General features: G+C 73.2%; 38 protein-coding genes and 1 pseudogene (1 of these 39 only partly in view). 22 read left to right on the top strand and 17 right to left on the bottom strand.

What is annotated here, in order from left to right:
* The first annotated feature begins 313 nt into the window (after positions 1-313).
* On the top strand, positions 314-763 hold the full coding sequence (locus JK361_RS32825; RefSeq protein ID WP_201825337.1) for a PTS sugar transporter subunit IIA: 450 nt from the start codon (positions 314-316) through the stop codon (positions 761-763).
* 78 nt (positions 764-841) lie between these two features.
* A complete protein-coding gene (gene ptsP, locus JK361_RS32820; RefSeq protein ID WP_201825335.1) occupies positions 842-2512 on the top strand; it encodes a phosphoenolpyruvate--protein phosphotransferase in 1671 nt (556 codons plus the stop codon).
* A 154-nt stretch (positions 2513-2666) separates the two neighbouring features.
* Here the strand turns inward: ptsP and JK361_RS32815 are convergent, their stop codons facing one another.
* Entirely contained in the window at positions 2667-3560 is an 894-nt protein-coding gene (locus JK361_RS32815; RefSeq protein ID WP_201825333.1) for a DUF8829 domain-containing protein, read from the bottom strand.
* Between the two features lie 207 nt (positions 3561-3767).
* Positions 3768-5735, bottom strand: coding sequence for an acetoacetate--CoA ligase (locus tag JK361_RS32810; protein WP_201825331.1), 1968 nt, complete (start codon positions 5733-5735; stop codon positions 3768-3770).
* Between the two features lie 213 nt (positions 5736-5948).
* On the opposite strand from JK361_RS32810, the gene JK361_RS32805 reads away from it, so the two are divergent.
* Positions 5949-8309 carry a glycoside hydrolase family 31 protein gene (locus JK361_RS32805; RefSeq protein ID WP_201825329.1) on the top strand — a complete coding sequence of 787 codons (2361 nt, stop codon included), beginning with the start codon at positions 5949-5951 and terminating at the stop codon, positions 8307-8309.
* A 10-nt stretch (positions 8310-8319) separates the two neighbouring features.
* On the opposite strand, the gene JK361_RS32800 is transcribed toward JK361_RS32805, so the two are convergent.
* Positions 8320-8856, bottom strand: coding sequence for an NUDIX domain-containing protein (locus tag JK361_RS32800; RefSeq protein WP_201825327.1), 537 nt, complete (start codon positions 8854-8856; stop codon positions 8320-8322).
* 254 nt (positions 8857-9110) lie between these two features.
* Here JK361_RS32800 and JK361_RS32795 point away from each other — a divergent pair, with 254 nt between their 5' ends.
* From JK361_RS32795 to glpK, 5 genes are all read left to right on the top strand, one after another.
* On the top strand, positions 9111-9542 hold the full coding sequence (locus JK361_RS32795) for a Zn-ribbon domain-containing OB-fold protein (protein ID WP_201825353.1): 432 nt from the start codon (positions 9111-9113) through the stop codon (positions 9540-9542).
* Positions 9539-10729: a lipid-transfer protein gene (locus tag JK361_RS32790; protein ID WP_201825351.1), complete on the top strand. Its 1191-nt coding sequence runs from the start codon at positions 9539-9541 to the stop codon at positions 10727-10729. The genes JK361_RS32795 and JK361_RS32790 overlap by 4 nt, the downstream gene beginning before the upstream one ends.
* Before the next feature lie 133 nt (positions 10730-10862).
* Entirely contained in the window at positions 10863-12515 is a 1653-nt protein-coding gene (locus JK361_RS32785) for a GGDEF domain-containing protein (protein WP_201825325.1), read from the top strand.
* 350 nt (positions 12516-12865) lie between these two features.
* Positions 12866-13615 (top strand): MIP/aquaporin family protein, encoded by a 750-nt coding sequence (locus JK361_RS32780; protein ID WP_201825323.1) that lies wholly within the window; start codon positions 12866-12868, stop codon positions 13613-13615.
* Between the two features lie 173 nt (positions 13616-13788).
* Positions 13789-15309 carry a glycerol kinase GlpK gene (gene glpK / locus JK361_RS32775; RefSeq protein WP_201825321.1) on the top strand — a complete coding sequence of 507 codons (1521 nt, stop codon included), beginning with the start codon at positions 13789-13791 and terminating at the stop codon, positions 15307-15309.
* 123 nt (positions 15310-15432) lie between these two features.
* On the opposite strand, the gene JK361_RS32770 is transcribed toward glpK, so the two are convergent.
* The 5 genes from JK361_RS32770 to JK361_RS32750 are packed head-to-tail and all read right to left on the bottom strand — an operon-like array spanning position 15433 to position 23367.
* Positions 15433-16038 (bottom strand): GTP-binding protein, encoded by a 606-nt coding sequence (locus JK361_RS32770; protein ID WP_201825319.1) that lies wholly within the window; start codon positions 16036-16038, stop codon positions 15433-15435.
* Positions 16019-19657, bottom strand: coding sequence for a hydantoinase B/oxoprolinase family protein (locus JK361_RS32765; protein WP_201825317.1), 3639 nt, complete (start codon positions 19655-19657; stop codon positions 16019-16021). Before JK361_RS32765 ends, JK361_RS32770 begins: the two co-directional genes overlap by 20 nt.
* 24 nt (positions 19658-19681) lie before the next feature.
* Positions 19682-20077, bottom strand: coding sequence for a DUF742 domain-containing protein (locus JK361_RS32760; protein ID WP_201825315.1), 396 nt, complete (start codon positions 20075-20077; stop codon positions 19682-19684).
* A 9-nt stretch (positions 20078-20086) separates the two neighbouring features.
* Entirely contained in the window at positions 20087-20521 is a 435-nt protein-coding gene (locus JK361_RS32755) for a roadblock/LC7 domain-containing protein (RefSeq protein ID WP_201825313.1), read from the bottom strand.
* Positions 20518-23367: a nitrate- and nitrite sensing domain-containing protein gene (locus JK361_RS32750; RefSeq protein WP_201825311.1), complete on the bottom strand. Its 2850-nt coding sequence runs from the start codon at positions 23365-23367 to the stop codon at positions 20518-20520. Before JK361_RS32750 ends, JK361_RS32755 begins: the two co-directional genes overlap by 4 nt.
* Positions 23368-23787: 420 nt before the next feature.
* Here JK361_RS32750 and JK361_RS32745 point away from each other — a divergent pair, with 420 nt between their 5' ends.
* Complete coding sequence (locus JK361_RS32745) at positions 23788-24321, top strand: hypothetical protein (protein ID WP_201825310.1); 534 nt, start codon at positions 23788-23790, stop codon at positions 24319-24321.
* 203 nt (positions 24322-24524) lie between these two features.
* Here JK361_RS32745 and JK361_RS32740 read toward each other — a convergent pair whose 3' ends face one another.
* Positions 24525-25742 (bottom strand): NAD(P)/FAD-dependent oxidoreductase, encoded by a 1218-nt coding sequence (locus tag JK361_RS32740; protein ID WP_201825308.1) that lies wholly within the window; start codon positions 25740-25742, stop codon positions 24525-24527.
* 289 nt (positions 25743-26031) lie between these two features.
* Positions 26032-26355: a bifunctional 3-phenylpropionate/cinnamic acid dioxygenase ferredoxin subunit gene (locus JK361_RS32735; protein WP_201825306.1), complete on the bottom strand. Its 324-nt coding sequence runs from the start codon at positions 26353-26355 to the stop codon at positions 26032-26034.
* A gap of 301 nt (positions 26356-26656) precedes the next feature.
* On the opposite strand from JK361_RS32735, the gene JK361_RS32730 reads away from it, so the two are divergent.
* From JK361_RS32730 to JK361_RS32695, 8 genes are all read left to right on the top strand, one after another.
* Positions 26657-27496: an IclR family transcriptional regulator gene (locus JK361_RS32730; protein ID WP_201825304.1), complete on the top strand. Its 840-nt coding sequence runs from the start codon at positions 26657-26659 to the stop codon at positions 27494-27496.
* 415 nt (positions 27497-27911) lie between these two features.
* Positions 27912-28997 (top strand): S-(hydroxymethyl)mycothiol dehydrogenase, encoded by a 1086-nt coding sequence (locus JK361_RS32725; RefSeq protein ID WP_201825302.1) that lies wholly within the window; start codon positions 27912-27914, stop codon positions 28995-28997.
* 379 nt (positions 28998-29376) lie between these two features.
* Positions 29377-31839, top strand: coding sequence for a GcvT family protein (locus JK361_RS32720; RefSeq protein ID WP_201825300.1), 2463 nt, complete (start codon positions 29377-29379; stop codon positions 31837-31839).
* 9 nt (positions 31840-31848) lie between these two features.
* Positions 31849-32010 carry a hypothetical protein gene (locus tag JK361_RS32715; protein WP_201825299.1) on the top strand — a complete coding sequence of 54 codons (162 nt, stop codon included), beginning with the start codon at positions 31849-31851 and terminating at the stop codon, positions 32008-32010.
* Complete coding sequence (locus JK361_RS32710) at positions 32007-33167, top strand: aromatic ring-hydroxylating oxygenase subunit alpha (protein ID WP_201825297.1); 1161 nt, start codon at positions 32007-32009, stop codon at positions 33165-33167. Before JK361_RS32715 ends, JK361_RS32710 begins: the two co-directional genes overlap by 4 nt.
* Positions 33160-34626, top strand: a complete 1467-nt coding sequence (locus JK361_RS32705; RefSeq protein WP_201825295.1) for an aldehyde dehydrogenase family protein — start codon at positions 33160-33162, stop codon at positions 34624-34626. Before JK361_RS32710 ends, JK361_RS32705 begins: the two co-directional genes overlap by 8 nt.
* A 19-nt stretch (positions 34627-34645) precedes the next feature.
* On the top strand, positions 34646-36217 hold the full coding sequence (locus JK361_RS32700) for an APC family permease (RefSeq protein WP_201825294.1): 1572 nt from the start codon (positions 34646-34648) through the stop codon (positions 36215-36217).
* Positions 36218-36251: 34 nt separating this feature from the next.
* Positions 36252-37805 (top strand): GMC family oxidoreductase, encoded by a 1554-nt coding sequence (locus tag JK361_RS32695; protein ID WP_201825292.1) that lies wholly within the window; start codon positions 36252-36254, stop codon positions 37803-37805.
* 66 nt (positions 37806-37871) lie between these two features.
* Here the strand turns inward: JK361_RS32695 and JK361_RS32690 are convergent, their stop codons facing one another.
* The 4 genes from JK361_RS32690 to JK361_RS32675 all read right to left on the bottom strand — a co-directional run bounded on the left by JK361_RS32690 (position 37872) and on the right by JK361_RS32675 (position 45914).
* Positions 37872-42524, bottom strand: a complete 4653-nt coding sequence (locus JK361_RS32690) for a coiled-coil domain-containing protein (RefSeq protein ID WP_201825291.1) — start codon at positions 42522-42524, stop codon at positions 37872-37874.
* Positions 42525-42595: 71 nt separating this feature from the next.
* Positions 42596-43474, bottom strand: a complete 879-nt coding sequence (locus JK361_RS32685) for a hypothetical protein (RefSeq protein WP_201825289.1) — start codon at positions 43472-43474, stop codon at positions 42596-42598.
* A gap of 133 nt (positions 43475-43607) precedes the next feature.
* Positions 43608-45137 carry a hypothetical protein gene (locus JK361_RS32680; protein WP_201825287.1) on the bottom strand — a complete coding sequence of 510 codons (1530 nt, stop codon included), beginning with the start codon at positions 45135-45137 and terminating at the stop codon, positions 43608-43610.
* Positions 45138-45206: 69 nt separating this feature from the next.
* Positions 45207-45914 carry a GntR family transcriptional regulator gene (locus tag JK361_RS32675; RefSeq protein ID WP_201825285.1) on the bottom strand — a complete coding sequence of 236 codons (708 nt, stop codon included), beginning with the start codon at positions 45912-45914 and terminating at the stop codon, positions 45207-45209.
* A 127-nt stretch (positions 45915-46041) separates the two neighbouring features.
* Between JK361_RS32675 and JK361_RS32670 the strand changes: the two genes are divergently transcribed.
* The 5 genes from JK361_RS32670 to JK361_RS32650 are packed head-to-tail and all read left to right on the top strand — an operon-like array spanning position 46042 to position 50484.
* Entirely contained in the window at positions 46042-47361 is a 1320-nt protein-coding gene (locus tag JK361_RS32670; protein ID WP_201825283.1) for an MFS transporter, read from the top strand.
* Positions 47358-48197 carry a putative hydro-lyase gene (locus tag JK361_RS32665; RefSeq protein WP_201825281.1) on the top strand — a complete coding sequence of 280 codons (840 nt, stop codon included), beginning with the start codon at positions 47358-47360 and terminating at the stop codon, positions 48195-48197. The genes JK361_RS32670 and JK361_RS32665 overlap by 4 nt, the downstream gene beginning before the upstream one ends.
* Positions 48198-48245: 48 nt before the next feature.
* Positions 48246-49004, top strand: coding sequence for a LamB/YcsF family protein (locus JK361_RS32660; RefSeq protein ID WP_201825280.1), 759 nt, complete (start codon positions 48246-48248; stop codon positions 49002-49004).
* Positions 49001-49618 (top strand): 5-oxoprolinase subunit B family protein, encoded by a 618-nt coding sequence (locus JK361_RS32655; RefSeq protein ID WP_201825278.1) that lies wholly within the window; start codon positions 49001-49003, stop codon positions 49616-49618. Before JK361_RS32660 ends, JK361_RS32655 begins: the two co-directional genes overlap by 4 nt.
* Positions 49615-50484 (top strand): 5-oxoprolinase subunit C family protein, encoded by an 870-nt coding sequence (locus JK361_RS32650; protein WP_201825276.1) that lies wholly within the window; start codon positions 49615-49617, stop codon positions 50482-50484. Before JK361_RS32655 ends, JK361_RS32650 begins: the two co-directional genes overlap by 4 nt.
* Positions 50485-50767: 283 nt before the next feature.
* Here the strand turns inward: JK361_RS32650 and JK361_RS32645 are convergent.
* The 3 genes and pseudogenes from JK361_RS32645 to JK361_RS32635 form a co-directional block, all read right to left on the bottom strand.
* Positions 50768-51592 (bottom strand): annotated as a pseudogene (locus JK361_RS32645) (SGNH/GDSL hydrolase family protein); the annotation flags it as partial.
* Positions 51589-52764, bottom strand: coding sequence for a glycosyltransferase (locus tag JK361_RS32640; RefSeq protein WP_201825274.1), 1176 nt, complete (start codon positions 52762-52764; stop codon positions 51589-51591). The pseudogene JK361_RS32645 and the gene JK361_RS32640, both read right to left, overlap by 4 nt.
* Positions 52761-53300, bottom strand: partial view of a glycosyltransferase family 4 protein gene (locus JK361_RS32635; protein WP_201825272.1) — the 3' portion only. It continues 588 nt past the right edge of the window; 540 of the gene's 1128 nt are visible here — the last part of the coding sequence; its start codon lies beyond the right edge, outside the window; it ends in the stop codon at positions 52761-52763. Before JK361_RS32635 ends, JK361_RS32640 begins: the two co-directional genes overlap by 4 nt.

Genomic DNA, 53300 nt, shown 5'->3' with positions numbered 1-53300 from the left:
AAACTCTATCAGGGTTTTTCCGTCTCCCTGACCACCGTCCTGCGGACACGCAGAAGGCGATCCTGGATAGGATCTGATGAGTTTGGGTGCTACTCGGTGGGAGTCGCTTTCGCGTCGCTCCGTCCCGGGCAGGAGTACGACTGTACACGGGGCCTCGGAGGCCGTGCAAATCGACAGGGTTGGTGGTCTAGACCACTTGCTGGTAGGTTCCATACGGAACCGCCACTTCCTTTGGCATACGCTGCTGCTCAGTGCGCCGTCAGGGACAGGCAGTGGCGGCCGTACCTGCAGTTCCACTCCTGGGAGGCTTCCCATGACCACCGTGACGTCCCCGCTCGCCGGACGGGCCATCGGACTGGCCGCAGTGCCGGATCCTGTCTTCTCCGGGGCCATGGTCGGCCCGGGTACCGCCATCGACCCCGTGCGTGAGGCCTCCGAGGCCGTGTCCCCCGTGGACGGCGTCATCGTCTCCCTGCACCCGCACGCCTTCGTCGTGGTCGACGAGAACGGACACGGCGTGCTCACCCACCTCGGCATCGACACCGTCCAGCTCAACGGCGAAGGCTTCGAGCTGCTCGTCAGCAAGGGCGACACCGTGACCCGCGGCCAGGCCATCGTGCGCTGGAACCCCACCGCCGTCGAGGCCGCCGGCAAGTCCCCGGTGTGCCCGGTCGTCGCGCTCGAAGCCACCGCCGAGGCCCTCTCCGACCTCCGTGACAGCGGTGACGTGAAGGCCGGCGACAGCCTTTTCTCCTGGAACTGACGGCAGTGCCGTCGCAGGGCGGCGAACAGGACAACCACCGCGGCGGCGGGACCCGCCGCACTATCGGAGACGGGTGAGATGGAGACAACGCTGCGAGGCGTCGGCGTGAGCCATGGCGTGGCGATCGGCGAGGTTCGGCACATGGGTACGGCGGTGCTGGAACCGCCGGCCAAGCAGATCCCCGCCGAGGACGCCGAGCGGGAACAGGGGCGCGCCCGCCAGGCCGTGGACGCCGTGGCCGCCGATCTGATGGCGCGCGGCAACCTGGCGGGTGGCGAAGCCCAGGCCGTGCTGGAAGCGCAGGCCATGATGGCCCAGGACCCCGAGCTGATGGCGGACGTGGACCGGCGGATCGCCGTCGGCAGCACCGCCGAGCGCGCCGTGTACGACGCCTTCGCGGCGTACCGGGAACTGCTGGCCGGTGCGGGTGAGTACCTCGCGGGGCGGGTGGCCGACCTCGACGACGTACGGAATCGCATCGTCGCCCGGCTGCTGGGCGTCCCGATGCCGGGTGTCCCGGACAGCGACGAGCCCTATGTCCTCGTGGCCCGGGATCTGGCTCCGGCCGACACGGCGCTGCTCGACCCGTCGCTGGTTCTCGGGTTCGTGACCGAGGAGGGCGGCCCGACCAGCCACAGTGCCATCCTGGCGCGGGCCCTGGGTGTGCCGGCCGTCGTGGCGCTGCCGGGCGCCGTGGAGCTGGCCGAGGGCACGCTGATCGCCGTGGACGGCAGCACGGGCGACGTCTTCGTGAACCCGAGCGAGGAGAAGAAGGCGCAGCTGGAGGCCGCGGCCGCCGCGCGCAAGGCCGCGCTGGCCGCCGCGACGGGGCCCGGTGCGACCGCGGACGGGCACAAGATGCCGCTGCTGGCCAACGTGGGCGGGCCTGCGGACGTACCGGCGGCGGTGGAGGCGGGCGCCGAGGGTGTCGGTCTGTTCCGTACCGAGTTCCTGTTCCTGGACGACAGCAAGAACGCCCCTTCCGAAGAGAAGCAGGTGGAGGCCTACCGGCAGGTGCTGGAGGCGTTCCCCGAGGGCCGTGTGGTCGTACGTGTGCTGGACGCGGGTGCGGACAAGCCGCTGGCCTTCCTGACGCCGGCGGACGAGCCGAACCCCGCTCTGGGTGTGCGGGGGCTGCGGACGCTGCTCGACCATCCCGAGGTTCTGCGCACCCAGCTGACGGCGCTGGCGAAGGCCGCCGAGGGGCTGCCCGTCTACCTCGAGGTGATGGCGCCGATGGTGGCGGACCGCAAGGACGCGAAGGCGTTCGCGGACGCCTGCCGCGAGGCCGGGCTGAGGGCCAAGTTCGGCGCGATGGTCGAGATCCCGTCGGCCGCGCTGCGGGCGCGTTCGATCCTCCAGGAGGTCGAGTTCCTGTCGCTGGGTACCAACGACCTCGCGCAGTACACGTTCGCGGCGGACCGGCAGGTGGGTGCGGTGTCGCGTCTCCAGGACCCGTGGCAGCCGGCGCTGCTCGACCTGGTCGCGCTGTCCGCCGAAGCGGCCAAGGCCGAGGCCAAGAGCTGCGGTGTGTGCGGTGAGGCCGCGTCCGATCCGCTGCTGGCGTGTGTGCTGACCGGTCTGGGTGTCACCTCCCTTTCCATGGGTGCGGCGTCGATTCCCTACGTCCGTGCCACGCTGGCGAAGTACACGCTGGCCCAGTGCGAGCGGGCCGCGGCGGCGGCGCGTGCGGCGGACAGTGCCGAGGAGGCGCGGACAGCGGCTCAGGCGGTGTTGTCGGGCGAGTAGCCGTACCGGCACCTCGGTGTGCGTTCCGGCGCCTTCGGTGTGCCGGGTTCAGGGGCGTCCCGCCTTCGGGTGGGGCGCCCCTTGTGTGTTCCGGGCCGTGGTCCGGGGGCTTCGGCGGCCGTGGTCCGGGGTCTGCGGCTGCGGTCCTGGGCCTTCAGTGGCGGTGGTCCGGTGCCGACTCCTCGTCGCCGAGGTCCGGGGGCTCGCCGTAGTCGACGCCCGGCTCGGGCGGGATCGGCTCGCCGGATTCCGCGTCGGTGCAGTAGGCGTCGAAGACCTCGGACGCTGTCAGCGGTTGGAGGGCGCCGCCGCGCAGCCGCCAGCCGTAGACACGGTCGGCCGTGCCGGCGGTGCTGGTGCGCATGACGAGTCCGCCGGGGCTGCGGGTGGCCAGGCCGAGGGCGAGCACGCTGGTGAATTCGAGGGCCTCGGCCTCGTCCAGACGGATTGCGCCGTGGGGCTCCTGGTCGCCGTGCAGGACGGAGACGAGGGTGTCCGGTGGTCCGGAGACGGTGCAGACGAGGTGCCGGTCGCCGGGCGGTGCGGTGTCGAGGATGCGTAGCAGGAGGCTGGAGGCGCGGGTGAAGGCCGCCCTGCCGATGTCCTCGCCGCAGGTCGGGCAGGGGCCCAGGCGGGTCAGGAGGGTGGTGGCGTACTCCCAGGTGGCCTGGCGTACCGCTTCGTCCACGAGGGCGGGCAGGAGTTCGGCGAGGGGGCGGCCGTCGTAGGGGACGGTGGCCCCGGTCGCCGCGAGTTCCGCGGTGAACCGGGTGCGGCTGGCCGGGGCTTCCGGGTCGAGGCCGGTGTCCGCGCAGTATGCCGCGTAGTCCTCGGGGTCGAACAGGGCGAGTGTGGTGTGGGTGCCCTGCGCCGCGCGGGCCCTGAGGACCGACTCCAGTTGCCGGAGGTAGGTGGCGTGGTCGTCGAAGGTGAAGCTGCGGTAGCGCCGCATGGCGCGGAAGTCGTGGTCGTCGGTGAGGACGCCGACGGTGCCGGCGATCTCGCGGCGCAGGACGCGCCGCATGGTCTGGTGGTCGGTGTGCGCCATGTTTCCCCCAATGCGCAGACGATCGATGCTCACTCACCGTAATCGGCGGCACTGACATCGGCTGTCCGCCGCCGGTCAGGGACCGGGGCGGGGCGCCTGTCTGCACTGGTCACAGTGGTGTGGGGTGTCTGGCTGGGGTTGGTCCCCGGACGCGCCGTCAGGTGGAGCGGGCCCGGGGCCGTGTGCGGAGGGTATTGCTCCGGTGCTTCAGGCCCGCTTGCGGGCGAGGTCCTCGTAGAAGCCGAGCAGCGCGAGGTTGTCGATGGACCCGGGGTTGACCGCCTTTTCCAGGGGGGTGCCCTGAAGGAGCCGCTTTACCGGGACCTCGATGCGCTTGCCGGTGAGGGTGTGCGGGATCCCGGGAGCCTCGATGATCTCGTCGGGGACGTGGCGCGGGGAGAGCTGTTCGCGGATGGCCCGCTTCACGCGGTCCAGGAGTGCCTCGTCCAGGACGGCGCCCGGTGCGAGGTGGACGAACAGCGGCATCCAGTACCCGCCGTCGGGCTGTTCGATGCCGATGACGAGGGATTCCTTGATCTCGGGCAGGCGCTCGACGACCTCGTAGATGTCGGCCGAGCCCATGCGCACGCCCTGCCGGTTGAGGGTGGAGTCGGAGCGGCCGTGGATGATCACGGTCCCGCGCGAGGTGAGGGTGATCCAGTCGCCGTGGCGCCAGACGCCGGGGTAGGTGTCGAAGTAGCTGTCGTGGTAGCGGCTGCCGTCGGGGTCGTTCCAGAAGTGGATCGGCATGGACGGCATGGGGTTGGTGACGACCAGCTCGCCGACCTCGTCGACGAGGGGCTTGCCGCTGGGGTCCCAGGACTGAAGATCGGTGCCGAGGCTGGGGGCCTGGAGTTCGCCGGTGTACACCGGGAGCGTCGGTACGGCGCCGGCGAAGCAGGAGCAGACGTCGGTGCCGCCGCTGACGGAGGCGATCCACAGGTCGTCGCGGACCTCGTCGTGCAGCCAGCGGAAGCCGTCCGGCGGCAGCGGGGAGCCGGTGGTGGCCACGCATTTCACGGTGGTCAGGTCGTAGTCGCGGGCGGGGTGGACGTCGGCCTTGCGGCAGGCCATGACGTAGGCGGCGGAGGTGCCGTAGAGGGTGGCTCCGGTGCGTTCGGCGATCCGCCACTGGGCGCCCGTGTCCGGGTAGCCGGGGCTGCCGTCGTACAGGACGACCGTGGTGCCCGTGAGCAGGCCGGAGACGAGGAAGTTCCACATCATCCAGCCGGTCGAGGTGTACCAGAAGAAGCGGTCCTCGGGGCCGAGGTCGCAGTGCAGGCCGAGCTGCTTGAGGTGCTCGACGAGGATGCCGCCCTGCGACTGGACGATGGCCTTGGGCAGGCCGGTCGTGCCGGAGGAGTACAGCACCCACAGCGGGTGGTCGAAGGGGACGGGTTCGAAGACCGGCTCGGCGTCCCCGGCCGTCAGTGCCGACCATTCCAGGGCGCCCTCGGGGGCCTGGCTGCCGAGCAGCGGGATGTGGACGACGGCGCGCAGGGTGGGCAGCTCGCGGCGCAGCTCGGCGACGATCTCGCGGCGGTCGTGCTCCTTGCCGCCGTAGCGGTAGCCGTCGACGGTGAACAGGACCACGGGTTCGACCTGCTGGAAGCGGTCGAGGACGCTGCGGGCGCCGAAGTCGGGGGCGCAGGAGGTCCAGACGGCGCCGACGGCGGCCGTGGCGAGGAGGGCGACGACGGCCTGGGGAATGTTGGGGAGGTAGCCGCTGACGCGGTCGCCGGGGCGTACGCCGAGGGCGCGGAGTTCGGCGGCGAGGGAGCCGACCTGGCGGCGCAGCTCGGACCAGGTCACCGGGCGCGGCTCGTGGGACTCGTCCACGTACAGGAGGGCGGGTTCGTCGGCGCGGTCGGCGGCGGCCCGCAGGGCGTGCTCGGCGTAGTTGAGGGTGGCGCCGGGGAACCACTGGGCGCCGGGCATGGCGCGGTCGCCGAGCACGCGCGTGTATGGCGTCGAGAAGCGCACGTCGAACCATTCGGTGACGGCCTTCCAGAAGGTGTCCAGTCGGTCGACGGACCACTGGTGCAGGGCCGGGTAGCCGCCCTCGGCCGGGGCGCCGTGGTGTTCGGCGGCCCATGCCTGGAACTGGGTGATGCGGGCCTGGGCGATCCGCTGGGGATCGGGCTGCCAGAGCGGCTGGGGGTTCGCGGTCGACATGGGAGGCTCCCGGGCTGTGCGCGTCGTGGGCGTCGGTCCGCCCACGGGCTGGGGTGTGCGCGTGACGCGGCTGACAGGGACGATGCCATGTGATCGACTTCTGCACCAGGGTGCGCCCCACATAGTCCATGTCATGAAGATGTGGTCGCGTCACGGGTGAACGGCAGTTGAACGACACGCGCGCGTGGGGCGCTCAGTGGCAGGGTGAGCAGCATGGACGGTCGTGACCTGGTGCGTTCGGTGAGTGTGGTCGGTTCGGGAAGGGCGGCTCGGGGGCTGCGTACCGTGCGGGCAGCGTGGCGCAGGAGGCGCATCGACGCGGCCGGGCTGCCGCCTCGGGGACCGGAGCGGGCGCGGGTGCCGGGGCAGGTGCTGGGCGTGGAGCCGGGTCCGGGCGGGGGTCTGATCCGGTTCAGCCGCTCCGAGCTGCGGATCGTGGTGGCGGTGAACGGGGCGGTCTTCTGGGGGTGGGACGGCGCGGCTGCGCAGCCGTCGTACGCACTCGCGGGGAGTGGTCCCGAGCCGGATCCGCGGGCGGTGCTGGAGCCGGACAAGGACGGCGGCTGGCGGGTGGTGGCCGAGCGGGTGACGGTCATCGTGTCGCGGCACGGCGGGGTGCAGGTGTGTACGCCGGGCGGGGTGCTGCTGCGGAAGGAGTTGCCGCCGCGCTGGTGGGAGCCGGTCGGCGGGGGTGCGGCGCGGTGGATGCAGCGGTCGGAGGTGGCGGCGGACGCCCGGTTCTTCGGCCTGGGCGGGCGGGCGTCCGGCCCGCGGCTGCGCGATGGCGGGTACCGGCTGTGGAACACCGATCCCGGCCGTGCGTTCGGTCCTGGTGACGATCCGCTGTATCTGACGATGCCGGTGCTGCTGGTGGTGGCGGACGCGGGCACGCATCTGGTGTTCCACGACACCACCTGGGACGGCACGGTGGTGCTGCGGGAGGGCGAGGAGGGGGCCGGGTCCGGGCACGACCGGGCGGGGCGTTGCGAGGTGCGCATGGACGGCGGTCCGCTGCGCTGCTGGGTGATGGTGGGGACTCCCGCGCGTGTGCTGCACACGTGGGCCTCGCTGACCGGGGCGCCCGCGCTGCCGCCCGCCTGGGCGCTGGGGCACCATCACGCGCGGTGGGGCTTCGGCAGCGAGCAGGAGGTGCGCCGGATCGTCGCGGGTTACCAGGAGCGGGGGCTGCCGCTGGATGCCGTGCACCTCGACATCGATCACTATGACGACCACCGGGTGTTCACCGTCGACGAGGAGCGCTTCCCCAAGCTGCCGGTGCTGGCGGAGGAGCTGCGCCGGGACGGGATCCGGCTGGTGTCGATCGTCGATCCGGCCGTGCGGGCGGAACCGGGCAACGCCGTGTTCGAGAGCGGTTCGGCCGTGGACGCGTTCGTGCGGGACGCGCAGGGCCGTGCGGTGCGGGGTGTCGTGTGGGCCGGCGAGTCGGTCTTCCCGGATTTCACGGACCCCCGCGTGCGTGCGTGGTGGGGCGGGCTCTACGAGGAGCGGCTGAGGCAGGGATTCAGCGGGTTCTGGCACGACATGAACGAGCCGACGTCGTTCGGCGCTTTCGGTGAGCCGACGCTGCCGCGTTCGGCGCGGCATGCCGTGGAGGGGCGCGGCGGTGACCACCGGGAGGCGCACAACGTGTATGCGCTGTGCATGGCGCAGGCGGCCGGTGAGGGTCTGCGTGCCCTGGCGCCCGGGGAGCGGCCCTTCGTGTTCTCGCGTTCGGGCTGGGCGGGGTTGCAGCGGTACGGGGGCTCCTGGTCGGGGGACGTGGCGACGGGGTGGCCGGGGCTGCGGGCCTCGCTGTCGCTGGTGCTGGGGCTGGGCCTGTGCGGGATGCCGTACTCGGGTCCGGACGTGGGCGGTTTCGACGGCAGTCCGTCACCGGAGCTGTATCTGCGCTGGTTCCAGCTGGGCGCGTATCTGCCGCTGTTCCGCACGCACGCGAGTCTGCGGGCGGGGCGCCGGGAACCCTGGGAGTTCGGTGCCGAGGTTCTGGAGCACGCGCGCGTGGCGCTGCTCGAACGCCGGCGGCTGCTGCCGTACTTCGTGACGCTGGCGCATCTGGCGCGGCGGACGGGTGCGCCCTATGTGCGGCCGCTGTGGTGGGGAGCGCCGGAGGACCGGGCTCTGCGTGACTGCGAGGACGCGTTTTTGCTGGGTGACGGTCTTCTGGTGGCGCCGGTTGTGGACTTCGGTGTGGACCGGCGGGCGGTGCAGCTGCCGCGGGGCCACTGGTACGACACGGTGACGGAGAAGGTCTACCAGGGTCCGGCGCGGGTGCACGTGGACGCGCCGCTGTCCCGGATACCGGTGTTCGCGCGCGCGGGAGCGGTGTTGCCCGTGCGCGGCGCCGACGGGGGGCTGGAACTGGAGGTGTGGGCGCCCGCGCGCGGGCGGACCGGGGTTGGCCTGGTGGTACCGGACGCGGGCGACGGGTGGGACGAGCCGGAGATCGAGCGCTACGTCGCCCGCAGGCAGGGCGGCCGGGTGGTGGTCGCCCGGGAGCGGGAGGACGGCGTGACGGAGCCGCCCTACCCGGTGCGCGTCCGGGGGCTCGGCTGAGCCGCCCGGCTCACATGTAGCGGCCCTCGAACCACGCCTTGGCGGCCACCGTGTGCAGGGGGAAGGCGAGTTCGCCGGGCCTGCGCAGCAGCCGCCAGCCCTCGGTCTCGTCCGTGGGGCCGGAGGCCGGCAGTGTGTCGGCCGGGCGCTCCGGCAGCAGCCCGAACAGCAGGAGGTGCCCGTCGGGTGAACTCATGGCGTCCACGAGCCGCACGTCGCGGGCGGCTGCGTCGATTCCGGTCTCTTCCTCGAGTTCGCGGACGACGGCCTGTTTCCAGTCCTCGCGGTCGTCGATGTAGCCACCGGGCAGGGCCGTGCCTCCGCGCGCGGGGGCGACCGTTCGGGTGATGACGACCAGGGCGGTGCCCTTGGTGTCGTACACGGGCTGGAGCGCGACCGCGACCGGCAGCGGGTTGCGGTAGGCGACGGTCCCGCAGGACGGACAGGTGCGCGGCCAGCCGGAAATGCCCTCTCCATAGGGCGCTCCGCAGCTCGAACAGTAGGAGCCGGGCGCGGAGTTGGCAGTCGGGTGCTGAGTTTCGGACACGCGCGGACTGTATCCGATCAGGGGAGGGATGTGTTCCGGCACTGAGGCGTCAGGAACGGGCGAACCAGTAAGCGGCGTATCAGTGAGGGGCGGCCGGAATCACCCCCGTCGGTCCCGGCCGCCCCTCCTGTATCACGACGCCTTCCCGGGCCTTTCGGTTCACAGAATCGGCCTGCCCATTTCAGGTTGCCCGTGGCACACTTCTGACGATCCGTCAGATAGTTTCGTGGGGAGGGTCTTTGACGCACACACGCATGCCCGCGGTCGCCGACTGGTTCACCGGTGAGGGTGACGGCTTCCGCCTGCTGGGCACCCGCTGCACGGCCTGCGCCTCGGTCTTCTTCCCGCGCGAGGACGCCCACTGCCGCAATCCGCACTGCGCGGGCGGAACCCTGGAGGAGGTCTCGTTGTCGCAAAGGGGACGCGTCTGGTCGTACACCGACAGCCGATACCGTCCACCGTCACCCTATGTGAGCAATGCGGAACTTCCGTGGGAGCCGTACACGTTGATCGCGGTGGAGCTGGAGGCCGAGCGGATCGTGGTGCTGGGGCAGGCCGCTCCCGGGGTCACCGTCGCCGATCTGACGGTGGGCATGGAGGTGCGGGTCGTCCCCGGCGTGCTCCACGAGGACGCGGAGACGACGTGGACCATCTGGCACTGGCGGCCGACGGGGGTGGCGGCATGACGGAGGACGTGGCGGTGCTCGGTGCGGGCATGCATCCCTGGGGCAAGTGGGGCCGCGGCTTCGTGGAGTACGGGACGGCGGCGGCCCGCGCGGCTCTCGCGGACGCGGGTCTCGGCTGGCGGGAGGTCGGCTCCGTCGTGGGCGCGGACACGGTGCGCGGCGGCTACCCCGGGTATGTCGCGGGGGCCACGTTCGCCAAGGCCCTGGGCTGGCAGGGAGCCAGGGTGACCAGCGTGTACGCGGCCTGCGCGTCCGGGGCCCAGGCCATCGCCGCGGCTCGTGCGCAGATCCTCGCCGGCCTCGCCGACGTCGTCCTGGTGGTGGGCGCGGACGCCGCCCCCAAGGGGTTCTTCCGGCCCGCCGGCGGGGAGCGCCCCGACGATCCGGACTGGCTGCGCTTCCGCCTGCTCGGCGCGACGAATCCGGCGTACTTCGGGCTGTACGCGCGGCGGCGGATGGCGGTGCACGGGGACACACCCGAGGACTTCGCGCTGGTCAAGGTGAAGAACGCCGCCCTCGGGGCGCTCAACCCGTACGCCCGCTACCGCAAGCGGGTCACCGCCGAGGAGGTGGCCGCCTCCGCCGTGGTCGCCGATCCCCTGCGGCTGCTGGACATCTGCGCCACCTCCGACGGCGGGGCCGCCCTGGTGCTGTCCAGCCTGGACTTCGCGCACCGGCACGGTGCCGCCCGGCCGGTGCGGATCCGGGCGGTGTCGACGGTGACCCCCCGCTTCCCGAACACGGTGCTGGACCTGCCGGACATCGCCACGGACTCCGCGGCCTCGGTGGCACCGCCGGCCGAGACTTTCCGGGCGTCCATCGCCCGGGCCGCCTACGAAGAGGCGGGCACCGGCCCCGAGGACCTGTCCCTGGCCGAGGTGTACGACCTGTCCACCGCAATGGAGCTGCAGTGGTACGAGGACCTCGGACTGTGCGGCGAGGGCGAGGGGGCGAAGCTGCTCCGGGAGGGCGCGACCGCTCCGGGCGGCCGGATACCCGTGAACACCAGCGGTGGGCTGGCCTCCTTCGGGGAGGCCGTGCCGGCCCAGGCCATCGCCCAGGTCTGCGAGCTGACCTGGCAGCTGCGCGGTGCGGCGGGCGACCGCCAGGTGGCCGGGGCGCGGGTGGGCATCACCGCCAACCAGGGGCTTTTCGGGCACGGGTCCTCGGTGGTCGCCGTGCGGTGAGCGAAGCGGTCGCGAGCGGTGTACGACCCGCGGGAGCCGTGGGGTCGCACACGCTGTGTGACCGACCCGGAATCCTGCGTGAACGTCATGTGAACTGGGCCTGGGCGTGCGCGGGCAGCGCCATCATGCTCCCGTGCACTCCTGGACGGATACTCTCCGCTTCGCCTTCCAGCCGGTGGTCAACCTGAGGACGGGCGCGGTCGCCGCACTGGAGATACTCGCCCGCCCGGAAACCGGCGACATCCTGGCCGAGGCGCGCCGGGATCCCGAACTCGACGCCAGACTGACCGTGCTGGCGCTCCGTGCGGCGGCACGCAAGGAGACGCTGCTGCCGCTGCATCTGAACGTGTTCGCGGCCACGCTCGCCGACCTCGGCGGCCTCACCTGCCTGCATGACGCCGTGCGCGCGGCGGGCCGCATGCCCTGGGAGGTGACCCTCGACATCGTCCCGCCCTGTACGCACGTGCCGCACCAGGCCCTGCTGGAGGCGGTGGCCGCGCTGCGCGGGCAGGGCTTCCGGATCAGCGCGGACGGCATCGGGGACGGGGACCTACCGCTCAGGCTGCTCACCGACCTCTCCCCCGACCTGGTCAAGCTCGACGCCTCGCTGCTGGCACGGCCGGCCGCCGTGCGGGCGATGCGCACCCTGTGCGAGGAACTGGGCGCCCTGGTCGCGGTGGAGGGCGTGGAGACCGAGCTCCAGTGCGCGGCGGCAATGGCGGCCGGCGCCCAGCTGGCCCAGGGCGAGCTGTTCGCGCCGCCGGCCCGGATCCCGGCCGCGGACGTATACGTTCCCCCCCTCGCTCCCGGTGTGGTGGCCCTGCCACGGTCCGGGCCGTCGGTGCGGGAGTTCGTGCGGCCCGCCGCCGTACTGCCACTGACCGCGTCGGCCGGGCAGGTGCGGGCCCTGCTGACCGGTTCTCCGGATGTCTCCGGGGTGCTGCTGGTGGACCCCTCCGGCCGGCCCGTCCGGTCGGTGCACCGTTCGCGCTTCCTGCTGTCCATGTCCGGCCGCTACGGGCATGCCCTGTACGCCGACCGCCCGGCCTTCAAGCTGGGGGACGCGCCCCGCACGGTCGGCGCCGACGCGACGGCCTGGGAGGTGCTGGACGTGGTGGCGGTCGGCGGCAGGGACCGGACCTCCGACGATGTGGCGGTGATCGACGGACACGGCCGGTGCGTGGGGGTCGTACGGCTGGCCGATCTGGTCCGGGCGCTGGCAGAGAGCCGGGTCGAGGAGGCCGCGGGACTCAACCCGCTGACCAGACTGCCGGGTTCGGACACGATCGTCGGCGAGGTGGACCGGCGGATCTCCGACGGCCGGTCGTTCGCGCTCAGCTGGCTGGACATCGATGACTTCAAACAGGTCAACGACGGAGCCGGGTTCGCCGCCGGCGACGAGTTGATCCGCGCCGTGGGCAGCGCGCTCCAGCAGGCGGTCGCGGGGCACGCGCGCGTGGGGCACATCGGCGGGGACGACTTCCTGGTGCTGGCCGACGAGGAGGCGCTCGGTCCGCTGGCGGCCGCCGTGCTGGACGCTGCCTGGGCGGCGGGCGGCCGGCCCGTCACGCTGTCCCTGGCGACCGTCGTCTGCGATCCGGGCAGCGTGAGCGACCACCACCAGGCCGCCGCCCAGCTCGCTCCGCTGAAGAAGGCGGCCAAGGCGCTGAACGGCGCGAGCTGGGTGCTCGGGCGCGCCGGGTTCCCCGGCCACGAGGTCCGGCGCGGCAGCCCGGGGGCGGCTCCGGCGCAGGCCGGATACGCGGCCGCCGAGCCACGGTGGTGAACGGACGCCGCTGCTGCGTCCGTTGTGGCTCACCCGTCTCGCCGGGGCCGACGGGCAGACCGGTGTCACCGTCGCCGTCGGCAACCTTGACGCCCCCGGGACGCCGGTGAACACTTCCCGGTGTCAGCCGACATCGCCATACATTCTCGGTGTTATCAGGCACTGCCGCACGGGTCTGCCCTGCTCCGGGGCCCGGCTCTCCTGGGCGGTCCGGCTGCGACGGCACGCTCGTCACGGACGCCGGGCGGGGCGCGGGGCCCTCCCTGCCTTCGGCTGAAGTCGCCAAGGTAACCGTCCTGCACGACAGGGCCGGGGCCGATCGCCCCCTAACGGCGCCAAAGGGAGCCGCCATGAGCAACGGAGACATCTTCGTCGGCGAGGTCATCGGCACCGCGATTCTGATCCTGTTCGGTGCCGGAGTCTGTGCCGCCGTCACCCTCAGGTACTCCAAGGCGCGGGCCGCCGGCTGGGTCGTGATCGCCTTCGGCTGGGGTTTCGGTGTGCTCGCCGGCGCGTACACCGCCGCACCCCTCTCCGGTGGTCACCTCAACCCGGCGGTCACCATCGGCATCGCCATGGACACCGGCAAGTGGGGGAAGGTCTGGGTGTATCTGCTCGGGCAGATCGTCGGCGCCATGCTCGGCGCGGTGCTGGCCTATCTGGTGTACCTCGCCCAGTTCCAGGCCAACGTCCGCACGGAGGGCACCACCGAGGGCACCGCCGACGCACCCGTTCCGACCCTCGGCATCTTCTCGACCATCCCGGAGATACGTAACCCGGTCGCCAATCTCGTCACCGAGATCATCGCGACCGTCGCGCTGGTCCTGCCGGTCCTCGCCTTCGGGCTCACGAAGGGGCTCGGCGAGTCCGGCACCACCGTGCTGATCGTCTCCTTGCTCGTCGTGGGCATCGGCCTCTCCCTCGGCGGCCCCACGGGGTACGCCATCAACCCGGCCCGCGACCTCGGCCCGCGCATCGTGCACACCTTCCTGCCGATCCCCCACAAGGGCACCTCCGACTGGGGATACGCCTGGGTCCCGGTGGTCGGTCCGCTGATCGGTGGCGTACTCGCCGGCCTCATCTACAACGCGGCCTTCTGAACCCCCGTGACGCGGCCATCCGAACCTGCGCCGAACCTGTGCGGCGCGGCCTTCCGGACCCCCGTGACACGGCTTTCTGAACCCACAGGTTCCCGCGCCCGGCTTCCACCGCCCGGCCACCGATCCCCACGGCCTTCCGAACAGCGACCCGACCCAGCGACCCAGGGACAGCCATGACGGACACCGCCGACACCTATGTCGCCGCCATCGACCAGGGCACCACGTCCAGCCGCTGCATCGTCTTCGACCACAGCGGCGCGATCGTGGCCGTCGACCAGCGCGAGCACCGGCAGATCTTTCCCAGGCCCGGATGGGTGGAACACGACGCCACCGAGATCTGGTCCAAGGTGCAGGCCGTGGTGGCGGGGGCGCTCGCCAGGGCGGGGCTGCACGCCGGCCGGCTGAGCGCTCTCGGCATCACCAACCAGCGGGAGACCACGGTCCTGTGGGACCGGGCCACCGGCAAGCCCGTGCACAACGCGATCGTCTGGCAGGACACCCGCACCGCGGCCCTGTGCGGCGAACTGGGCGGCGCGGACGGCCAGGACCGCTTCCGCGAGCGCACCGGACTGCCGCTGGCCAGCTACTTCTCCGGGCCCAAGGTGGCCTGGCTGCTGGACCATGTGCCCGGTCTGCGCCGGCGGGCCGAGCACGGTGAGATCGCGTTCGGGACCATCGACTCCTGGCTGATCTGGAACCTCACGGGCGGCACCGACGGCGGCCGGCACGTCACCGACGTCACGAACGCCGGCCGCACCATGCTGATGAACCTGGACACCCTCCAGTGGGATCCCTCCGTCCTGTCCGCGATGAACGTGCCCGAGGCCGTGCTGCCGGAGATCCGGTCCTCCGCCGAGGTGTACGGCACGGCGGTCGGGCAGCTGTCCGGGGTGCCCGTGGCCTCGGCGCTGGGCGACCAGCAGGCCGCCGTGTTCGGGCAGGCCTGCTATGACGTCGGCACCGCGAAGAACACCTACGGCACCGGCAGTTTCCTGCTGCTGAACACCGGCAACCGGCCGGTGCCCTCGAAGAACGGGCTGCTGACGACGATGGGCTACAAGATCGGCGGGGAGGCGCCGGTGTACTGCCTGGAGGGGTCCATAGCGATAACGGGCGCGCTGGTCCAGTGGTTCCGCGACCAGCTCGGGATCATCCGGAGCGCCGACGAGATCGAGACGCTGGCCGCGAGCGTCGAGGACAACGGCGGCGCCTACATCGTGCCGGCGTTCTCCGGCCTTTTCGCGCCCTACTGGCGCTCCGACGCGCGCGGAGTCGTCACCGGCCTCACCCGGTACGTGACGAAGGCCCACCTCGCGCGCGCGGTGCTGGAGGCGACGAGCTGGCAGACGCGGGAGGTCGTGGACGCGATGTACCAGGACTCCGGGGTGCCGATCACCGCGCTGAAGGTCGACGGCGGCATGACGCGCAACAACCTGCTCATGCAGCACCAGGCGGACGTCCTCGGCGTACCGGTGATCCGGCCCCGGGTCTCGGAGACGACCTGCCTGGGCGCCGCCTACGCGGCCGGGCTGGCCACGGGCGTGTGGAACGACCTGGACGAGCTGAAGTCGCACTGGCGGAAGGACGCGGAGTGGACGCCGGCGATGGCGGCGTCGGTCCGAGACGGCGAGTACCGGAACTGGCGCAGGGCCGTGGAGAAGAGCTTCGGCTGGACGGAGGAGGACGGGGCGTAGCGGCGAGGCGGCCGCACGCGCGCGTGGGCGCTCCGTACAGGACCACGGCCCGTACCCCGGTCGGCGGGGGTACGGGCCGTGTCCGCCGGCCGGCGGCGCGGCGAGCCGGGCCGTGCCGGGCGGTCAGCCGACGACGGCCTGACGGCGGTCGGCCGCGTATTCCATGGCGTGCCGGACGAGCCCGATGAGCACCTCCTTGACCGACTCCCGGTCACGGGCGTCGCACAGCAGGACGGGCACGTCGTCGTCCAGGTCGAGGGCTTGGCGGACGGCTTCGGCGGGATAGCGGGCGGCTCCCTCGAAGCAGTTGACGCCGACGAGGAACGGTATGGAGCGCCGCTCGAAGTAGTCGATGCCCGCGAAACAGTCCTCCAGACGGCGCGTGTCGGCGAGGACGACGGCGCCGAGGGCGCCCTCGGACAACTCGTCCCACATGAACCAGAACCGCTCCTGCCCGGGCGTGCCGAACAGGTAGAGCACCAGGTCCTCGCGCAGTGTGATGCGGCCGAAGTCCATGGCCACCGTGGTGGTGTGCTTGGCCTCGACTCCGCTGGTGTCGTCGACGGGCCGCCCGGCCTCGGTGAGCAGTTCCTCGGTGCGCAGCGGCCTGATCTCGCTGACCGCGCCGACGAGGGTCGTCTTGCCCACCCCGAAGCCGCCGGCCACGAGGATCTTGAGCGTGACGGGCTCGACCGGGGGCTTGCCGCGCTCAGAACGCCCGAAGATCATCGGTCTCTTCTCCTGCTTGATGGGGTTCGGGCGACGGTCGGCCGTAGCCGCCGCCACCGGGGGTTTCGATCACGAGTACGTCGTCGGGACCGACGTCGGCCGAGCCGCTTGCGCCGAGTTCGATGACCGTGCCGTCGGCTCGCTCCACCCGGTTGGCGCCGAGCGCTCCGGGGGCGCCGCCGGCCATGCCGTACGGCGGCACGCGACGGTGCTGGGAGAGCGTGGAGACGGTCATCGGTTCCAGGAACCGGAGTCGGCGCACGGCACCGTCGCCGCCGCGCCAGCACCCCGCGCCGCCGCTCCCCCGCCGGACGGCGAACTCCTCCAGCCTGACCGGCAGCCGCCACTCCAGGATCTCCGGGTCGGTGAGCCGGGAGTTGGTCATGTGGGTCTGGACCACGTCGGCGCCGGGGAAGCCGTCGCCGGCGCCGGATCCGGAGGCGACGGTTTCGTAGTACTGGTGCCTCTCGTTGCCGAAGGTGACGTTGTTCATGGTGCCGGAGCCCTCGGCCTGCACGCCGAGGGCGGCGTAGAGGGCGCCGGTGATGGCCTGCGAGGTCTCGACGTTGCCGGCGACGACGGCGGCGGGCGGTTCGGGAGCCAGCATCGACCCGGGGGGCACGATGATGTCCAGGGGCCGCAGACATCCGTCGTTGAGCGGGATGTCATCGGCGACCAGCGTGCGGAAGACGTACAGGACGGCGGCGTTCACGACCGCGAGGGGCGCGTTGAAATTGGTGCCGAGCTGCGCGGAGGTGCCGGTGAAGTCGATGGCCACCCGGCGTCGGGTCCGGTCGACCCGGACCCTGACCCGGACGACGGCGCCGGAGTCCGTCTCGTAGGCGTACTCGCCGTCGTCCAGGGCGTCGATGACGCGGCGGACGGATTCCGCGGCGTTGTCCTGGACGTGCCGCATGTAGGCCTGGACGACGTCGAGGCCGAACTCCCCGATCATGCGCCGGACCTCGTCGACGCCCTTCCGGTTGGCGGCGATCTGGGCGCGCAGGTCGGCGAGGTTGGTCTGCGGGTTGCGGGACGGGTACGGCGCCTCGGTGAGCAGCCGGCGGGTCTCCTCCTCGCGGAAGCGGCCGTTCTCGGTGAGGAGCCAGTCGTCGAAGAGGACGCCCTCCTCCTCGATGGTGCGGCTGTGGGCCGGCATGGAGCCGGGGGCGATGCCGCCGATCTCGGCGTGATGACCGCGTGAGGCGACGTGGAAGAGGAGTCGCGGCTCACTCTGTGTGTCCGTCAGCCGGTCGGTGTCGAAGACGGGGGTGATGACGGTGACGTCCGGCAGGTGTGTGCCGCCGTGGTACGGGTCGTTGACGGCGTAGGTGTCTCCCGGCCGCATGGCGGAGCCCCGGCGGCGGATGACCTCTTTGACGCTGGTGCCCATGGAGCCCAGGTGGACGGGGATGTGGGGGGCGTTGGCCACCAGGTTTCCGTCCGGGTCGAACAGGGCGCAGGAGAAGTCCAGGCGCTCCTTGATGTTGACGGACTGGGCCGTGGACTCCAGGCGCGCCCCCATCTGTTCGGCGATCGACATGAAGAGGTTGTTGAAGACTTCAAGCAGAACCGGGTCGGTTTCCGTGTCGAGACCGGAACTCTGTGTGATCGCCGTGCGTTCCATGAGCAGATGCCCGTCATCGGTGGCGGCGGCTCGCCAGCCGTCGTCGACGACGGTCGTGGAGCCGGCCTCGGTGACGATCGCGGGGCCGGTGACGGTCTCGCCGGGAGCAAGGGTCTCGCGGCGGTGGAGGGGTACGTCGCGCCAGGCGCCGCCGGTGTGGAGGCGCGCGGTTCCGGGCGCGCGGGAGCGGCCCTCGTACGGGGCGAGGGCGGACAGATCGGGGGGCGCGGTGACGCCGGTGGCTTCGACGGAGAGGGCTTCCACGACGACGGGGCGGTCGAGGGTGAAGGAGTACGTGGCGCGATGACGTTCTTCGAAGACGTGCCTCATGGCGTCGGGCCCGGCCAGCTCGACGGTGAGGGTGGTGTCGGTGCCGTCGTAGCGGAGCTGGGCGCGGTGGGTGACCTGGATGCGGTCTTCCGGGACGTCCTCGGCGAGCAGTTCGGCGCGCGCGGCGGCCTCGAGTTCCTCGGCCGTCTTGTGGATGCCGGGCATGGCGGCGGCTTCCAGTGGGGCCTCCACGGAGTGCTCGCGCATGGCCGTGGTGTCGGCGAGCCCGATGCCGAGCGCGGAGAGGACGCCGGCCATCGGGGGGACGAGGACGGTGCGGATGCCGAGCGAGTCGGCGACGCGGCAGGCGTGCTGGCCGCCCGCCCCGCCGAAGGTGGTCAGGGCGTAGCGGGTGACGTCGTGGCCCTTCTGGACGGAGATCCGCTTCACGGCGTTGGCGATGTTGGCGACGGCGATCTGCAGGTAGCCCTCGGCCACCTGCTCCGGGGTGCGGTCGTCGCCGGTGCGGTCGTGGATCTCGCGGGCGAGGGCGGTGAACCGGTCACGGACGAGGGCGGCGTCCAGCGGCTGGTCGCCGTCCGGCCCGAAGACGGCGGGGAAGTGGGTGGGCTGGATGCGGCCGAGCATCACGTTGGCGTCGGTGACGGTGAGCGGGCCGCCGGCGCGGTAGCAGGCGGGGCCGGGGTCGGCGCCCGCGGAGTCGGGGCCGACGCGGTAGCGGGAGCCGTCGAAGTGGAGGACGGAGCCGCCGCCGGCGGCGACCGTGTGGATGTCGAGCATCGGGGCGCGCAGCCGGACGCCCGCGATCTGTGTGGTGAACACGCGCTCGTACGCGCCGGCGAAGTGGGACACGTCGGTGGAGGTGCCGCCCATGTCGAAACCGATGACGCGGTCGAAGCCGGCGCGCTGCGACATGCGGGCCATGCCGACGATGCCGCCGGCCGGTCCGGAGAGGATGGCGTCCTTGCCGCGGAACTGCCCGGCCTCCGTGAGCCCGCCGTTGGACTGCATGAACATCAGCCGTACGCCCCGCAGCTCGTCGGCGACGTGCCGCACATAGCGGCGCAGCACGGGCGAGAGGTAGGCGTCGACGACGGCGGTGTCCCCGCGCGGGACGAGCTTCATCAGCGGGCTGACCTCGCTGGACAGCGAGATCTGCGGGAAGCCGATGCGGGCGGCGAGTTCGCCGACGGCGCGCTCGTGGCCGGGATGGGCGTGGCTGTGCAGGCAGACGACGGCGACCGCGCGGATCCCGTCGTCGTACGCCTCCCGGAGCGGTCCGGCCAGGGCGTCCAGGTCGGGGGCGCGCAGGACGGTGCCGTCGGCGGCGAGGCGTTCGTCCACCTCCACCACCCGTTCGTGGAGCAGCTCGGGCAGCTCGATACGGCGGGCGAAGATGCGGGGGCGGTTCTGGTAGGCGATGCGCAGGGCGTCGCGGAAGCCGCGGGTGACGACCAGGAGGGTCCGCTCGCCCTTGCGTTCGAGCAGGGCGTTGGTGGCGACCGTGGTACCCATCCGGACGGCCTCGACGGGGTCCTGGGAGTCGCCGAGGAGTGCGCGGACCCCGGCCACGGCGGCGTCGGCGTACCGGGCCGGGTTGTCGGACAGCAGTTTGTGCGTGAGCAGCCGGCCGTCCGGGCGACGGGCGACGATGTCGGTGAAGGTACCGCCCCGGTCGACCCAGAACTGCCAGCCAGTCATGTCACTACCTCGCTTCCGCGCCGCTCAGAGCGCCCGGAGGCCGTTGATCACGTCGCGCAGAATACTCTCGTCCGGGAGCTCGGCCGGGGGCACCGGACGGGACACATGGACGAGTTCGGCGTGCACCAGGTCACCGATGAGGACGCGGACCACGCCGATGGGCAGGTCGAGTTCCGCGGCGAGTTCGGCGACCGACTGCGGTTCGTCGCGGCAGAGCCCGACGATGTCCACGTGCTCGGGGGACAGCGTCGGGTCCGTCTCCGGGTCACCGGCGTCGTGCTCGGTGACCACCACGGCGATCAGATCGAGGCGGTGCTGGGCCGCGCTCGTGGTGCGGCCACGTGTCATGGCGTACGGCCGGACGACCGGCCCGGCCTCGTCGTCGAACCAGTGGCTTCTTCCCTGACCGTCTCCGCTCATGTCATCCCACTACCCGCCTGCGGGCAGATCGGTGCGCGGGGCGGTGCCCAGATGCACGCCGACCCGCTTGACCAGGAGCGTCATCTCGTAAGCGACCTGCCCGACGTCGGAGTCGGCGTCCGAGAGGACGGCGAGGCAGCTGCCGTCCCCGGCGGCGGTGACGAAGAGGAAGGCGCCGTCCAGCTCGACCACCGTCTGCCGGACACTGCCCGCGTCGAAGTGGCGCCCGACGCCCTTGGCGAGGCTGTGGAAGCCGGACGCCACGGCGGCCAGATGCTCGCCGTCCTCCCTGGACAGGTCCTTGGACACCCCCGTCGGCAGTCCGTCGCCGGACAGGATGACGGCCTTGTGGATGCTGGCTACCCGGTCGACGAGGTCGTCCAGGAGCCAGTTCAGGTCCCCCGTGTTCGTCGGCGTGTGGCCGGTGGCCTTCGGTGCGGTCATCGACCGTCCCCCTTAGTCGTTCCTTGTGCTGTGCCGTCCCGGGCCCCGTCGCCCGCGGCGTTCTCCTCCCGGCCGCGCTGCCAGCCCCGCTGGAGCGAGGCCATCCGGCTGCGGACCTCCTCGGCATCGCGGTCGGCGGGCTGTGCCGTGGGTTCGGCACGCCGTTCGGTGTCCTGCTTGAGCTGGGGAGCCAGGCTGGCCTGGCGCACGCGCCGGGGCAGCGGCCCCGTGCGCGGCTCCGGGTCCGTCCCACCGGCGGGTGCGGAGCCGCCGCCGAGGGACGGCGCCGTGTCCGCCGGGCCACCCAGGGACGGTGCCGTGTCCGCCGGGCCGCCGGCGGACGGCGCCTTGGGCCGGGTACGCCTGGGCAGCGCCGGTGCTTCGGACGGCTCCGGGGCGCCCTCGGCCGGGGTCACGGCGCGGTCTTCGACGTGGTCGGTGAGCCCGGTGGGGCGCCGGGAGGCCGTGCCACGGCGGCGGGCCGGCAGCGGGGCCGGTCCGCCCGTCTCGGACTCGGAGTGGTACGGAGCGGTGGCGGGCCCTCGGTCCGGCTCGTCGCGGCGGGAACGCTGGTCGGTGACGGGCTTGCCGTGCGAGCTGACCAGCTTGGGCGTCTGGCGCCGGGGCAGCGGCACGGCTCCGAGGTCGCCGGCCTCCTCGTGCGGCTGCCGGCCGGCCGGCGGGCCGGCGGTCGGCTCGTCGCCGCCCGGCCGGGACCGGCGGTGGCGGAACAGGCCGCCGCGCTCGCTGTCCTCGTCGCCGAGGGCGCCGGGGAAGCCGTCCAGCGCGTCGAGGTCGACGGGCGCCTCCAGTTCCACCGGGCCGTCCAGCAGGGAGGTCGGCAGGCCGGGCAGCTGAAGCGGTGCCTGGGACCGCCCGGCGGTACGGCCCAACGCCTGCTCGGTGCCCTTCGCCGGGCGTTCCCGGTCGAGCCGGAAGCCGATGCCGTTGGTGTCCGGGACGTCGTCGGTCAGCAGCGCGTCGGGGATGAACACCACCGCGGTGGTGCCGCCGTACGGCGAGGGCTGGAGGGAGACGCGGACGTTCTGGCGCTGGGCGAGGCGGCTGACGACGAACAGGCCCAGCCGGTCGGTGTCGGAGAGTTCGAACTCGGGAGTCTCGGCGAGACGCAGATTGGCGTCCAGGAGCGCCTCGGCCGTCATGCCGAGGCCCCTGTCGTGGATCTCCAGGGTGAAGCCGTTGGCGACCCGCTCACCGATGACTTGGACGGCGGTGTGCGGGGGCGAGAAGACCGTGGCGTTCTCCAGGAGTTCGGCCACGAGATGGGTGAGGTCGGCGACGGCGGGCCCGGTGACGGCGACCCGCGGCAGCCGCCGGACCTCGATGCGCTCGTAGTCCTCCACCTCGGCGACGGCGGCGCGGACGATGTCCATCAGCTGTACGGGCCGGCGCCACTGTCGTGAGGGCGCGGCGCCGGAGAGGATCACCAGGCCCTCGGCGTGCCGGCGCATGCGGGTGGTGAGGTGGTCCAGGCGGAACAGGTCGGCGAGTTCGTCTGTGTCCTCGGTCCTGCGCTCCATGCTGTCGAGCAGGGTGAGCTGCTTGTGCAGCAGCACCTGGCTGCGGCGGGCGAGGTTGACGAAGACCTCGGAGACACCGGACCGCAGTTCGGCCTGTTTGACGGCGGCCTCCACGGCCGCGCGCTGGAGGGTGTTCAGGGCCTGTCCGACCTCGCCGATCTCGTTCTTGTCGTACTCCAGGCGGGGCACCTCGGTCTCGACGTCGACCTGCTCGCCCGCGGACAGCCGGCGCATCACGCTGGGCAGTCGGACGCCGGACGCCTCGTGGGCCTCCATGCGCAGCTGGCGCAGGTCGCGGATGAGGACGCGGCCGACCCGGACGGAGAGGACGACGGAGACGAGGAGTGCCACCAGTCCGAGGAGACCCGCGACGGCCGCCTGCACGATGACGCCCACGGCCACGGGGTGCATGCGGTCCTGGAACCGGTCGCCCACCTGGTCGTCCAGGGTGCCGAGTTCGTCGAGGACCGTTGCCGCGGCGGAGTCCCAGCTCTTCGCGGTGACACCGCGCGGCGTGCCGGAGTCCGTGGCGATGGCGGACCGTTCCGCCACGCGCAGCGGGGCCGTGGTCGCGTTCTTCCAGAAGCGCTCGTAGCGGTCGCGCTCGGCGGAGGGCAGCAGCGGGAGGCTGATGTCGTACAGCAGGGTGCGCTGCGCGACGAGGTCGGAGATGTCCCGGGACTCGTCGGGGGTGAGCCGGCCGACGACGAGGGAGGAGCCGAGCAGGGCGTCCTCGCGGGAGAGCAGCTCGCGGGCGCGGGTGACGTTGACCAGGGCGCGAGCCTGCTTGTCGACCTCTACGTCGTCGATGCCGTCGAGGGCGGCGAGGAGCGCGAAGCAGGGGTCCACCAGGCGGTTGTAGAGATCGAACGCCTGGGCGCGGGTGACGGTGCCCTCCTCGACGCTGCGGCGCAGGGAGTCGAGTCCGCCGAAGGCGTCCAGCACGGCGGTCAGGCGTTCGCTGTCGTCGGAGTCCAGGCCGCCCCGGTGGTCCTCGGCGTTCCCGCGGATCGTGGTGATCGCCCGGTCGGCGGCGGTGCGGGTGCGGTGCAGTGCCGAAAGGGCCTCGGAGGCCCGCGGGTCGGCGAGGTAGACGAGGGTCTGGCGGCGCTCCTGTTGCAGGACGCGAACGGTGTCCTCGATGGGATAGCCGATGTTCTCGACGACATCGGACACGTGGAACAGCCGGGCCGCTTCACGCCCCGTGAGTACCGTGGCGAAGCCCCAGATGGCGGTCAGGGACACCAGCGGCACGAGAAGCAGCGCCACGATCTTCCGGCGGATCGACTTCCCGCGAAAGCGCATGGCCTCCCCCAGCTCGACCCCCGCCGGTCGGGGGTGCTCATGTCCGTCTACAAACGGCGCGAGCCTACTACCGCCTCACAGTTAACTCGAAGACACGTCCGGAGGGTGAACTTCCGCATCGGCTCCCAGACATGGCGAGTTGTCCGTGCATTGGGGGAGATTGCCACCGCGATCCAGGTGCGTGCGCTCGGTCGCCGACGGCCTCCCGGAGGGGCGGTTGGCCGGATTTTTTCGCCACTTGGGAATCTTCGCGCGGTCTCGTTCGTCCTTCTCTATGGGAATTGGGGGCGGAATGGGACCACAGGAGCCTCGGTGCGCACCTCGGTTGCGTAAAACAGCGCAAGCCGGGCAGCCACTGGGGAGTCGAGGTCTTCGGAGGCCGGGGCGAGCGGTCCGCCGGCGGTGGGGAGTGACACGGTGATGGGCACGGCGGAGCGGCGCGAGGCGCCCGAGGAGAGCGTGGCGGGGCGCTCACAGGTGGGGTGGGGCCGGAAGGCGCCGGATCACGGTAGTCCGGGCCCCGAGCACGCCGGAGAGCCGGCCGGTGACGAACAGTGGCAGGGTTACCGGCCGTTGTGGGTGGAGGTGCCCGCGCGCCGGCATCCGATGCCCGATCCGGTGCGTGCGGCGGCGGTGCGAGCCGTCCTCGTCATGGCGGTGACGCTGATACAGGCGATGGTGGCGTTCCTGTGCACGCTGGCCGGCTCCTGGCTGGCGTTCCCGATGGTGATCAGCGGTGTGGTGAGCACGGTGGTGGCCACCTGGGCCGTGGTCGACGTGTGGGTGACCCGCCAGGTGTGGAGCCAGCGGTACGGCGTGGTCTCCGAGCCGAGCAGCACGGCCCGCGCCCTTCGCCGCGAGCGGCGCGCTCGCCGCCGCCGGGAGCGGGCGGCCCTGCGGGAACAGGAGCGGATACGCCGCAGGGGCGGCGCCGGGCAGCTGTCGCACCCCTGACCACGGCGGACGGCACCCGGCGACCTCCAGGGTGGGCGGCACCGGCGCCATCCGCGGCGGACAGCGCCCGGCGCGATGCACAAGCGGGAGGCACCGGCGGGAGGCACCGGCGCCATTCACGGCAGGCGTTCACCGGTGCCCTCGCCGGGGCCGGGGGCGCGCTCGGGGCGGCCCGGTCCCGGACGCGGTGGCGGTACCGCCTGTCACAGCACAGCGGTCTCCGTCTTCCGCCGGTCCTCCCCGGGCCGTCCGTCCTGTCGCAACTCGCGCTGGAGTTCGCGCCGGGCCCGGAGGAAGGCGCGGGGCCGGTCCACGCCGAGCAGGGCGACGGTGCGGCCGTCCCGTTCGTACCGGGCGAGGAAGCCGGACTCGCCGGGGAGACCGTCGTCGGTGATCTCGCCCTCGGTGACATGGACGGTGTCGCCCTCGCGGCGCCGGCCCGTGAACTGGATCCGGGAGTCGTACTGGTCGGACCAGAAGTACGGCACGGTGCGCGCGGTCACGAGGGTGCGGCCGGCGAGCAGGTTGGTCACCGCGGCGCGGGGCTGCTCGGTGGCGGAGGTCCAGTGCTCGGCCCTGGTGCCGCCGACGCGGGCGACGTCGCCCACCGCGACGACCTGGGGCAGTGCGGTCACGCAGCCGTCGTCGCACAGCACGCCGTCGTGCAGGGCGAGTGCCGAGCCCGCCAGCCAGCCGGTTTCGGGGACGGCTCCGATGCCGGTGATCACGATGTCGGCGGGCAGGGTGCGGCCGTCGGTGAGGTCGACGCCGGTGACGGTGGCGGTGCCCCGGAGCGCGGCCACACCGGTCCCGGTGACCAGTTCCACGCCGCCGCGGCGGTGCAGTGCGGCGCACACCGTGGCCATGTCCGTGCCGAGCTGCGGAAGGAGCGGCAGCGGGGCGGCCTCGACCACCGTGACCGTGTGGCCGAGCCGGGCACAGGAGGAGGCGGTCTCGGCACCGATGAAGCCGCCGCCGATGACGACGACCCGGCGGGAGCCGCGGGTGAGGTCGGCGCGCAGGGCGCGGGCGTCGTCCAGGGTGCGCAGGGTGTGCACGCCGGCGAGGCCGTCACCGGGCAGCCGGCGGGCGGCGGCGCCGGTGGCGATGACGACGCCGTCGGTGGACACCGTACGGCCGTCGTCGAGGAGGACGGTGCGGCCGCGGGGGTCGAGCCCGTGGGCGCGGACGCCGAGCAGCCACTCGGCGTCGAGTGCGGCGGTCTCGTCGGCGTCGGTGAGTGCGAGCCGGCTCTCGTCGGCGCGGCCGGTGAGGAAGTCCTTGGAGAGAGGAGGGCGGTCATAGGGGTGATGGGGTTCCTCGCCGACGATCACGAGTCGGCCGTCGAAGCCCTGCGTGCGGAGTTCGCGTGCGGCGTAGAGCCCGGAGAGCGAGGCGCCGACGATGGTCACAGTCCTCACAGGGCACGGCTCCTGGCGTCGGGGGCGGGGCGGGGCGTAAGAGCGGGTGCCGCACCGGGCGGACGGCCGGGGGTGACAGGGGCGGGGTCCCCGGCGGCGGGCGCCACAGGGACGGGATGCCCGGCGAAGTGGACGGCAAGGGCCGGCTCCCCGACGGCGGGGTCGACAGGGGCAGGCTCCCCGACGGCGAGGGCCACAGGGGCAGGCTCCCCGACGCCGGGGGTGACAGGGGCGGAAAGTCCGGCGGCGGGGGCGGCGGGGGCGCCGGGGGCGGAACGTCCGGCGGTGTTCATGCGGCCGTGCCCTCCTCCGCACCGAGGTGGACGTGCACGACGCCGTCCTGCACGGTGACACGGTGGGTGCGCACGGGGCGCCGGGCCGGCAGGCAGGTCGGTTCGCCGGTGCGCAGGTCGAAGGAGGCCGCGTGCAGCGGACACTCGACCAGGCAGCCTTCCAGCCAGCCCTCCGAGAGGGACGCGTCCTGGTGGGTGCAGGTGTCGTCGATGGCGTACAACTCGCCGTCCTCGGTGTGGAACACGGCGATCGGCGGCGCGGTCGCGACGCGGACGGACTCACCCTCGGGGAGGTCTTCGAGGCGGCAGACGGGAATCACGGGCCCCCCTCTCGGTCCCGGGACGCTCGGCCCGGGACCTGCTCGATGCAGGCGTCAGGGTGCTGCCGGGAGCCCGGACCCACATCGGTCCGGCCCGGTGAAGCGGCAAGGGAGTGACGGACCGTCATCGGTCCGGGTGGTCCGGCACCCTTTCGGGATTCGGACACTTCGGTAACATGATGTTTCGCATGGCGCACGATCCAGCGCTATGCGCAACAGAATCCGGGCGGGACGACCGTCGCGTCAAGGGCTTCCCGCAGATGCGGCCCGAACCGGGCCGACAGGTGGTGAGAGTTGAGCCATGACCCGCACGCAGAAGCAGTCCGACCGCAGCGAGGAGAGCCCGCGAGTCCCAGGTACCCCGGAGAGGCAGGGCGGCCGCGGAGCGGCCAGCGCGGTGCAGTCGGTGGACCGCGCCGTGAGCGTGCTGGAGATTCTCGCCCGGCACGGCGAGGCGGGCGTGACCGAGATCGCCGAGGAGCTTGACGTCCACAAGTCCACGGCGTTCCGGCTGCTCGGCGTCCTGGAGAACCGCGGTCTGGTGGCCCAGGCCAAGGACCGCGGGAAGTACTACCTGGGGGCCGGCGTGCTGCGCCTGGCGGGGGCGGCGGCAGTGCGTCTCGACATCTCCCAGGAGGGTGTCCCGGTCTGCCGGGAGGTCGCCGACGAGCTGGGCGAGACGGTCAACATCGCCGTGCTCGACGACGACGCGGCGGTCAACATCATGCAGGCCCGCGGCACCGCGTCCGTGACCGCGCAGAACTGGCTGGGCAGACGCACCCCGCTGCACGCCACCTCCAGCGGCAAGGTGCTGCTCGCGCACATGCCGCCGACCCTGCGCGAGGGCCTGCTGGCGCGGCCGCTGCCGCGGTTCACGGACCGTACGGTCACCGGCGCGTCGATGCTGCGCGCCGAACTGGAGGCCGTGGTCCAGCAGGGGTACGGCGTCACGATCGAGGAACTGGAACTCGGGCTCGCGGCCGTCGCGGCACCGGTGCGTGCGCACGACGGCAAGGTGATCGCGGCGATCAGCGTGTCGGGGCCGGTGTACCGGCTCAACGCCGACCGGCTGCCGGAGGTGGCCAAGCGGACGGTCGCGGCGGGCGCCGAGCTGTCCCGGCGCATGGGATACGGATTCTGACCTGAAGCCGGCCCAGCCTCAAACCAAGACGCAGGCCCAAACCCAGCCTCAAACCAGGACACAGCCTCAGCCCCAGCCGCAGATCCAGACCCAGACCCAGACCCGGGGTTCCGGCCGCGCCGGCCGGGCCGTCACTCCTCCTGCCACGGCTTGATCGCCATTCCCCCTGCCCCGCCCTCGTCCTGACGGGGCCTCACCGCGCACACGGACCGAACTAGGGCGCGGGACCGGGACGTCACCGGTCCCGCGCCGTCGTGCGTCGGTCCCGCGCCGTCGTGTGTCCGAGAGGTTTCGCCCCACGGGTTCCTTTCACCAAGGGTTGACGCGCGCCCCTTGACGGCTCCGTGGCGCCGTTCTCAGTATGTTCCCCATCGCGCAACCCATCGTGCAATGCGCAACAGCAGAGGAGCTTGTCGTGCCACACGAGGTCCGTGCCGTAGTCGCAGTGGAGAAGGGCGCACCCGTGGAGGTGCGGACGATCGTCGTCCCCGATCCGGGGCCCGGTGAGGTACTGGTCGACGTGCAGGCCTGCGGGGTGTGCCACACGGATCTCCACTACCGGGAGGGCGCGATCACCGACGACTTCCCGTTCCTGCTGGGCCACGAGGCGGCCGGCACGATCGCGGCGGTCGGCCCCGGGGTCACCGGCCTCGAGCCCGGCGACTACGTCGTGCTGGCCTGGCGCGCGCCGTGCGGCGGCTGCCGTTCCTGCCGTCGTGGCCGGCCCTGGTACTGCTTCGACTCCCGCAACGCCGCACAGCCCATGACGCTGCCGGACGGCACCCCGCTCACCAACGCCCTCGGTATCGGCGCCTTCGCCGAGAAGACGCTGGTCGCGGCGGGCCAGGCGGTGAAGATCGACCCGGCCGCGCGGCCCGAGGCGGCCGGGCTCATCGGCTGCGGGGTGATGGCCGGCTACGGCGCGGCGGTCAACACCGGCCGTGTCGGCCGCGGTGACTCGGTCGCCGTCATCGGCTGCGGGGGTGTCGGCGACGCGGCCATCGCGGGCGCCTGCCTGAACGGCGCGATGAAGGTGATCGCCGTGGACATCGACGACAGGAAGCTGGACCAGGCGGAGAAGTTCGGTGCCACACACACCGTCAACTCCCGGGGAACCGACCCGGTCGAGGCCGTCCGGGAGCTGACCGACGGGCACGGGGTGGACATCGCGATCGACGCGGCGGGCCGCCCCGAGACGTTCCTGCAGGCCTTCTACATGCGCGACCACGCGGGTCTGCTGGTCCAGGTCGGGGTCCCCACCCCCGAGATGAAGGTCGAACTGCCGTTGATCGACGTCTTCTCGCGCGGCGGCGCCATCAAGTCCTCCTGGTACGGGGACTGTCTGCCGAGCCGGGACTTCCCGTTCCTGATCGACCAGTACCTCTACGGCCTGCTCGATCTCAACGCGTTCGTGTCCGAGACGATCGCCCTGGACCAGGTGGAGGAGGCGTTCGGCAAGATGCACCGCGGTGAGGTGCTGCGCTCGGTGGTCGTCCTGTGAGCCGGCGCGCGACGGTACGCGCCGAACGGGCCCTCACCTGCGGCACCCGCCGCCCGGACCGCGGGCAACTCGACGGCCGCCCCGCCGCACCCGGCCGCTGACCCTGTCGGGGCGCCACAGTCGTGCACACCGGCCACCCTCGTACACCACCGGCCACCCTCGTCACAACAGCCACTCCTGTAACAACAGCCCCTTCGTACACACCAGCCACTTTCCTGCACACACCGGCCACCGCCGTCCACACCGGCCGCCCTCGTGCGAACCGGCCCGGCGGGGCACGACGACCAGCCGCCGAGCGGCGGAACGTCCGCGCCGCCCGAGCGACTCCCCCGCACCCGTCATCCCCGCCCATCCCGCCATCCCCGCCACAAGGAGGGGCATGTCCAGCACCCCCGAAGAACGGCCCCAGGGACCCCGCGTCGTCATCATCGGTGCCGGCATCGTCGGCTGCTCCCTCGCCGACGAACTGACCGCCCGCGGCTGGACGGACGTCACCGTCCTCGAACAGGGCCCCCTGCCCGCCCCGGGCGGCTCCACCTCGCACGCCCCCGGCCTGGTCTTCCAGACCAGCCCGTCCAAGACCCTCGCGGAGTTCGCCCGGTACACCGTCGAGAAGTTCAGTTCCCTCGAGGCCGACGGCGTCTCCTGCTTCCACCGGGTGGGCGGCCTGGAACTCGCGACCACCCCCGAACGCCTGGCCGATCTGCACCGCAGGGCCGGCTACGCGGCCTCCTGGGGCATCCGCGGCGAGATCGTGAGCACGGCCCGGTGCAAGGAACTGTGGCCGCTGCTGGACGATTCGGTCGTCCTCGGCGGCTTCCACACCCCGGACGACGGTCTCGCCCGGGCCCTCCTCGCGGCCCGGGCCCAGATGGACCGCGCCGGCGCGTGCGGCGCCCGCTTCCTGGACCGGCACACGGTCACCGGCATCGAGCAGCAGGACGGCCGGGTCACCGCGGTCGTCACCGACCAGGGCACCTTTCCGGCCGACCACGTGGTGTCCGCGGCCGGGTTCTGGGGGCCGGTCATCGGCCGCATGGCCGGTCTGCACGTACCGCTTCAGCCCCTCGCCCACCAGTATGCGAAGACGCGGCCGCTGGCCGAGCTGGCGGGCGCCACTGCCGAGGCGTCCCGCCCCATCCTCCGCTTCCAGGACCGCGACCTGTACTTCCGCGAGCACACCGACCGCCTCGGGATCGGCTCGTACGCGCACCGTCCAATGCCGGTCGACCCGTTCACGGTCCCCGCGTACGACGAGGCGCGCGCCCGGGACATGGAGATGCCGTCCTCCTACCCCTTCACGGCCGAGGACTGGGAGCCGAGCTGGGAGGACTGCCGCCGGCTGCTGCCCGCCCTGCGCGGGACGGAGATCGAGACCGGGTTCAACGGGATCTTCTCCTTCACGCCGGACGGCATGCCGGTGCTCGGCGAGGCGCGGCGGCTGCGGGGCTTCTGGCTGGCCGAGGCGGTCTGGGTGACCCACTCGGCCGGGGTGGCGAAGGCGGTGGCCGAGTGGATGGTCGACGGGCGGCCGTCCGTCGACGTGCACGAGTGCGACCTCACCCGCTTCGAGGACGTGCAGCGTTCACCGTCGTACGTCCGTGAACGCGGCGCCCGGCAGTTCGTCGAGGTGTACGACGTGCTCCACCCCCTCCAGCCGATGGAGCAGCCCCGCCCCCTGCGCGTCAGCCCCTTTTACGCCCGGCAGCAGCAGCTCGGCGCCTTCTTCCTGGAGGGCACCGGCTGGGAGCGCCCGCACTGGTACGAGGCGAACGCCCCGCTCGTGGACGCCCTGGGCGAGCTGCCCGAGCGCGACGCCTGGTCGGCCCGCTACTGGTCCCCCGTCGCCGCCGCCGAGGCGAAGGCCACCCGGGAGAAAGTCGCCCTGTACGACATGACCCCGCTGCGCCGACTGGAGGTCACCGGCCCGGGCGCCCTCGCCTTCCTCGACCGCATGACCAGCAACAATCTCCGCAAGAAGCCCGGCGCGGTCACCTACACCCTGCTCCTGGACGAGACCGGAGGCATCTGTTCCGACCTCACGGTCGCCCGGCTGGGGCCCGACCGGTTCCAGGTCGGCGCCAACTCCCCGGCCGACCTGGACCGGCTCCTGCGGCACGCCCCCGAGGGCGTTCAGGTCCGCGACATCACCTCCGGCACCTGCTGCATCGGCGTCTGGGGCCCTCTCGCCCGCGCCCTCGTCCAGCCCCTGACCGGCGACGACTTCTCGCACAAGGGGTTCGGCTACTTCCGGGCGAAGCAGACCTACCTCGGACATGTTCCGGTGACGGCGATGCGTCTGAGCTACGTCGGCGAGCTGGGCTGGGAGCTGTACACCACCGCCGACCTGGGCCTGCGGCTCTGGGACACGCTGTGGGAGGCCGGCCGGCACCTCGGTGTGGTCGCCGCGGGCCGCTCCGCCTTCGGCTCCCTGCGGCTGGAGAAGGGATACCGGTCCTGGGGCACCGACATGACCGGTGAACACACCCCCTTCGAGGCGGGCCTCGGCTTCGCGGTCCGCATGGACAAGGAGGACTTCGTCGGCAAGGCGGCGCTCCAGCGGGCCGGCGAACCCACCCGCCGGCTCACCCCGCTGCTGCTCGACGACCCCGCCGCCGTGGTCCTCGGCAAGGAGCCGGTCTTCGCCGACGGCGTCCCGGCCGGTTACGTCACCAGCGCGTCCTACGGCTACACGCTGGGCCGCTGTGTCGCCTACGCCTGGCTGCCGGCCGGTCTCGCCACCGGTACCGGTGTGCACATCGAGTACTTCGGCGAGAAGGTTCCGGCCACGGTCGCCGACGAGCCGCTCTTCGACCCCGGGATGACCCGCATCCGCCGCTAGGAGGCGTCCGTGCCACCTTCTTACGACGTCGCCGTCGCCGGACTCGGCGCGCCGGGCAGCGCCGCCGCTGTCACCGCACACCGCCGGCCGACCGGTTCCACCGCGCATCCGACCGCGCTGTCCGATGCCGTCCGCCTCGCCGCCGCGCCCGCCCGAGGAGCCCGCCCGTGACGACGCCCCCGATCTCACCGACCCCGACCTCCGCCGGCCCGCTCTCCCCGAGCCTCGTCGCGACGCTTCCGGGCCGCTACTACACCGACCCGTCGATCTTCCGGCAGGAGCAGGAGAAGCTCTTCGAGTCCCTTTGGTTCTGCGCGGTGCGCAGCGCCGACCTGGACAAGCCGGGCTCCTTCCGCACGGTTCAGGTGGGCCGCGAGAACATCGTCGTCACCCGGACCCGCACCGGCGAGCTGCGCGCCTTCCTCAACGTGTGCCGGCATCGCGGTGCCCGGCTGTGCACCGAGAAGGCCGGCGAGGTACGGCGTAGCCTGCAATGCCCGTATCACGCATGGACGTACGACCTTGACGGCAAGTTGATCGCCGCGCCCAACTTGATCAAGATGCCCGACGTTGATCGAGTCGCGTACGGGTTGATCAAGGTGGCCCTGCGCGAGTGGCTGGGCTACGCCTGGGTGTGCCTCGCCGACGAACCGCCCTCCTTCGAGGACACGGTGATGCACGCGGCCATGGAACGGCTCGGCGACGCCGCCGCCATCGAGCACTACGGCACCGAGCGGCTGGCTCTCGGCAAGCGCGTCACCTACGACGTGAAGGCCAACTGGAAACTGATCGTCGAGAACTTCATGGAGTGCTACCACTGCGCGACGATCCATCCCGAACTCACCGAGGTGCTGCCGGAGTTCGCCGACGGCTACGCCGCCCAGTACTACGTCGGCCACGGCGCCGAGTTCGGCGCGGGGATCAAGGGATTCACCGTGGACGGCAGTGCCGGCTTCGCCCGGCTCCCCGAGGTGACCGCCGGCCAGGACCGCCGCTACTACGCGATCACGGTCAAGCCGACCGTGTTCGTCAACCTCGTCCCCGACCACGTCATCCTGCACCGCATGTTCCCGCTGGCCGAGGACCGCACGGTGGTGGAGTGCGACTGGCTGTACGCGCCGGAGGTGGTGGCCTCGGGCGCGGACGTGTCCAAGTCCGTGGAGCTGTTCCACCGCGTCAACGTCCAGGACTTCGAGGCGTGCGAGCGCACCCAGCCGGCGATGTCCTCGCGCGCGTACCGCGAGGGCGGGGTGCTGGTCCCGAACGAGCACCACATCGGCGTCTTCCACGAGTGGCTGCGGGCCGGGCTGGGGCGGGACCATGCCTGATCTCTTCATCGACGGCACCTGGCGGGGCGCCCTGGACGAGCGCACCCGGGAGATCCGCTGCCCCGCCGACGGCTCCCTGGTCGGGGTCGTGGACGAGGCCGGCGGAAAGGACACCGTGGAGGCCGTCGCGGCGGCCCGGCGCGCCTTCGACACCGGGCCCTGGCCGCGTACGCCGGGTACCGAGCGCGGTGACCTGCTCCTGCGGGTCGCCGGTCTCCTGGCCCGGGACAAGGACGCGCTGGCCCGCGCCGAGTCCCTGGACACGGGCAAACGGCTGGTGGAGAGTGCGTACGACATCGACGATGTCGTCGACTGTTTCCGCTACTTCGGGCGGCTGGCCGCGAGCGAGCCGGGGCGCGTGATCGACACGGGGCGGCCGGACGTCGACAGCCGGGTGGTGCACGAGCCGGTCGGCGTCTGCGGCCTGATCACCCCGTGGAACTATCCGCTGCTCCAGACGGCGTGGAAGGTCGCCCCCGCGCTCGCGGCCGGCAACACGTTCGTGCTGAAGCCCAGCGAGCTGACCCCGCACTCCGCGATCCACCTGGTCCGTCTGCTGGCCGAGGCGGGGCTGCCGCCGGGCGTGGCCAATCTGGTGCCGGGCGCCGGTCCGGAGGCGGGTGCCCCGCTCGCCGAGCATCCGGACGTCGACCTGGTCTCGTTCACCGGCGGTCTGCGGACCGGCCGCCGGCTGATGGCGGCGGCGGCCGGCACGGTGAAGAAGGTCGCGCTCGAACTCGGCGGGAAGAACCCCAACATCGTCTTCGCCGACGCCGGCTTCGAGGCGGCCGTCGACATGGCGCTGACGGCCGTGTTCCTGCACTCGGGGCAGGTCTGCTCGGCCGGGGCCCGGCTGCTCGTCGAGGACGCGCTGCACGACCGCTTCGTGGACGAGGTCGTCCGGCGGGCGCGGGGGATCCGGCTGGGCGGGCCGTTCGACGAGCGGGCGCAGACCGGACCGCTGATCTCGGCGGCGCACCGGGCCGGCGTCGAGGCGTACGTCGCGCGGGGGCTCGCGGAGGGCGCGGTACTGCGCTGCGGCGGCGGCCGGCCCTCCGGTCCCGGCTACGACGAGGGCTTCTACTATCTGCCGACCGTCCTGGACGAGTGCACGAGCGGCATGTCGGTGGTCCAGGAGGAGTCCTTCGGGCCGGTGCTGACGGTCGAGCGGTTCAGCACCGAGGGGGAGGCCGTCCGGCTCGCCGACGACACGGTCTACGGCCTCGCGGGTGCCGTGTGGACGGGCGACGAGGCCAGGGCCGCGCGGGTCGCGGGCCGGCTGCGGCTCGGCACGGTCTGGATCAACGACTACCACCCGTACGTGCCGCAGGCCGAGTGGGGTGGTTACAAGCAGTCCGGGTTCGGGCGTGAACTCGGACCGGCGGGACTCGCCGAGTACCGCGAGACGAAACACATCTGGCGCAACACCGCGCCGGCACCGCAGGGCTGGTTCGACTGACAGCCAGAGGAGTCCGCTCATGACGACCACCGACCAATCGCCAGGCCCGCACCACCACGACGACACCGAACTCGCCGAGTTCGGCTACAAGCCCGAACTCAAGCGCACCCTGGGCAACTTCCACACCTTCGCCGCCGGGATCAGCTACATCTCGATCCTCACCGGCACCTTCCAGCTGTTCTACTTCGGCTACGGCAGCGGCGGTCCGGCCTACTGGTGGTCGTGGCCGATGGTGTTCGCCGGCCAGTTCATGGTGGCACTGTGCTTCGCCGAGCTGGCCGCCCGCTATCCGGTGGCCGGCTCGGTGTACAACTGGTCGAAGAAGATCGGCAATCCGCACCTCGGCTGGCTCGCCGGGTGGATGATGTTGATCGCGTCCATCGTGTCCATCTCGGCCGTGGCGCTGGCCTACCAGTTGACGCTGCCGCAGATCTCGTCCGCGTTCCAGTTCGTCGGGGACGGCACCGGCAAGTACGACGTGGCGACCAACGCGGTCGTCCTGGCGGCCGTGTTGATTCTCTTCACGACGCTGGTCAACGCGTTCGGCGTCAAGCTGATGGCCACGATCAACACGGCGGGCGTGTTCATCGAGTTGATCGCGACCGTCGTATTGATCGTGTTGTTCGCCGTCCACATCACCCGCGGTCCTCAAGTCGTCATGCACACGAACCACACCGGATCGGGATACTCGACGGGTTATCTGGGCGCCTTCCTGGTCGCCTCGCTGGCGTCGGCGTACGTCATGTACGGCTTCGACACCGCCGCCTCGCTCGGCGAGGAATCCCTCGACCCGTCCCGCAACGCCCCGCGCGCGATCATCCGCGCCATCGTCGCCTCGTTCGTCCTGGGCGGCCTGGTGCTCCTGCTGGCCCTGATGAGCGTCTCCAGCCTCAACGGCGACAAGCTTTCCACGGACGGCCTCCAGTACGTCGTGCTCGACGTGCTCGGCCCGACGGCCGGCAAGGCGATGCTGTGGTGCGTGCTGATCGCGGTGACGGTCTGCGCGCTGGCCGTGCACACCGCCGCGATCCGGCTGGCCTTCGCGATGGCCCGGGACAACAACCTGCCCGCGTCCTCGCTGCTGGCCCGGGTCAGCCCCCGCTTCCACACCCCGGTGCTGCCGGCCGTGATCATCGGCGTGCTGGCGCTGGCGATCCTCGTGGTCAACATCCGCCAGCCGCAGATCTTCACGGTCGTCACCAGCATCGGCATCATCATGATCTACCTCGCCTATCTGGGCGTCACCGTGCCGATGCTGGTGGCCCGGCTGCGCGGCAGGTGGCAGCCCGCCGGCGACGGCAGGTTCTCGCTCGGCCGCTGGGGACTGCTCGTCAACATCGTCGCCGTGGTGTGGGGCGCGGTCATGACGGTCAACCTGATCTGGCCGCGCGCCTCCGTCTACAACGCGGCCGCGCCGTACCACTGGTACCTGCGCTGGGGTGCGGTCCTCTTCGTCGTGGTCATCGCGGGCGGTGGCTTCGCCTACTACTGGCTCGTCCAGCGGCACCGCACCGGCGTGCTCGCCGAGCACCGCCTGGAGGCCGCGCCCGCCGCCCCGAACGCTCCGCTCGCCGCCCCGGCGGCCGACTGAATCCGCCCGATCCCAGCTCTGACCAGGAGGTCACATGAGCATCGATGAGTTCGACTACGTCGTGGTCGGCGGCGGCACCGCGGGCAACGTCGTGGCCGCCCGGCTCTCCGAGGACCCCTCGGTGACGGTGTGCGTGCTGGAGGCGGGCCCCAGCGACGTCGGCGACGACGACGTGCTCAGGCTGGAGCGCTGGATGGGGCTGCTGGAGTCCGGCTACGACTGGGACTACCCGGTCGAGCCGCAGCCCCACGGCAACGGTTTCATGCGGCACGCCCGGGCCAAGGTGCTGGGCGGCTGTTCGTCGCACAACTCCTGTATCGCCTTCTGGGCGCCCGCTGAGGACCTGGACGACTGGGCGGCCCGCGGGTGCGCGGGCTGGAGCGCGGCCGACCTGTTCCCGCTCTACCGGCGGCTGGAGAACAACGACGCGCCCGGCGACCACCACGGCCGCACCGGCCCGGTGAGGCTGCGCACGCTCAAGGGCGGGGACCCGTGCGGTGCCGCCCTGCTGGAGGCATGCGCGCAGGCCGGCATACCGACGGTGCCGTTCAACACCGGGAAGACGGTGGTGCGCGGGGCGGGCTGGTTCCAGATCAACTCCGACGAGAACAACATCCGCCAGTCCTCGTCCGTGGCCTACCTGCACCCGGTGCTGGGCAGACGTCCGAACCTCGACGTCCGGACCGGGGTGCGGGCCAAGAGGCTGGTCCTGGAGGGACGGCGGTGCGTCGGCGCCGAGTACCTGGACCCCGACCTGGTGCACACGCGCACGGTGCGGGCCAGGCGCGAGGTCGTCGTCTCCTGCGGCTCGATCGACTCGCCCAAGCTGCTGATGCTGTCCGGCATCGGTCCGGCCGGGCATCTGCGGGAGATCGGTGTCGAGGTGGTGGCGGACTCCCCCGGCGTCGGCGACAACCTCCAGGACCACCCCGAGGGCGTGATCATGTGGGAGGCCCGGCAGCCCATGCCCACCACGTCCAGCCAGTGGTGGGAGGCGGGCGTCTTCTACGACACCGAGCCCGGCCTGGACCGGCCCGACCTGATGTTCCACTACGGGTCCGTGCCGTTCGACATGAACACCGCGCGCTGGGGCTACCCGACCTCGGAGAACGCCTTCTGCCTCACCCCCAACGTGACGAAGGCGAGGTCGCGCGGCACGGTACGGCTGCGGACGCGGGACTACCGGGACAAGCCCAGGGTGGATCCGCGGTACTTCACGCACGAGCACGACGTGCGCGTGATGACGTACGGGCTGAGGCTGGCCCGGCGCATCGCCGCGCAGCCGGCGCTCGGCGGCTGGGCGGGCGCGGAGCTGGCGCCGGGTCCGGACGTCCGGTCGGACGACGAACTCCTCGACTACATCCGCAAGACGCACAACACCGTCTACCACCCGTCCTGCACGGTCAGGATGGGCGCCGACGACGACCCCTCGGCCCCGCTCGACGCGCGGCTGCGGGTGAAGGGGATCGAGGGGCTGCGGGTCGCCGACGGGTCGGTGATGCCCGACCTGATCGCCGTCAACCCGTGCATCACGACGATGGTGATCGGCGAGAAGTGCGCGGATCTTCTGAAGGCCGACGCCCGCTGACTCGGCGCCGGAGTCGTGGGGCGACTGCGGACCGGCCGGGGCCGGTCGCGCAGTTCCCCGCGCCCCCTACGGGGCGCTGCTCGCAGGCTTCTTGTACATCCGCGTCGCCGTGATCTCGCTGTGCACCGTCTCTCCGGCCTGGGGCTGCTGGGGCAGACCGGGCCTGAGGTGCTCCTCCACGCTGATGTACTTCAGTCCCGCCCTGAGGTCGGCGTCGTTGCGCAGCCGGATGACCAGCGGGAACTCGGCCAGCGCGGTGGTGTCGAACAGGCCGGTGGTGTACAGCAGCTGGACGCCCAGCGCGTCGGACACGGCCCGCTGGAGCTCCAGCAGGTACGTGGCGTTGGCGCGGCCGATCGGGTTGTCCAGGAACAGCGTGCCCGCGTGCCGCTGCTTGTCCCGCCCCCGGTCGTTCGAGCGCAGCGCGGCCATCGTGCAGTACAGGGCGATGGCGGCGGTGAGCAGCTGGCCGCCCGAGAAGACGTCGCCCATCTGGCCGACGGGGACGCGTTCGGCGCGCAGTACGGCGTCGGGCTTGAGGATCTCGACGGCCACGCCCTTCGGCTGAAGTGCCGCGGCGACGCCGCGCAGCAGCAGGGACATGCCGTCGCGGCGCAGGTCGGAGTTCTTCTTCACGGCCGCGCGCGTGGCGTCGTCGATGACGTCGCCGAGCCGTTCGGTGAGCGTGGCCTGGTCGGGTTCCTCGAAGCGGATGCGCAGGAACTCCTGGCCGGACCACTCGCCGAGCCCCTCCGGCAGGCGGGAGAGCCGCTGGGCGGACCTCAGGGTCGCCAGGGACGACTCCACGAGACCGCGCAGCCGGTCCACGATCGAGTCGCGGTTGCGCTCCAGCTGGGCCAGCTCGTCGGTCAGGACGCGCAGCCGGGGGGCGAACGCGTCCGCCCACTTCTGGGCGTGCTCGGGCAGCGCGGCGGCGGGCAGCTCGCGGATCTGCTGCCGGGCCGGGGTGCGGACCTGCTCGTAGCGCGTGGAGTTGGCGTGCCGGACGAGGACGTCGCCGGCCTCGCGCACGGCCGCCTCGGCGGTGGACAGGTCGGCCGCACAGCCGCGCAGCGAGCGGCGGGCCTCGGCGGCGGAGTGCCGGGCCTCCTCCAGGGTGCCGGGGTACGGCTCCGGTTCCTCCTGCTCCTCCTCGGGGGCATGCTCGCGCAGCAGGTCGCGGAGCATCGCGGCGATCTCGTCGAAGCCGCCGGCGGCGTCCTCGGCGGCGCGGTGGGCGTCCAGCAGCTCCGCGTGCGCCTCGCGGGCCTCCGCCAGCGCCTCCGTGCGGGCGGCGAGTTCGGCCGTGGCGGTGCGCAGCAGGGCCTGGGCGTGCTCGGCGTCGCGCGGGACGAGTTCCCCGGGCAGCTCGGTGTGCGCCTCGCCGTCCCCGGGCGCGTGCCGCTCCGCCTCGCCGCGCAGCCGGCCGAGCTGCTCGCTCGCACTCGACATGCGGGTCTCCAGGAGCTGCACCAGTTCCTCCGCGCGCGCGGCGGCGGCCTGCCGGGAGGGCCCGTCGGAGCCGTCGGGAGACTGGAGCAGCTGCTCGGCGCGGGTGCGGACCTTGTTGCTGAGCCGGTCCAGCTCGGCGCGGGCGGCACTCTCGTCGCTCTCCGCGCGGGCCTGTTCGGCGCGCAGGTCGGCGCCGACGCCGACCTTCTCGTACACCTGGGAGGCGGCCCGGTAGGCCTCGCGGAGGGCGGGCAGGGACGCCTTCGGGGCGTCCGCGTCCTCGACGGGTACGTCGTCGGGGGCGCCGGCGATCTCGGAGCGCTCGGCGCGCAGGGCGCGCGCGGTGCGGCGGGCGTCGTCGGCGGCGCGCTGGGCGGCACGGCGGTCCTCGTCGGCGGCGCGGGCGCGCTCCAGGCAGACCTGGGCGCGGGCTTCGGACTCGGTGGCCTCGTCGGCGAGTTCGCGCAGTTTCACCTGCCAGCCGGCGCGCTCGCGGAGCCGGAACGCGAGGCCGGCGAGGGCGTCGGCGGCGCGCCGGGCCTTCTGTGCGGCCTCCTGCCGCTCGTCGCGGACCTGTGTGGCTTCGGCGGCGGCCTCGTCGGCCTCCGCGCGCACGGTCCGCGCCTCGGCGAGTTCGGCCTCGGCCTCGTCGGCGAAGGCGCGGGACTCCTCGGCGGCCCGGGCCAGCTCGATGAGGTGCCCGGCGGGGCAGCCGGTGCGCCAGGAGGCGAGCCGGGCGGCCAGTTCGCGGTCCTTGCCCAGGCGGGTGGCGAGGGAGCGGATCTCCTCGTCGCGCTCGGTGGCCCGTGCGCGCAGTGCCTGCCGTTCCTCGTCGGCGGCGTGCTCGTCGTGCATGGCCGGGTTCGGCGGCACGAGGAACACGTCTGCGTGGGTGGTGCCGGCGGCGGGGGGCGGGGCGAGCAGCGCGGCGGCGGTGCCGACGGCGACGGCCGAGCGGGGCAGCAGGGCGGCGTCGCCGAGGGCCTCGCGGGCACGCGCGTGCGTGTCCGGGTCGGTGATGATCACACCGTCGACCAGTTCGGGGCGGGCGGCGAGCACGCGCGCGTGGTCGGCCGGGTCGACGGCCTGCGCGAGGTAGCGCCAGCCGGGCAGTGCCGGGATGCCGTGCTCGCCGAGGAACTCGACGGTGGCCACCACGTCCGGGCCGGGCGGCAGCAGTCCGCCGTCACCGAGGGCACCGAGGATCCGGGCGTCGTCGGCGGCGGCCGTGCGCAGGTCGAACAGGTGCCGTTCGGCGGTCGACACGGCGTCGTCGAGGAGTTCGCGCAGTTCGTCGGCGTAGCGGTCGAGTTCCTCCGGCCCGAGGAAGCCCTCGCCGGCGGTGCGGTGGCTCCCCTCGGGGGCCGGGATGCCGTCGTCCGCTCCCGTGCGGGGGCCGGGCACGCGCACGGCACCGGGTGCGCCGGGCAGGCTCAGCAGCTCCGCCAGCCGCTCCTCGGTGGCCAGCGACTCGGCGAGGCGCCGCTCGGCGTCGTGCGCCCGTTCGGCCGCGGCCGCCGCGTCGGCCGCGCGGGCCGCCGTCAGCTCGGCGCGGGACTCGGCGGAGGCGGCCTCGCGTGCGTGCTCGGTGGCCTTGCGGGCGGCCTCGCGCGCCGTGTCCCAGGCGGCGACGGCGGTCTTCTCGGCGTCGCTGGCGGCGAGCGCGGCCCGCGCCGGGTCGGCGTCCGGGGCGCTGTCGTCCAGCCAGCCGGCGCGGACCGCCTCGGCGGTCTCCTGCTCGACCTCGTCGAGGCGCTGGCGCAGGTGTCCGGCCTCGCTGCGGGCCCGCTGCGCCTCGGTGGCGGCGGAGGTGGAGTCCCGGTAGGCGGAGTCGCCGGCCTCCTGGAGGGCGGCGGAGCGCTCCTCCTCCTCGTTGGCGAGGGCCTCGGCGCTCCCGGCGGCGGCGTGCAGGGCGCGTACGAGGTCCACGGCGGCCTTGGCGCGGGCGGCGAGCGCGGGGGCCGCGTCCCGCTCGGCCTCCTGGATGGCGGCGGACACGCGCGCGACGCGGTCGGCGGCGGCGCGGTGGCGCAGGACGGCCTCGGCGGCCTGCCAGGCGGAGTGCAGGGTGCGGGCGTCGGCCAGTTCGCGCTTCTGCGCGGCGGCGGACTTCTCGGCGGCGGCGAGGGCCAGCGAGGCGTGCCGGTAGGCGAGTTCGGCGGCGACGAGGGCGCTGCGTTCGCGGGCGCCCTCGGAGTGTGTGACGGCGTAGGCGGCGGCCGTGACCCGCTGGGCGAGGTCGGCGGCCCGGACGCGTTCCCGCACGGCGCGCGCGGACAGCCGCCGGGCCAGTGTGCGGGTGCGCCGCTCGGCTCCCGCGTGGACGTCACGGGCACGCGCGCGTGTCCCTGCCGCCTCGACGATCCGTCCGAGCAGGTCGACGGAGCCGGCGGTGAAGTCCCGTTCGGCGATCAGCTCGGCGCGCCGGCCGAGCTTGTTGCCGAAGCCGCCGACGAGGTCGGCGAGGCCGTCGGTGTCACGGGTGTCGGTGACGGCGCGCAGCAGCAGGTCGGTGAAGTCGGAGTCCTTCTTGACCGCGAAGAGTCCGGCCGCCTCGCCCTCGTCGGCGTTCATCTCGCGCTGGTAGCGGAAGAGTTCGGGGTCGAGGCCGAGGTCGCCGAGGTGCTCGATCCACCGGTCGTGGATCTCCTCCCAGTGCACCTCCAGGTGCGGGTAGGCCTTGCCGGCCTCCGTCAGGGCGTCGCGGAAGCCCTTCATGGTGCGGCGGCGGCCCTGCGCGCCGGAGGTGCCCTCGGCGGGCGGCCGTACGGCGGTGGCCTCGGCGACGGGGAGGTTGTCCAGGCTCAGGCCGGGGCCGGGCCGGAAGGAGTACCAGGCCTCGGCGAACTTGCGCGGGTCGTTGGAGACCTGCCGTCCGCGCCATTCGCTGGCCTTGCCGACGACCACGCACTCGCCGGTCTGCACGTGCTGCCACTCCAGGGCCACATGGCCGCAGTCGTCGGCGAGGAGGAACTTGCGCAGCACGCCGGAGCTGGCGCCGCCGAGGGTGTTGCGGTGGCCCGGCAGCATCACCGAGAAGATCAGCTTGAGCAGGACGGACTTGCCGCCGCCGTTCTCCAGGAACAGCACGCCGGCGGGCGCGGGCCGGCGCGGCGGGCCCGACGGCTCCTCCTCGAAGAACTCCGCCTGCGTGGGCGCCGGGTCGGGCACGGGCTCGCCGACTCCCCGCAGGTCAAGCACGGTGTCGGCGTAGCGCGCACCGGCGGGACCGATGGAGTAGAGGCGGACCCGGGACAGCTCGTACATGGCGGACTCTCGTAAGTCTGGTGAAAGGTGCGGTGGTTCGGCGGTTTTCGGAGCTGCGGGAGCTTCCGGCGTCAGGAGTGGAACGGCAGCCCGGCGTCGGCCACCAGGTCGAGGTCGTCGGTGTCTTCGGCGGGCAGCAGGCTGGCCGTGCCGTCGGTGACCGGGACGACGCCCAGCTCCAGCAGTTCGGCCAGGGCGGCGCTGCCGGCCATGTCACGGACCTGGAGCTGGTAGCGGGCGGTGGTGCGGTACGTGCCGCCGTTGTCGTCGCCGGTGCGCTGCAGGAAGCCCGAGTCGGTGAGGAAGGCCAGGGCCTTCGCCACGATGCCGGTGGTGGAGGCGGCGGGCCGGCGGGCGTCCTTGGTGGCGCCGGTGGCGCTGCGTCTGGCCCAGATCCGCCAGGCGGCCTCCAGGCCGGGGGCGTCGGTGGCCGGGTCGGTGTTCTCGCCCTGCTCAGCGGCGCGCTCCTCCAGCCGGCGGCAGGCCTGCCGGACGAAGGCGTCGACGCCGTTGACGGTGACGCGGCCGATGTAGGAGTCGTCGGCCAGGTCCTCGGGGCGCGGGAAGGCCAGCGCGGCGGCGGCGAGATGGGCGAGTCCGTGCAGGAAGCGGTCGCCGGAGTCGGCGGCGGTGCGACGCGCGTAGTCGCCCATGCGGACGGCGAAGACGGAGTCCTCGGCGGCGGTCACGGCCATGCCCGCGCGCGGGGACACCTCCAGCACGACGAGCCCGAGGCCGGCGGCGACGGCGTCGGCGAGCCGGGCGAACGCCGGGTCTTCGCGGTAGCGCCGCAGCAGTTCGGTGTACTCCTGGTCGCGCGCGGGGGCCAGCTTGGGCTGGAGCCCGAAGGCGACGAGCCGCGCCGCGTCGGCGGCGTCGGCGGGGGTGACGGCGGTGGTCGCCGACGGGGCGGACGGCTCCGCCTCACTCCACTCGACGGGCTCGCTCACGACTGCAACTCCTTGATGTGGGAACGGGGGTGCCGGCCGGCTCCTCCGGGGACGCGGGGCCGTACCGGTCGGCGGTTCGGCCGCGGGGTGCGGCCGGCCTCGGCGGGCCCGCGCCCGCCCTGCGGCAGGGCCATCACGCGGCCTCCGTCCGGTCCGCGGCCATCCCCGCCGCGTCCAGCAACGCGGTCCCCACGATCAGGTCCGCGCCGCCGAACTCGGGATCGTCCAGCTCGGTCCCGTCGTCCACGGCGAACAGCAGTTTCTCCTCGCCCTGCCGGTAGGCGGTGCCGACGGGGGGACTGGCCGCGTGGACCGCCAGCAGGGCGACCAGGTAGGCCAGATCGGGGTCGCCGGTCCGGCGGGCCTCGGCGAGCAGCCCCGACAGTCTTCTCGGCGCGTCCGCCGGCAGGTCCAGCAGCTCGGTCGCCGCGGCCAGCTGCTCCTCGCTGAACCGGCTGTCGTCCGGCGTCGCGATCAGGTCGGGTTCGGGCATCTCGGCGCCCAGGTGCTCCCGCTCCACGGGGGGCGTCAGCAGTATGCCGACGAGGTCGGCGACCCGGACGGACACCGGGGTGCGCAGTCCGGTGCCGCGTGCGAAGAACGCGTCCGTGACCCGGATCGCCTGCTCCAGGGGGAGCGGCAGGGCGGGGGCGACGAGATGGCCGTAGAGGTCGATCCCGGACGTGGTGGCCGGCGTGGCGAAGGCCTGCCGGTCCTGTTCGGCGCGGAACAGCGGGCCGGCTTCCAGCAGGCGTGACTGGAGCTGGGTGTGGCGCCGGATGCAGTCCTTGACGATGTCGACCAGCTCGGCGGCGCGGCGCTTGTGCTCGGGCTCCTCGGTCTCGTCGCGGGCCTTGCGGATGTTGGTGAGGATGGCGTTCTCGTGGCGGTAGCGCTCGGCCACGTGGTCCAGGGCCTCGGTGATCATGTCAGGGACGGCGTTGAGCCAGTCGACCGCGCGGACGTTGCGCCGGGTGGCGTCCAGGGCCCGGCGGAGTGTCTCGGAGTACTGGACGGTGCGGTAGCGGGCCTGCTCGGCGGCGAGCTGGGCGTCGGCGAGCCGGCCGCGGTTGATCAGCACCTCCAGTTTGACCTCGGCGGCGATCTGGGCGCTGGTGACGTCGGTGTCGAGGGCGCCGACCAGGACGTTGACCGCCTCGTCGGTGGTGCGCAGGTAGACCGTGCCGCCGGGGCCGGGGACCTCCTCGATGAGCTTGAAGTCGTAGTCGCGGCGGACGTAGCTGCCGTCCGGCGCGAAGGTGCCGTAGACGGCGCGGAAGCCGCGGTCGGCGCTGCCGACGTTGATCAGGTTCTCCAGGACCCAGCGGGCCACGCGCTCGTGTTCGGCGGCGGGCCGGTGCGGGGCCTGGGCGGCGATGCGCGGGACGAGCCGGGCCACGATCTGTTCGTGGTCGGCGCCGGTGTCGAAGTCCATGTTCAGCGTGACCAGGTCGATGGCGGCCAGGGCCACCTCGGCCATCCCGTACACCGAGTACTCGCCGGCCAGGTTGGCCTTGCGCGCGTCCAGGTCGTGCAGCGGCGCGGTGCAGGCGAGCGCGCGCAGCCGGCGCGCCAGCCCCTCGTCGGCGGCCGGACCCGGAGCCGGGCGCGGCCCCGCGCTGAGCTGGGGCGGAACACGGTCCGTCGATGCAGGCGAAGTCACGCTGCACAGATTAGGTCCTCGGTCTGACAACAACCCAAACGACGCAGAAGCGACGACCGTCACAGGGGCTCAACACGTGCCGGTGCCGTCCTCGCCCACCCGGCGGCGGTACACCTCCACCACCCGCTCCAGCGAGTCCGCGAGGTAGGTCTCCAGCAGCCGTTCCGCGCCGTGTTGGTCGCCCGCCTCCAGGGTCCGCAGGAGTTCGCGGTTGCGGGCGAGGTACGGCTCGTGCAGCCGGCGCGGGTCGTCCACGACGTGGAAGGCGAGCCGCAGCTCGGCGAAGACGCTGCGCATCAGCTCGTCGGTGCGCTCGCTGCCGGCGAGGGCGACCAGTTCCCGGTGGAAGTGGATGTTGGCGGTGCCCAGCGTTTTCCAGTCACCGTCGACGGCCGCCTGCTCGCCCTCGGCGACCGCCGCGGCCAGTCCCCGGAGCGGGTACGGCGGCTCGCCCAGGCCGCGGACGACGGCGCACTCGACGAGGGAGCGCGTGCGGTAGATGTCCTCGACGTCCTCGACGGTCAGGACCCGGACGAACACGCCGCGGTTCAGCTCGTGGATCAGCAGCCGCTCGTGGGTGAGCAGCCGGAACGCCTCGCGCAGGGTGTTGCGGGAGACGCCGAGGGCCCCGCCGATGCTGTCCTCCGACAGCCGGGTGCCGGGCGGGAAGTAGCCCTCGGAGATGCGGCTCCTGAGGATGTCCGAGACCCGCTCCGCGGTGCTGGTACGGCCCAGGAGGGCCCGGTCGCCGGCCAGTCCCGTCAGCTGCTCTGCCATGCCCGGAATTCAATCGCAGACCCCGGGACGAGACAACGTGGGTATTGAAGGATCGTTGAACGATCCTCTACGGTGCTCCGCACGGCTCACTTCCCAGCACCCTCCGTCCCCCTTTTGCGAGGTGCCCATGAGCACGACTCCACCGCCCCGGTCCGCGCCCGCCGGCCCACGACCGGCGGGCGACGAACGCTCCGCCGAGGACGGCGCGTTCGGCTGGCTGCACGCCCTCGGCCCGCGCGGGCGTCGCGCGTTCGCCGGGGCTTTCGGCGGATATGCCCTGGATTCCTACGATTACTTCACACTGCCGCTGAGCATGGTGGCGCTCGCGGCCTACTTCGGCCTCGACAGCGGCCAGACGGGCCTGTTCACCACCGTCACGCTGGTCGTCTCGGCGGTCGGCGGCGCCGCGGCGGGCGTGGTCGCGGACCGGGTCGGCCGGGTCCGGGCCCTGATGATCACGGTGATCACGTACGCCGTCTTCACCGTCGCCTGCGGCTTCGCGCCCACCTACGAGACCCTCCTGGTCTTCCGCGCCCTCCAGGGCCTCGGCTTCGGCGGCGAGTGGGCGGTCGGCGCGATCCTGGTCGCCGAGTACACGAGCGCGCGCCACCGGGGCCGTACGCTCGGCGCGGTCCAGAGTTCCTGGGCGATCGGCTGGGGACTGGCGGCGATCGTCTACACGCTGGTCTTCTCCTTCGCCGGCGACGACCTGGCCTGGCGGGTGATGTTCTGGACCGGGGCGCTGCCGGCGCTGCTCGTGGTGTGGCTGCGCCGCCGGGTGCACGACGCCCCCACGGCGACGGCGGCCCGCGAACAGGACCCCGGGCGCGGCTCGTTCGCGGCGATCTTCCGGCCGGGCCGGGACGGCGCCCCGGGGCTGCTGCGCACCACGGTCTTCGCGAGCCTGCTGTCCACGGGCGTGCAGGGCGGCTACTACACGCTGGCGACCTGGGTGCCGACGTACCTCAAGTCCGAGCGCGGTCTGTCGGTCGTCGGCACCGGCGGCTATCTGGCCTTCCTGATCTCCGGCGCCTTCCTCGGCTACCTGACCGGCGGCCACCTGACCGACCGGCTCGGCCGGCGCGCCAACATCTGGCTGTTCGCGCTCCTGTCGGCGCTGTGCATCCTGGCGTACGCGAACATCCCGCAGGGTGCCAACACCCTGCTGCTGGTGCTCGGTTTCCCGCTCGGCTTCTGCATGTCGGCCATCTTCAGCGGCTTCGGCTCCTACCTGAGCGAGCTGTACCCGACGGCCGTGCGCGGCACGGGGCAGGGGTTCACGTACAACACGGGCCGCGCGGTGGGCGCGGTGTTCCCGACCCTGGTGGGCTTCCTCGCGGACGGCTGGGGCGTCGGCGGCGCGCTGGTCTTCGGCGCGATCGGCTACGGCCTCGCCGCACTCGCCCTGCTCGGGCTGCCGGAGACGCGCGGGAGGGAACTGACGTGACCCGGGAGAACCGTACGGAGGACCGTCCCGTCACCACCGTCGACGCCCACGCGCACGCGTGGAGCCCGCAGACGGCGCGGGCCCGCTTCCGCGAGGGCCTCGCCGGGCCCACCGCCGGGGTCGCGGCGGGCCACACTCAGGCCAACCTGATCGCGGTGCCCGCCGACTGGGCCTACGACACGCTGCTGTTCTGCCAGCGCAACCCCAAGCCCTGCCCCGTGCTCGACGTCACGGACGCCGGCTCCCCGCAGACCGTCCTCGCCGAGGGCGCCGACCTGCGCACCGACCTGCCGCGCTACCGGGTGTGGCAGGACGGCGAGCTGGTGGACGAACCCACGGACGCGCGCCCGTACTGGCGCGACGACCTGGTGTCGTTCCTGCTCGGATGCAGCTTCACCTTCGAGTGGGCGCTGGCCCGGGCGGGTGTGCCGATCCGGCACGTCGAGCAGGGCCGGAACGTGCCGATGTACGTGACCGGCCGGGCCTGCCGCGAGGCGGGCCGGCTGCGCGGGCCGATGGTGGTGTCCATGCGGCCGGTGCCGCCCGAGCATCTGGGTGCCGCGATCAGGGAGAGCAGTCTGCTGCCGGCCGTGCACGGCGGCCCGGTGCACTGCGGGGACCCCGCGGCGCTCGGCATCGGGGACCTGGACCGGCCCGACTTCGGGGACCCGGTCGCCCTCGCCGACGGCGACATCCCGGTGTTCTGGGCCTGCGGGGTGACTCCGCAGGCGGCCGTGACGGCCTCCCGCCCGCCGTTCGCGATCACGCACGCACCGGGCCACATGTTCCTGACCGACGCCCGCGACGAGCAGTACCGGCTGGTCGGCGTCGACTGAGGCCGGTCCGCCCGCAGCCCGTACGAGAACCGGAGACACGAGAACACCATGACAGCGATCGATCTGAACGCCGACCTCGGCGAGGGCTTCGGCCGCTGGCGGCTGACCGACGACGAGCAGCTGCTGTCCGTCGTCACCAGCGCCAACGTGGCCTGCGGCTTCCACGCCGGGGACGCGGCCACCATGCGCCGGGTGTGCGAACTGGCGGCCGAGCGAGGGGTGACGATCGGCGCGCAGGTCTCCTACCGGGACCTGGCCGGGTTCGGGCGGCGCGCGATGGATGTGCCGCCCGCCGAGCTGGCGGCCGAAGTGGCCTACCAGATCGGCGCTCTGGAGGTGTTCGCGCGGGCGGCGGGGGCGCGGGTGGCGTACGTGAAGCCGCACGGCGCGCTCTACAACCGGGTGGTGCACGACGCGGAGCAGGCCCGCGCGGTGATCGAGGGCGTGTGCCTGGCCGACGCCTCGCTGCCGGTGCTGGGGCTGCCCGGGTCACGGCTGCTGGAGCTGGCCGCGGCGGCGGGGCTGCCGGCCGTCACGGAGGCCTTCGCGGACCGGGCGTACACCGACGAGGGCACGCTGGTGCCGCGCGACCGCGAGGGCGCCGTGGTGAGCGACCCGGACGCCGTCGTCGAGCGCTCGGTGAGCCTCGCGCGCACCGGCGCGGTCCTCGCGCACTCCGGCACCCGGATCCGGGTCCGGGCCCGGTCGCTGTGCCTGCACGGCGACACGCCCGGCGCGGTCGGCCTGGCCCGGCGAGTGCGCGAGCGGCTGGCGGCGGCGGGCGTACGGGTGGAGGCGTTCGCGTGAGGGCGCTCCGCGTCGGCGACGACGCGCTGCTCGTCGAGGCGTCCTCCGGGGAGGAGGCGCAGGCCCTGCACGCCGAGCTGCTGCGGCGCCGCGCGGCGGGCGCGCTCACCGTCCGCGAGATCGTCCCGGCGGCCCGTACGGTGCTGCTCGACGGGGTGGACGATCCGGCCCGCCGCGCGGCGGAACTGACCGCCGCCCGGGTGCCGGAGGTGCCCTCACGCGCGCGTGAGCTGATCGAACTGCCCGTGCGCTACGACGGCCCGGACCTCGCGGCGGTCGCCGGGCGCTGGGGGGTGACCGAGCGGGAGGCGGCCCGCATCCACGCCGGTACCGAGTTCACGGTGGCCTTCTGCGGCTTCGCCCCCGGCTTCGGCTACCTCACCGGGCTGCCGGACCGCTACGACGTCCCGCGCCGCGCCACCCCGCGCACCGCGGTCCCCGCCGGCGCCGTGGCGCTGGCCGGACCGTACACGGGCGTGTACCCGCGCTCCTCACCGGGCGGCTGGCAGCTGATCGGCACGACGGACGCGGTTCTCTGGGACCACGCGCGGGTACCGGCCGCGCTGCTGGCACCGGGGGCACGTGTGCGGTTCGTACCGGTGGAGGGCGCATGACCGACCGTGCGCTCGTCGTGGTGCGCGCCGGGGCGCTGACCACCGTGCAGGACCGTGGGCGGCCGGGGTACGCGCATCTCGGCGTCCCCCGCTCCGGGGCGCTCGACCCGTCCGCCGCCGCGCTGGTGAACCGGCTCGTCGGCAATCCGCCGGACGCCGCCGTCCTGGAGACCACCCTCGACGGCTGCGCGCTGCGGCCGCGTTCCTCGGTGACCGTCGCGGTCGGGGGTGCGCCCTGCCCGGTGTCGGTCGGCGGGCGCCCGGCCGCGTGGGGAGCCCCGGTCGTGGTGCCGCCGGGCGAGTTGCTGGAGGTGGGCACCGCCACGGCAGGCGTACGCGGCTATGTGGCCGTCTGCGGGGGCATCGCCGTGGAGCCGGTCCTCGGCAGCCGCGCCACCGACCTGCTGTCCGGCCTGGGCCCGGCCCCGCTCGCGGTCGGCATGGTGCTGCCGCTGGGCGTCCCGGCCGGCCCGCCCGCGCGCGTGGACGGCGTGCCGCAGCCGCGCCCGCCCGCCGAACTGGTGCTGCGGGTGACGCCGGGCCCGCGCGACGACTGGTTCACGGCGCGGGCGGTCCGGGACCTGACCACGCGCGTGTACCGGGTCGCCGCGGCGAGCAACCGCATCGGCCTGCGCACCGAGGGGCCCGTCCTGGAACGGGCCCGGCCCGGTGAACTCCCCAGCGAGGGGATGGTGCTCGGCGCCGTCCAGGTACCGCCGGACGGGCGCCCGGTGGTGTTCCTGGCGGACCATCCGACCACCGGCGGCTACCCGGTGATCGCGGTGGTCCGCGCCGCCGACCTGCCGGCCGCCGCGCAGGCGCTGCCGGGCACCCCGGTCCGCTTCGTACCGGTCCGCCGACGCTGAGCCCCGACGGCCTCGGCGGCGGCGTCCGGCCCCTCCGCGCTCACGCCGGTGCGCCGCCGGACCGGCACGGCCGCGGGGACTCCTCCGCATCCGCCGCCTCGCCGGTCCGCCGCCGCTGAACCGGCACGGCTTCGAGGGCCGTCTCCGGCACGGCCCCCCGCTCGCCGGTCCGCCGCCGCCGAGCCTCGGCGCCGTGTCCGGTAGCCACCGGACGGGCCGCGACGGCGCCGTGTCCGGTAGCCACCGGACGGGCCGCGACGGCGCCGTCTCCGGTGGCCGCCGGAAGGGCCGCGAGGGCGGCGGCGACGGCCGCCGAGGCACGCAGGTCCAGGTGGGCGCCGGTGCCCCGGGCGCGATGGTGCAGCTCGTCGGCGGCCAGGCGCAGCAGCTGGGGCAGCAGGTCGGTGCAGCGCCGCACCACCCAGCCGGTCCCGGCCGTGGCCAGCCACCACAGGCTCGCCGTACGGGTCGGCGCGGGGAACTCCGGTTCGGGCGAGGGCGGCCGTCCGCTCGCCCGGCCCGCTTCGGCGAGCATCGCGTGGTAGCGGGCGGCCAGTTGCCGGTGCCCGCGCTCGCCGGGGTGCAGCCGGTCCGCGCTCCACAGGGTCCGGTCGGTGACCCGGACACCGTCCGCCGCGTGCAGGTGGACGGCGCCGTAGCGGCCGGACAGCGCGTGGACGACCTCGTTGACCGCCCGCTGCCGGCGGGCCAGCGGACGGGCCAGGGCGTCCGGCAGTCCGAGCATCGCGCCGGGGTCGGGCAGGCAGGCGGTGAGGAGGGTGGCGCCCCGGCGGGCGAAGGCCGCGTAGACGTGGTCGAGGTTGGCGGCCACGGCGTGGATGTCGAAGGTGTGGCGCAGGGTGTCGTTGACGCCGACGACCACGGACACCAGGTCGGGGCGCAGTTCCAGGCCGACGGGCGTCTGCCGTTCCAGCACGTCGCGGGTCTGGGCCCCGCTGACCGCGAGGTTGGTGAACCGCACCTGCTCGCTGTCCTCGGCGAGGGAGGCCGCCAGCAGTGCGGCCCAGCCCCGCCATCCCGCCTCGACCGGGTCGCCCACGCCCTCGGTCAGCGAGTCCCCGAGGGCGACGAAGCGGACAGGTCTCATGCCGCGGCCCCCGGCGTGGCGGAACGAGAGCCGGTGCGGCACAGGACCTCCGCGTCGTGGGCCGCCAGGAACGCCTCCACGGCCGCTCCCCAGCCGAAGCACTCCGCACGCGCGCGTGCCGCGTCCCGCCGCTCGCCCTCGTCGCGGTCCAGCAGCCGCTCCACGGCGTCCGCGAACGCCTCTCCGGTTCCGGCCGCGGTGGCCCCGGCGGACCCGATGACCTCCGGCAGCGCGGACGAGGCGCTCGCCACCACGGGCGTGCCGCAGGCCATGGCCTCCAGGGCGGCCAGTCCGAAGGTCTCGGCGGGTCCGGGCGCGAGGCACACGTCCGCGGACGCCTGGAGCGCGCCGAGGGCCGCCCGGCCGGAGACATGCCCCAGGAAGGTCACCGGGAGCCCGCGGTCCCGCGCGCGCTGCTCGAGCCGGGCCCGCAGCGGCCCGTCCCCGGCGACCACGAGCACGGCACGCCGCCGCCGGCGCAGCAGCGCCTCCAGGGCGTCCAGGGCCGTGCCGGGGCGCTTCTCGACCGACAGCCGGGAGGCCATCACGAGCAGCGCCTCGTCCACGCGCGCGTGGCGGGCACGCAGGCCGGGGTCGCGCAGAGCGGGGTGGCGTTCCATCAGGTCGACCCCCAGCGGGGCGCGTACGACATTGCGGGCGCCGATGCGCACGAACTCGCGCTCGGCGAACTCGGTGGTGCACACCACCCGCGAGTAGACGTGCGCGGTGCGGGTGTTGAGGGAGTCGGCGGTGCGCCGGGCGAGCGGCTCGGGCAGGCCCCAGGTGCGCAGCACGCCGTCGGCGGTCTCGTGGGAGACCATCACGGCGGGCACGCGCGCGCGGCGGGCCCAGCGGCCGGTCCAGCGCAGGGTGGTCCGGTCGGAGACCTCCAGGCGGTCCGGGACCAGTTCCTCCAGGAGGGCGGCCACGCGCCGCTTGTCGGTGAGGACGCGGTAGCCGCCGGTGCCGGGCAGCAGCGGGCCGGGCAGGGTGATCACGCGGCCCTGCTCGGTGTCGTGGTCGGTGTGCCGGTCGCCGGGCACTATCAGGACGGGTTCGTGACCCGCCGCCCCGAAGCCCTTGCCGAGTTCGCGCAGGGCGGTGCGCAGGCCGCCGGAGTTGGGGGCGACGAAGTTGGCGAGGCGGACGATGCGCAGGGAGGGTCCGGTCATGCCGCCACCGCCGTCTTCCGGGTCGCGAGTACGTCGTCGTAGTGGCCGATCAGCTGGTCACCGACGGCGGCCCAGGTGCGGCCGTCGACCATGGCGCGGGCGGCGGCGCCGTACGCGGCCCGCCGCGCGGGATCGGCGGCCAGGGCCCGGACGGCCTCCTGGACGGCGTCGGCGTCGCGCGGCGGCACGAGCAGACCGGTCCGGCCGTGGGCGACCAGGTCGAGCGGGCCGCCGGCGGCGGGTGCGACGACCGGGACACCGCTGGCCATGGCCTCCTGGACGGTCTGGCAGAAGGTCTCGAAGGGGCCGGTGTGCACGAACAGGTCCAGCGAGGCGAAGATGCGGGCCAGTTCACCGCCGGTGCGGCGGCCGAGGAAGACGGCGCCGGGCAGGGCCTCGGACAGGTGCGCCTGGCTCGGGCCGTCGCCCACGACCACGACCCGCAGGCCGGGCAGCCCGCAGACTCCGGAGAGCAGTTCGACGTGCTTCTCGGGGGCGAGCCGGCCGACGTAGCCGACGATCAGCTCGCCGCCGGG

It is taken from the genome of Streptomyces musisoli (assembly GCF_016741855.1).
Taxonomy (GTDB): Bacteria; Actinomycetota; Actinomycetes; order Streptomycetales; family Streptomycetaceae; genus Streptomyces; species Streptomyces musisoli.
The sequence above is the reverse complement of the archived record's forward strand: the minus strand, read 5'-3'. Positions and strand labels throughout refer to the sequence as shown.

What these genes read in the sequence shown, in the direction of transcription:
- JK361_RS32825 (WP_201825337.1), top strand. Translation starts at nt 314, where the DNA reads ATGACCACCGTGACGTCCCCGCTCGCCGGACGGGCCATCGGACTGGCC.
- ptsP (WP_201825335.1), top strand. Translation starts at nt 842, where the DNA reads ATGGAGACAACGCTGCGAGGCGTCGGCGTGAGCCATGGCGTGGCGATC.
- JK361_RS32815 (WP_201825333.1), bottom strand. Translation starts at nt 3,560, where the DNA reads ATGGCGCACACCGACCACCAGACCATGCGGCGCGTCCTGCGCCGCGAG.
- JK361_RS32810 (WP_201825331.1), bottom strand. Translation starts at nt 5,735, where the DNA reads ATGTCGACCGCGAACCCCCAGCCGCTCTGGCAGCCCGATCCCCAGCGG.
- JK361_RS32805 (WP_201825329.1), top strand. Translation starts at nt 5,949, where the DNA reads ATGGACGGTCGTGACCTGGTGCGTTCGGTGAGTGTGGTCGGTTCGGGA.
- JK361_RS32795 (WP_201825353.1), top strand. Translation starts at nt 9,111, where the DNA reads ATGCCCGCGGTCGCCGACTGGTTCACCGGTGAGGGTGACGGCTTCCGC.
- JK361_RS32790 (WP_201825351.1), top strand. Translation starts at nt 9,539, where the DNA reads ATGACGGAGGACGTGGCGGTGCTCGGTGCGGGCATGCATCCCTGGGGC.
- JK361_RS32780 (WP_201825323.1), top strand. Translation starts at nt 12,866, where the DNA reads ATGAGCAACGGAGACATCTTCGTCGGCGAGGTCATCGGCACCGCGATT.
- glpK (WP_201825321.1), top strand. Translation starts at nt 13,789, where the DNA reads ATGACGGACACCGCCGACACCTATGTCGCCGCCATCGACCAGGGCACC.
- JK361_RS32770 (WP_201825319.1), bottom strand. Translation starts at nt 16,038, where the DNA reads ATGATCTTCGGGCGTTCTGAGCGCGGCAAGCCCCCGGTCGAGCCCGTC.
- JK361_RS32765 (WP_201825317.1), bottom strand. Translation starts at nt 19,657, where the DNA reads ATGACTGGCTGGCAGTTCTGGGTCGACCGGGGCGGTACCTTCACCGAC.
- JK361_RS32760 (WP_201825315.1), bottom strand. Translation starts at nt 20,077, where the DNA reads ATGAGCGGAGACGGTCAGGGAAGAAGCCACTGGTTCGACGACGAGGCC.
- JK361_RS32755 (WP_201825313.1), bottom strand. Translation starts at nt 20,521, where the DNA reads ATGACCGCACCGAAGGCCACCGGCCACACGCCGACGAACACGGGGGAC.
- JK361_RS32750 (WP_201825311.1), bottom strand. Translation starts at nt 23,367, where the DNA reads ATGCGCTTTCGCGGGAAGTCGATCCGCCGGAAGATCGTGGCGCTGCTT.
- JK361_RS32745 (WP_201825310.1), top strand. Translation starts at nt 23,788, where the DNA reads ATGGGCACGGCGGAGCGGCGCGAGGCGCCCGAGGAGAGCGTGGCGGGG.
- JK361_RS32730 (WP_201825304.1), top strand. Translation starts at nt 26,657, where the DNA reads ATGACCCGCACGCAGAAGCAGTCCGACCGCAGCGAGGAGAGCCCGCGA.
- JK361_RS32720 (WP_201825300.1), top strand. Translation starts at nt 29,377, where the DNA reads ATGTCCAGCACCCCCGAAGAACGGCCCCAGGGACCCCGCGTCGTCATC.
- JK361_RS32705 (WP_201825295.1), top strand. Translation starts at nt 33,160, where the DNA reads ATGCCTGATCTCTTCATCGACGGCACCTGGCGGGGCGCCCTGGACGAG.
- JK361_RS32700 (WP_201825294.1), top strand. Translation starts at nt 34,646, where the DNA reads ATGACGACCACCGACCAATCGCCAGGCCCGCACCACCACGACGACACC.
- JK361_RS32695 (WP_201825292.1), top strand. Translation starts at nt 36,252, where the DNA reads ATGAGCATCGATGAGTTCGACTACGTCGTGGTCGGCGGCGGCACCGCG.
- JK361_RS32690 (WP_201825291.1), bottom strand. Translation starts at nt 42,524, where the DNA reads ATGTACGAGCTGTCCCGGGTCCGCCTCTACTCCATCGGTCCCGCCGGT.
- JK361_RS32675 (WP_201825285.1), bottom strand. Translation starts at nt 45,914, where the DNA reads ATGGCAGAGCAGCTGACGGGACTGGCCGGCGACCGGGCCCTCCTGGGC.
- JK361_RS32670 (WP_201825283.1), top strand. Translation starts at nt 46,042, where the DNA reads ATGAGCACGACTCCACCGCCCCGGTCCGCGCCCGCCGGCCCACGACCG.
- JK361_RS32660 (WP_201825280.1), top strand. Translation starts at nt 48,246, where the DNA reads ATGACAGCGATCGATCTGAACGCCGACCTCGGCGAGGGCTTCGGCCGC.
- JK361_RS32650 (WP_201825276.1), top strand. Translation starts at nt 49,615, where the DNA reads ATGACCGACCGTGCGCTCGTCGTGGTGCGCGCCGGGGCGCTGACCACC.
- JK361_RS32640 (WP_201825274.1), bottom strand. Translation starts at nt 52,764, where the DNA reads ATGACCGGACCCTCCCTGCGCATCGTCCGCCTCGCCAACTTCGTCGCC.